At 49.0% G+C, this 57,671-nt stretch carries 50 protein-coding genes and 1 pseudogene (1 of these 51 cut by a window edge); 38 read left to right on the top strand and 13 right to left on the bottom strand.

Going from position 1 to position 57,671, the window contains the following annotated elements; genetic code table 11:
- The first annotated feature begins 24 nt into the window (after positions 1-24).
- The 7 genes from BMW94_RS30505 to BMW94_RS14580 all read left to right on the top strand — a co-directional run bounded on the left by BMW94_RS30505 (position 25) and on the right by BMW94_RS14580 (position 9,706).
- The gene (locus BMW94_RS30505; protein ID WP_175480700.1) at positions 25-162 is read left to right on the top strand and encodes a hypothetical protein; all 138 of its coding nucleotides are present in this window, start codon (positions 25-27) and stop codon (positions 160-162) included.
- Positions 163-276: 114 nt separating this feature from the next.
- Complete coding sequence (locus BMW94_RS14605) at positions 277-3,000, top strand: class III lanthionine synthetase LanKC N-terminal domain-containing protein (protein ID WP_090999430.1); 2,724 nt, start codon at positions 277-279, stop codon at positions 2,998-3,000.
- The gene (locus BMW94_RS14600) at positions 2,997-3,797 is read left to right on the top strand and encodes a GNAT family N-acetyltransferase (RefSeq protein ID WP_090999428.1); all 801 of its coding nucleotides are present in this window, start codon (positions 2,997-2,999) and stop codon (positions 3,795-3,797) included. The genes BMW94_RS14605 and BMW94_RS14600 overlap by 4 nt, the downstream gene beginning before the upstream one ends.
- Positions 3,794-5,254, top strand: coding sequence for a hypothetical protein (locus BMW94_RS14595; RefSeq protein ID WP_090999426.1), 1,461 nt, complete (start codon positions 3,794-3,796; stop codon positions 5,252-5,254). Before BMW94_RS14600 ends, BMW94_RS14595 begins: the two co-directional genes overlap by 4 nt.
- Positions 5,236-7,005 (top strand): alpha/beta hydrolase family protein, encoded by a 1,770-nt coding sequence (locus BMW94_RS14590; protein ID WP_090999424.1) that lies wholly within the window; start codon positions 5,236-5,238, stop codon positions 7,003-7,005. Before BMW94_RS14595 ends, BMW94_RS14590 begins: the two co-directional genes overlap by 19 nt.
- Positions 7,006-7,260: 255 nt before the next feature.
- On the top strand, positions 7,261-7,893 hold the full coding sequence (locus BMW94_RS14585) for an NAD(P)-dependent oxidoreductase (RefSeq protein ID WP_090999422.1): 633 nt from the start codon (positions 7,261-7,263) through the stop codon (positions 7,891-7,893).
- Between the two features lie 142 nt (positions 7,894-8,035).
- Positions 8,036-9,706 carry an NAD(P)H-hydrate dehydratase gene (locus BMW94_RS14580; protein WP_090999420.1) on the top strand — a complete coding sequence of 557 codons (1,671 nt, stop codon included), beginning with the start codon at positions 8,036-8,038 and terminating at the stop codon, positions 9,704-9,706.
- 441 nt (positions 9,707-10,147) lie between these two features.
- Here BMW94_RS14580 and BMW94_RS14575 read toward each other — a convergent pair whose 3' ends face one another.
- From BMW94_RS14575 to BMW94_RS14560, 4 genes are all read right to left on the bottom strand, one after another.
- Positions 10,148-11,800 carry a methyl-accepting chemotaxis protein gene (locus tag BMW94_RS14575; protein WP_090999418.1) on the bottom strand — a complete coding sequence of 551 codons (1,653 nt, stop codon included), beginning with the start codon at positions 11,798-11,800 and terminating at the stop codon, positions 10,148-10,150.
- A gap of 27 nt (positions 11,801-11,827) precedes the next feature.
- Positions 11,828-12,835, bottom strand: a complete 1,008-nt coding sequence (locus BMW94_RS14570) for a BMP family lipoprotein (protein ID WP_090999415.1) — start codon at positions 12,833-12,835, stop codon at positions 11,828-11,830.
- Between the two features lie 421 nt (positions 12,836-13,256).
- On the bottom strand, positions 13,257-14,867 hold the full coding sequence (locus BMW94_RS14565) for a gamma-glutamyltransferase family protein (RefSeq protein ID WP_090999413.1): 1,611 nt from the start codon (positions 14,865-14,867) through the stop codon (positions 13,257-13,259).
- 204 nt (positions 14,868-15,071) lie between these two features.
- Positions 15,072-15,971, bottom strand: coding sequence for a glucose 1-dehydrogenase (locus tag BMW94_RS14560; protein ID WP_090999411.1), 900 nt, complete (start codon positions 15,969-15,971; stop codon positions 15,072-15,074).
- Positions 15,972-16,139: 168 nt separating this feature from the next.
- Here BMW94_RS14560 and fosB point away from each other — a divergent pair, with 168 nt between their 5' ends.
- On the top strand, positions 16,140-16,559 hold the full coding sequence (gene fosB / locus BMW94_RS14555; protein ID WP_090999409.1) for a metallothiol transferase FosB: 420 nt from the start codon (positions 16,140-16,142) through the stop codon (positions 16,557-16,559).
- Positions 16,560-16,691: 132 nt separating this feature from the next.
- Positions 16,692-16,886, top strand: a complete 195-nt coding sequence (locus BMW94_RS14550; protein ID WP_090999407.1) for a hypothetical protein — start codon at positions 16,692-16,694, stop codon at positions 16,884-16,886.
- A gap of 134 nt (positions 16,887-17,020) precedes the next feature.
- Here the strand turns inward: BMW94_RS14550 and BMW94_RS14545 are convergent, their stop codons facing one another.
- Entirely contained in the window at positions 17,021-18,271 is a 1,251-nt protein-coding gene (locus BMW94_RS14545; RefSeq protein ID WP_175480699.1) for a helix-turn-helix domain-containing protein, read from the bottom strand.
- A gap of 183 nt (positions 18,272-18,454) precedes the next feature.
- Between BMW94_RS14545 and BMW94_RS14540 the strand changes: the two genes are divergently transcribed.
- The 17 genes from BMW94_RS14540 to BMW94_RS14460 all read left to right on the top strand — a co-directional run bounded on the left by BMW94_RS14540 (position 18,455) and on the right by BMW94_RS14460 (position 36,338).
- Positions 18,455-18,706 carry a hypothetical protein gene (locus tag BMW94_RS14540; RefSeq protein WP_090999403.1) on the top strand — a complete coding sequence of 84 codons (252 nt, stop codon included), beginning with the start codon at positions 18,455-18,457 and terminating at the stop codon, positions 18,704-18,706.
- Positions 18,707-18,818: 112 nt separating this feature from the next.
- A complete protein-coding gene (locus BMW94_RS14535) occupies positions 18,819-19,829 on the top strand; it encodes a 3-oxoacyl-[acyl-carrier-protein] synthase III C-terminal domain-containing protein (protein WP_090999401.1) in 1,011 nt (336 codons plus the stop codon).
- Complete coding sequence (locus BMW94_RS14530; protein WP_175480698.1) at positions 19,768-21,156, top strand: preATP grasp domain-containing protein; 1,389 nt, start codon at positions 19,768-19,770, stop codon at positions 21,154-21,156. Before BMW94_RS14535 ends, BMW94_RS14530 begins: the two co-directional genes overlap by 62 nt.
- Positions 21,157-22,443 carry a diaminopimelate decarboxylase gene (lysA, locus tag BMW94_RS14525; protein WP_090999397.1) on the top strand — a complete coding sequence of 429 codons (1,287 nt, stop codon included), beginning with the start codon at positions 21,157-21,159 and terminating at the stop codon, positions 22,441-22,443.
- 18 nt (positions 22,444-22,461) lie between these two features.
- Complete coding sequence (locus BMW94_RS14520; RefSeq protein ID WP_068964052.1) at positions 22,462-22,722, top strand: acyl carrier protein; 261 nt, start codon at positions 22,462-22,464, stop codon at positions 22,720-22,722.
- A 44-nt stretch (positions 22,723-22,766) separates the two neighbouring features.
- On the top strand, positions 22,767-23,600 hold the full coding sequence (locus BMW94_RS14515; RefSeq protein ID WP_175480697.1) for a hypothetical protein: 834 nt from the start codon (positions 22,767-22,769) through the stop codon (positions 23,598-23,600).
- Positions 23,601-23,618: 18 nt separating this feature from the next.
- Positions 23,619-24,563, top strand: a complete 945-nt coding sequence (locus BMW94_RS14510; protein WP_090999391.1) for a 3-oxoacyl-[acyl-carrier-protein] synthase III C-terminal domain-containing protein — start codon at positions 23,619-23,621, stop codon at positions 24,561-24,563.
- A gap of 28 nt (positions 24,564-24,591) precedes the next feature.
- Positions 24,592-25,326 (top strand): hypothetical protein, encoded by a 735-nt coding sequence (locus BMW94_RS14505; protein WP_090999389.1) that lies wholly within the window; start codon positions 24,592-24,594, stop codon positions 25,324-25,326.
- Positions 25,323-26,480, top strand: coding sequence for an acyl-CoA dehydrogenase family protein (locus BMW94_RS14500; RefSeq protein ID WP_090999387.1), 1,158 nt, complete (start codon positions 25,323-25,325; stop codon positions 26,478-26,480). Before BMW94_RS14505 ends, BMW94_RS14500 begins: the two co-directional genes overlap by 4 nt.
- Positions 26,473-27,441 carry a hypothetical protein gene (locus BMW94_RS14495; RefSeq protein ID WP_090999385.1) on the top strand — a complete coding sequence of 323 codons (969 nt, stop codon included), beginning with the start codon at positions 26,473-26,475 and terminating at the stop codon, positions 27,439-27,441. Before BMW94_RS14500 ends, BMW94_RS14495 begins: the two co-directional genes overlap by 8 nt.
- Before the next feature lie 19 nt (positions 27,442-27,460).
- Complete coding sequence (locus BMW94_RS14490; RefSeq protein WP_090999383.1) at positions 27,461-28,843, top strand: MATE family efflux transporter; 1,383 nt, start codon at positions 27,461-27,463, stop codon at positions 28,841-28,843.
- 27 nt (positions 28,844-28,870) lie between these two features.
- Positions 28,871-30,052 carry an arginase family protein gene (locus BMW94_RS14485; protein ID WP_090999380.1) on the top strand — a complete coding sequence of 394 codons (1,182 nt, stop codon included), beginning with the start codon at positions 28,871-28,873 and terminating at the stop codon, positions 30,050-30,052.
- Positions 30,049-31,029, top strand: a complete 981-nt coding sequence (locus tag BMW94_RS14480; protein ID WP_139209342.1) for an LpxL/LpxP family acyltransferase — start codon at positions 30,049-30,051, stop codon at positions 31,027-31,029. Before BMW94_RS14485 ends, BMW94_RS14480 begins: the two co-directional genes overlap by 4 nt.
- A 22-nt stretch (positions 31,030-31,051) precedes the next feature.
- Positions 31,052-32,353, top strand: coding sequence for a M16 family metallopeptidase (locus BMW94_RS14475; RefSeq protein WP_090999375.1), 1,302 nt, complete (start codon positions 31,052-31,054; stop codon positions 32,351-32,353).
- A 15-nt stretch (positions 32,354-32,368) separates the two neighbouring features.
- Positions 32,369-33,592: a M16 family metallopeptidase gene (locus tag BMW94_RS14470; RefSeq protein ID WP_090999373.1), complete on the top strand. Its 1,224-nt coding sequence runs from the start codon at positions 32,369-32,371 to the stop codon at positions 33,590-33,592.
- Between the two features lie 104 nt (positions 33,593-33,696).
- Positions 33,697-34,404 (top strand): 4'-phosphopantetheinyl transferase family protein, encoded by a 708-nt coding sequence (locus BMW94_RS14465; RefSeq protein ID WP_090999371.1) that lies wholly within the window; start codon positions 33,697-33,699, stop codon positions 34,402-34,404.
- A gap of 122 nt (positions 34,405-34,526) precedes the next feature.
- A complete protein-coding gene (locus BMW94_RS14460; protein ID WP_090999369.1) occupies positions 34,527-36,338 on the top strand; it encodes a S9 family peptidase in 1,812 nt (603 codons plus the stop codon).
- A gap of 92 nt (positions 36,339-36,430) precedes the next feature.
- Here the strand turns inward: BMW94_RS14460 and BMW94_RS14455 are convergent, their stop codons facing one another.
- The 4 genes from BMW94_RS14455 to BMW94_RS14440 form a co-directional block, all read right to left on the bottom strand.
- A complete protein-coding gene (locus BMW94_RS14455) occupies positions 36,431-37,468 on the bottom strand; it encodes a phosphotransferase family protein (RefSeq protein WP_090999367.1) in 1,038 nt (345 codons plus the stop codon).
- Between the two features lie 17 nt (positions 37,469-37,485).
- Complete coding sequence (locus BMW94_RS14450; RefSeq protein WP_090999365.1) at positions 37,486-38,460, bottom strand: SMI1/KNR4 family protein; 975 nt, start codon at positions 38,458-38,460, stop codon at positions 37,486-37,488.
- A gap of 206 nt (positions 38,461-38,666) precedes the next feature.
- Positions 38,667-39,698, bottom strand: a complete 1,032-nt coding sequence (locus tag BMW94_RS14445; protein WP_024632189.1) for a ribonucleotide-diphosphate reductase subunit beta — start codon at positions 39,696-39,698, stop codon at positions 38,667-38,669.
- A 347-nt stretch (positions 39,699-40,045) separates the two neighbouring features.
- Positions 40,046-42,379: a ribonucleoside-diphosphate reductase subunit alpha gene (locus BMW94_RS14440; RefSeq protein WP_090999363.1), complete on the bottom strand. Its 2,334-nt coding sequence runs from the start codon at positions 42,377-42,379 to the stop codon at positions 40,046-40,048.
- 759 nt (positions 42,380-43,138) lie between these two features.
- Between BMW94_RS14440 and BMW94_RS14435 the strand changes: the two genes are divergently transcribed.
- The 7 genes and pseudogenes from BMW94_RS14435 (at position 43,139) to BMW94_RS14415 (ending at position 48,328) form a co-directional block, all read left to right on the top strand.
- Positions 43,139-43,465 carry an MTH1187 family thiamine-binding protein gene (locus BMW94_RS14435; RefSeq protein WP_090810241.1) on the top strand — a complete coding sequence of 109 codons (327 nt, stop codon included), beginning with the start codon at positions 43,139-43,141 and terminating at the stop codon, positions 43,463-43,465.
- Between the two features lie 206 nt (positions 43,466-43,671).
- Complete coding sequence (locus BMW94_RS30750) at positions 43,672-43,788, top strand: YjcZ family sporulation protein (protein WP_208642743.1); 117 nt, start codon at positions 43,672-43,674, stop codon at positions 43,786-43,788.
- Positions 43,789-43,832: 44 nt separating this feature from the next.
- Positions 43,833-43,943, top strand: coding sequence for a YjcZ family sporulation protein (locus BMW94_RS30745; protein WP_208642742.1), 111 nt, complete (start codon positions 43,833-43,835; stop codon positions 43,941-43,943).
- Between the two features lie 380 nt (positions 43,944-44,323).
- A pseudogene (locus BMW94_RS30940) lies at positions 44,324-44,413 on the top strand (sporulation protein YjcZ); the annotation flags it as partial.
- 576 nt (positions 44,414-44,989) lie between these two features.
- A complete protein-coding gene (locus BMW94_RS14425) occupies positions 44,990-45,586 on the top strand; it encodes an RNA polymerase sigma factor (protein WP_090999359.1) in 597 nt (198 codons plus the stop codon).
- Positions 45,583-46,563 (top strand): anti-sigma factor, encoded by a 981-nt coding sequence (locus BMW94_RS14420; RefSeq protein WP_090999357.1) that lies wholly within the window; start codon positions 45,583-45,585, stop codon positions 46,561-46,563. The genes BMW94_RS14425 and BMW94_RS14420 overlap by 4 nt, the downstream gene beginning before the upstream one ends.
- Positions 46,564-46,804: 241 nt before the next feature.
- Complete coding sequence (locus BMW94_RS14415; protein ID WP_090999355.1) at positions 46,805-48,328, top strand: HD domain-containing phosphohydrolase; 1,524 nt, start codon at positions 46,805-46,807, stop codon at positions 48,326-48,328.
- Here the strand turns inward: BMW94_RS14415 and BMW94_RS14410 are convergent.
- Positions 48,321-48,974: a phosphatase PAP2 family protein gene (locus BMW94_RS14410; RefSeq protein ID WP_090999353.1), complete on the bottom strand. Its 654-nt coding sequence runs from the start codon at positions 48,972-48,974 to the stop codon at positions 48,321-48,323. The two genes, BMW94_RS14415 and BMW94_RS14410, sit on opposite strands and share 8 nt — an antisense overlap.
- A 232-nt stretch (positions 48,975-49,206) precedes the next feature.
- Here BMW94_RS14410 and BMW94_RS14405 point away from each other — a divergent pair, with 232 nt between their 5' ends.
- From BMW94_RS14405 to BMW94_RS14390, 4 genes are all read left to right on the top strand, one after another.
- Complete coding sequence (locus BMW94_RS14405; RefSeq protein WP_090999351.1) at positions 49,207-50,622, top strand: ATP-binding protein; 1,416 nt, start codon at positions 49,207-49,209, stop codon at positions 50,620-50,622.
- 208 nt (positions 50,623-50,830) lie between these two features.
- Positions 50,831-51,988 carry an MFS transporter gene (locus BMW94_RS14400; protein ID WP_254790245.1) on the top strand — a complete coding sequence of 386 codons (1,158 nt, stop codon included), beginning with the start codon at positions 50,831-50,833 and terminating at the stop codon, positions 51,986-51,988.
- Positions 51,989-52,008: 20 nt separating this feature from the next.
- Entirely contained in the window at positions 52,009-52,689 is a 681-nt protein-coding gene (locus BMW94_RS14395; protein WP_254790239.1) for an oxidoreductase, read from the top strand.
- Between the two features lie 147 nt (positions 52,690-52,836).
- On the top strand, positions 52,837-53,211 hold the full coding sequence (locus BMW94_RS14390; RefSeq protein WP_024632179.1) for a RidA family protein: 375 nt from the start codon (positions 52,837-52,839) through the stop codon (positions 53,209-53,211).
- A gap of 99 nt (positions 53,212-53,310) precedes the next feature.
- Here BMW94_RS14390 and BMW94_RS14385 read toward each other — a convergent pair whose 3' ends face one another.
- Positions 53,311-54,069: a tryptophan-rich sensory protein gene (locus BMW94_RS14385; RefSeq protein ID WP_063567998.1), complete on the bottom strand. Its 759-nt coding sequence runs from the start codon at positions 54,067-54,069 to the stop codon at positions 53,311-53,313.
- A gap of 666 nt (positions 54,070-54,735) precedes the next feature.
- On the opposite strand from BMW94_RS14385, the gene BMW94_RS14380 reads away from it, so the two are divergent.
- On the top strand, positions 54,736-55,731 hold the full coding sequence (locus tag BMW94_RS14380; protein ID WP_175480696.1) for an arsenic resistance protein: 996 nt from the start codon (positions 54,736-54,738) through the stop codon (positions 55,729-55,731).
- A gap of 170 nt (positions 55,732-55,901) precedes the next feature.
- On the opposite strand, the gene BMW94_RS14375 is transcribed toward BMW94_RS14380, so the two are convergent.
- Together BMW94_RS14375 and BMW94_RS14370 are read right to left on the bottom strand one after the other, a co-directional pair.
- Positions 55,902-57,533 carry a response regulator gene (locus tag BMW94_RS14375; RefSeq protein WP_090999342.1) on the bottom strand — a complete coding sequence of 544 codons (1,632 nt, stop codon included), beginning with the start codon at positions 57,531-57,533 and terminating at the stop codon, positions 55,902-55,904.
- A gap of 5 nt (positions 57,534-57,538) precedes the next feature.
- Positions 57,539-57,671 carry the final stretch of a cache domain-containing sensor histidine kinase gene (locus tag BMW94_RS14370; RefSeq protein WP_090999340.1) on the bottom strand. Its footprint extends 1,694 nt past the window's final position, so 133 of the gene's 1,827 nt are visible here — the last part of the coding sequence; the start codon falls outside the window, past its right edge — the gene reads right to left on this strand; the stop codon is at positions 57,539-57,541.

Genomic DNA, 57,671 nt, shown 5'->3' with positions numbered 1-57,671 from the left:
GAGACAAATGGGAGGTATTTTATCATGGAAAACAAGGAGATTTTATCTGTACAGGACTTGATGGCATTAGAGGTTGAAGAGGATAACTACATGTTCGAGGAAACAAGCCTGTGTACCGTGTGCAGCTGGACAAGCTCACAGACAATCGTTGTCGAGAGCTAGGAACATCTTCATTAAACGCTCTATCTTGTATATTTAAGGATAAGTCTTTGATTTTCGCATTACTAAAATAATTGTACCTCCCCCTCTAACTTTAACCAACAGGAGTGATTCTCATTGAAATTCGCAAATGTATCCGTTAAGAAGGACGCCTTTGAGAACGCTTTGGAACATATAATCAGGGAACTTCCCCAATCCATCCAATGGTCGAATGACGGCCATTGGATTTGTTTTAGACCAGAGGATTTGAAACTTCCTTCACAAGGCTGGAAAATACATCTATCTGTGGTTCCTGGAGAAGGAGCTGAACTGTTACGCCGCATTTCACCTGTTTTGACGGAGCACAGTGTACAGTGGAAGGTTGTGAACAGTGGATTGAAATTGATTGAAACTTCTAACGGATCGATCCCCCTGCCTCAAACGGGTAAATGTGTCACGATCTATGCAGCAAACGAGAAACAGCTTCTTCACCTGCTTGAGGAGATGTATGTATGCACCATCGGGTTCGATGGCCCGGCTATTCCTACAGATCGGTCATACCGCGGGAGCGCATGCGTATTTTATCGTTATGGTGCGTTCACAGACCGATTCTATTATGACCGATATTCGGCAGCAAAAGTGCATGCGATCCAGAATATTAAAGGGGATCTGGAGGAGGATCGCCGTGTACCTGGCAGGTATAAGCCGGAATGGGTCAACGAGCCGGAGGAACTACTTCACATCCAGGCCACCAAGAAGGATATTTCTTCCTCCAACGTATCCAGTTCTAATAACAATGAGTTTGGAATACGAAATATTCGTGTGAAGCGTGTGCTCAAGAAGTCTGGCAAGGGAGGCGTATTTCTTATTTCCTGTACGCAGCATGCACAAGCCGTTATGAAAGAAGCGGTCCATCGCATGCGTGTCGATAGTGCAGGACGCTCTGCCCACGACTATGTAGAAAATGAATATCATGTACTTGAATTGTTGAAGGAAACGGGCTACACACCCCAGCCACTTGATTTGTTTAATTATGAGAAAAATCGGTATCTGATTCTGGAGTATTTTGATAGCATCAGCTTGCGCGAGTATATTCATCGCAGACATGTTGCTGCAGATTATACATGGACGGAGATGGCTCGGATCTGCCAGGATATTGTGGATATGGTTGAGACCTGTCATCGTAAAGGGGTCATTATTAATGATTTAACACCTAACAATATTGTCGTATTGCCGGATGGTAATGTACGTCTAATTGACCTCGAATTGGCTTACTTACGAAATGGCGAGAGGGAGACCAGGCCGTTAACTGGGCATACGCCTGGCTATGTGTCCCGTGGTCGGGAACACAGTCAGAGATCAAGCGTCCAGGATGATATCTATTCACTCGGGGCTGTTTTCTATTATATGGCATCATCTGTGGACCCCTATTTCAAATATCAGACGGACTACCTCAAATGTGGTCAGGCTTTGTTGGCAGGTCTGGTTATTATGCAAGAGCTGCGTTCCCTGGGCAATCTTTCTGTGCGGATCATGAATGGTGTGTATGAGCAGTTGGCAGATATTCGCAACAATTTGGATGCAATTTCAAAAGAGCCGATGAATGAATGGCAAGGATCATCCCTGCCATTGAACAACGAACTAACTGGAGCCGAGGTATTGCGTCAGGCACAAAGGATGGCCAATTGGCTTTATACATCGCTTGATTTTGAAAATAGGCAAGAACTTTATCCGGAAAACAGCATGAGCCGGATGTTTCATCCGGCAAATTTTAACTTTGGATGGACAGGCATGGTCTACGGCTTTAACCAGCTTGGTCATATTACACAACTTATTCAGTATCATCAGTATGCCCGAGAAGTTATGGAATGGATTTTGGTTCATCACCCATACATTCCGGACGAGACACCGACCGGATTATACTTTGGTTATGGGGCAGTTCCGTGGAGATTGGCTGAGACTGCAGAGGCGTTGAATGATTCTTCATTGCTTGATCTGGCGGAGAATCTGGCATTACAGCTAACTCAGAATGGACCGACCCAAGCCAATATCAGTCATGGAGCTGCAGGTCTGGGATTAATGTTATTGGAGATTTATCGCATTGGGGGCCGCGTTGAACTACTTGAACGAGCTGAGTTATTGGCTGCTTATATATTGAATCAGGAAGAACGGAACGAGGATGGACTGAGTATGTGGAAAGTGAAAGAGCAGCCAAGTAAGAAAAATGGTGGGCATTATTCCCTGGGATTTTCTCACGGCATCGCGGGGATTGGTTATTTTCTACTCGCAATGGCAGATCAAACCAATAAGGAAGTCTATTTATCAGCAGTGAAACGAATTGTCTATACATTGGATCGTACCAGTCATACCGGTCAGAATGGCCAGAAGATGTGGCCTGCAACACCTGAAAAACCGGATACGCTCTGGGTACACTGGTGTAATGGATCGGCTGGCATCGGGCGTTTTCTTCTGGCAGCTGCTGATGTATTGGGTGATCCGGTGTCTGCGAGGCTTGGCAGAGAAGCTGCAGATGCGGTGGCACAGACCACGATCTTTGCTTCCTTCGGGCAATGTCATGGGTTAGCTGGCAACGGTGATCTGCTGCTTTTGGCGGAGCGTTGTCATCCTGGCAGATATGCGGCCAGACTGGAACAATATGCACAGATGCTGTTGGCGATGAGAAGTGACGAGCACGACATGTGGATGTGGCCACTGGAAGATATGGAATCATTCTCACCGGACTACATGACCGGATATATGGGGGTATACTCCTTTCTGCTTCGTCTTTATTACCCTTCAATGTGTGCAGAGCCGTTGGTATATTCAGGTTTCAACCCTGTCAAGGAGGAGATGAATTTATGATATTAACAGCTATATCTGATGTTCTTCCTCAATTTCGGCATGAACAGGGCGAGTACGGGAACCGTTATTATGCAGCAGCCCCAGATTACTGCGAAACCGGATCTTCATTAATGATCATTGATCACGGACAAAGGCAGTATACACTCGATTTATGGAGTGATGAAGGTTCCATGACGTATTGGGAGAATCGGATTCAACCCATACTTGAGTCACTCGAATGGGATGCTCTATACGCAACGTTTCCTGTCTCATTTCCGTGGGAGAAGCTTGGATTCCGGGTGGATGTTCTTGCGCATAGGCATCGATTTATCGGCAAGTTGAAGGATATCCCGGCTTCTGATATTCCTGATGATGCTGCAACATGGATTTCTGCCCAGGGGCAGGCGGAGGGGGTAGCGCAGATTCTTTTGGAAAGCGATCCCTCCTGTCCCGGCTTGGAAGCTGCACGTCAGGCAGTCAAAGATATCTATAGAGGAGCATATGGAACTTTGCTGAAGGGGTCCGGATTGGTTGAATTAGAGGGGCAACAGATGGGAGCTTGTTTACTCAATGATGAGTTCGGATCTGTATTGATTGCTCATATATGCACATTACCTAATGCGAAACGTAAGGGCTGGGCGCGCTGGCTTGCTGCTTACGGTCTTCAACGATGTATAACAGAACAATATGAAACGGTAAAAGCTTCGCTCGATGCGAACAATATCGGCAGTTATCGATTAATGGCTTCACTGAATTTGCAGCAGATTCCCGAGCCTGCCCATGTATGCCGGATTACGAAAGAGCGTGATTGCTCATGATCCCTGTATTACTTGAGAGTACGCAATATCGTGATCTGCGAAGCAATTGGCTTCGTTCGAGTCATGAGCCTGGGCTGTTTGTCGCTCAAGGGGAGCCGGACGCAGTAAAGCATGAGGTCCAAAAGCTGCACACTCACTGGCAGGATCAGGCTATTGTAATATCGGTGGATCATCCGTATTATTCTCTTCCCATCATCTATCAGCTAAATGCAATTCAGCCTTCCGGCGATCTTGTGGCCTGCAAAAACGCCTTATTAAGATTCAAAACAGCGGGCTGGGCTCCGGGTCATAGGAAATGGGTATTGGTGGAGGTAGCGTCCCATTTACATGCATCTGATCTCGGGGCTATCCACCATCTTCTGTATCGTCAGAAACTAAGAGGGGTCAGTGTACTGGTATTTTTCCACCGATATCCTTCCAAAATGCCGACACGCGGTGAGATGCACTGGCTTCCAATTTCGCTTGTCAGAGAAACACCGGACCATACCCGAAGCTCGTTGGATAAGCATCTTGCCATGGCGAGAAAAAAGGGCGGACAAGAGAAAACATTGGCGCTCTACAACAGGATGGCCTGGATTTTGCTGTCCAAGTCAGATGATCCGGTCAGGTATAAGGCTTGTTTGCATTTTTTTAAACAGAATACATTATTTCAACGTTTATCAGCGGCTCAGCAAGCGGTTTTATGGTTCGAATTGGCACAGCTGCTAACCAAAAAAGGCAGGGATTATTCGGGAGCACGATACTGTTATTCAGAAGCTCGAAAGCTGCTCTCACATAAGGAATTAACCGAGTCTTTCCGGGTTGGGAAATGCTGTGCGCTGGATAATGGTGAAGCATTGATTGAACTGCAGGAAGGCAATGCTGATCGTGCAATTGAGCTGGAACGGCAGGCCAGTCGGCGTATTCAGTTGCTTCCTGATGGTCCTGAGCAGCGTACTTTTCAGATTCAGACTGCGTTAAATATCGCAGGGCTGCAGCTTAGATCAGGCCAATGGGCTGAGGCTCATACAACTCTGCTGGCAGCGGAGAAACTGTGCACCGAGCAGTATGTCGATTGGCTCAGTCCCATACTCGATTTAAGAATGGAAATACATCGGCAGTGTGGTGAAGAAGAGAAGGAGTACCAACTGCTGATTCGGTTGCTTCGATTAAAGACTGCCTCCGTCAATGCCAAGCGGCTCCGTCGTGCGGTGGAGATTGCTGGAGAACAAGTACGCCGAGGTTCAAACGACCTGGCTACCGAGGTTTATCGCCTATTAATGATGTCCCTTCCTGCTGCCAATCTGCCACAAATTGAGAAGATCCAGCAGGCCATAAGCGAGCTTGAAACAGATGTCTCACCTGAAACTTCTGTCCTGGATCAATACATCAACAGATTACGTAGCCAGTTGGAGGAGTGGGAGCAACTGAAGCTCTGGAATGAGAGGAGGAAATCCAGTTGCGTCGTACCTTCCTGAGTCGAATGAGCGTTAATCGGGAGCGCACGGGAATGCTGTTGTCCTATGATAATGGTCATACGGAATGGTGCACACTTGATGAGACAGGTCAGACAAAAGACAGGCATTGGCTGTATGAACATACGTCAGATTCAATGGATCGGACGGAGCATATTCAGTTTATTGCACCTAATCAGGTTCTGATAATCACTCAAGGAGATGCCGGGAAACGGCTGCATCTGTATGAAATGCAAGCTCAAGTGAAGCTTGTCCATACCTGTGCGCTGCAATTACCTTTTGCTGTTCTGCAGGCGGCGTGGCAAGACGAAAAGTTGCAGTTGCTTTTTGCCATCCGAAATAAAAAGGGCCCCGTCCGATTGGGGCTGTACGACCCGAAGCAGGATGAGGCTAGATGGATTACACCTGAACTGAATCATCCGCAATTGGCTTTCTGGTCGGGAATTGAACAGGAAATCGGTCTGAATGTTGATGGACAGGGGAGAGTGTATTCATACAGGGACAAAGTCGTTCAAAGTGCAGAATGGATATATACGGAATATCCATATCCAGTCATGGACAAGCAGGGGGATTTCATTGCGGTGTCCATCCCTTCAGAGCAGGGGTTCAAACCGGGATGGATGAAACAGGGCGAGGATATTGTGCATGAATTGCCTCCGAATTGTGAAGGATTCTCTGAACTGGTTCGCGTACAGATTGATACAGTTACACAGAAGATCCTCTGTGAAGGCATAACCTGTGGCAGATGGCATTATGTGCAGTATGCATTGCAGGAGAAGAAGGAAGTATTTCAGCTGCGAAATTATCCAGGGACGCTGACACAGGCTGTTCTCAGCAGGGACAAGCAGGGACTGGTGGGCAAATACGAGACTATCGCGACAGCTCCGAGACCAGGTCTATTTCGTTTTCAAGATCAAACCAACGCTATGACTTGGGTTCAAGGGCAGCAGGAAGTTATAACTAGCTGTCGCAACGGTGGAGAACTGAAGGTGGAATACCGGGAAGCCTCCTATCGGTCCGAGATCATTCCCTATCTGGATATCCATCCGAAAGGTGCTGTACAGGCTGTCATTTACCTGCACGGAGGCCCACATAACTGTCTGTTCGACAGTTATAGTCCAGTAATGAAGAGGTTATCCGAGTCTGGTGTACGGGTGATTGGGCTCAACTATCCGGGCAGCTCCGGCTTTACTGGTGGATACAGGAGTCGTAATGAGAACGATTGGGGCGGTGTGGACGCAGATGTGGTCCGGTTTATTCGGGAACAGGTCTTATCCTCCTATTTAGACGTAGCTCTGTATGGCGTCAGTTATGGCGCTTATCTTGCATTGCTGGCTGCGGGCAGAGACCCGGTACTGTGGAGTGCTGTGGTAGCGTGTGCCCCCTTTACGGATTTGGGCAAGCTGTATACAGGAGGAGGGGCGAAGCTCAGATCTTTTTTGCAAAAAGAGATCGGTGAACTTCTCGAGGATGAATCCGCGCTAAGGACCCGAAGCCCGGTAGCCTACGCTTCTGCGCTAAGCGAAAGTGATATCTTGTTTATTCATGGGCAAGCAGATCAACTTTGTCCGGTGGAGCAGACGGAACAAATCTATCAGGAAATATTGAAATACAAGCTGGCTTTGGACGAACCCTCAGGCAGACTGGAACTTCATATCATTAAAGACTTAGAGCATGAAATATATTCGGAACGGTTCTGGGCTCAGAAAGCAGTCGATTTTTTAACCTTTGCCAAGGTGGGACAGGCAAAATAGAGGTAAGCTGCCAAAGCCGCTTTGCGGCTTTTTTGGCATTGGTGGGTTGTCATTTTGAACGGGAAAGAGAGTTGTGATTTCTTGTTTTAATAAGGATTGTGCATCGGAATGGGGAGATGAGCTAGACTCATGGTTTACAAGAGAGTGAAGACGGTTTAAGATGGCGTGAGCCGTTTAAGGTATATAACAATGGGATTAAGTATTAAAATAACGGTAAGTTGACAAGATGATATCTACTGAAAAGAGGGATTTAATATGAAAGTTGCCATTTTCGGAGCAACCGGAGCGATTGGAAAGACGATACTGTGGGAATTGATGGACCGTGGTCATGAGGTAACGGCGATTGTTCGTGACCCTTCGAAGGTTGAGATGGAGCATGAGCGTTTGCGTGTGGTACAGGGGGATTTGCTTAACCCGGACCAGGTTGCCGATTTTACAGCTGGGCAGGAAGCCGTTGTGAGTGCCTATGGACCGAAGTTTGGTGCGGAGGAAGAGATGCTGGAAGTTACACGTTCATTAATTGAGGGTGTTCGTCGTGGAAAAGCAGGACGTTTGGTTGTCGTGGGTGGAGCAGGAAGCTTGCTTACGGATTCTGGAGAAATGCTGATGAACACACCGGGATTCCCTGAGGAATTCAAACCACTGGCGAAGGCTCATGTCGATGCGTATAACCTGATTGAAGCATCGGATATCCACTGGACCTACATGAGTCCTGCGGCTACGATCACAACAGGAAGACGGACAGGCCTGTTCCGGGTTGGCATGAATCGTGTGATTACCGATGATCTGGGTGAGAGTTCGATTTCCGTTGGCGATTTCGCAGCGGCTTTGGTGGATGAGCTGGATGATCCGCAATTTATTCAATCCCGGTTTACGGTGGGCTATTAATCGTTATTTGTCTAAACCAGATCGATGAAACGGAGAATTAGCTTGGAGCGGTAAACGGAACAGGTTTGCTGAGTTGAGGTTTGCATTGAAAGCTTAATAGTTCAGGTTTAATTGGCAGAAAGTCACCGGGGAGGGATGAACGTTGTTTATCGTAACCGCTGAACAGATGAGGGCTGTGGATGAGCATACGATTCAGAAGCTTGGCATTCCTGCTGCCAGTCTGATGGAGAACGCAGGCAGAGCCATCGCTGAGGAAGTTATCCGGCTGTGCCGGGAAGACGATGTTGACCACCGTTCGGAGCAGCATGGCTGCTGGAACAATGTAAACGGGAAGCGGGCGCACACGGGGCCCGGTGATCGGCCTGCTCATGGTGGCGACATCATCGCCGATCCGGCGCTCGTGATGGAGCAACCCGGAGATCAGCAGTGGTACATGCTGATCGGCAAGGGTAATAATGGCGGCGACGGGCTGGTTGCGGCGCGCCATTTGGTTGAAGCGGGGCTCGGCGTGACATTGGTTTACGCCGATGCGCCTGATGCGTTGCGGGGCGAAGCCGCAGTGCAGCGGGATGCCGCCGCGCAGCTCGGCATCCCTGCTCTGGTCCACGGGCGCGAAGCCGTGGACTTCAGCCGGTGCACAGGCATCGTGGATGCGCTGCTGGGCACCGGCTCGCGTGGGGCGCCGCGCGGAGCATATGCGGCGCTGATTGAGGCGGCGAACGACAGCGGCAAGCCGGTCGTGTCCGCCGATGTGCCAAGCGGGCTGAATGCCGACACCGGGGAGGTATATGAGCCCTGCATTCAGGCCCGGGTGACCGTATGTCTTGCGCTGCTTAAGCGCGGGTTGGTGCAGTACCCGGGTGCATCTGCCGCGGGGCGCATCGTGGTGCGCTCCATCGGCATTCCCGCGCGGCTTGCGCCGGAGTATGGCCCCTCGGTCCGTCTGCTGACGGAAGAGGTGCTGCGCAGTGCGCTGCGCGTGGATACGGGCCGTCTCCGGGCACCGGACGGCCATAAGGGCACTTACGGCCACGTGCTGCTGGCCGCAGGCAGTCTGCCGATGAGCGGCGCAGGCCTGCTCTCGGCCAAGGCCGCACTGCGCGCTGGCTGCGGGCTCGCCACATGGGCGCTGCCCGCGGCACTGCTGCCGCATGTCATCGGCACCGTGCCCGAGCTCATGCTCGCTGCCGCCGCAGATGGCGACAGCGGCGAATGGAACGCGGCTTCCGCGGACGCCGTGCTGCGTCTCGCGGAAAGCCGCGACGTGCTCGCGACCGGCCCTGGCCTCGGCCGCTTCAAGGACGACACAGACTGGCTGCGCCGTCTGTGGCAACATTCGGATCGCCCGCTCGTCATCGACGCGGACGCCCTCAACATGCTGGCAGACGCTGGCCCAACAGGACCTCGCGACTGGGGCAAACGAAGTGCGGCGACCATCCTGACGCCGCACCCTGGAGAGATGGGCCGACTGCTGGGCATGTCGACCCCCGAGGTGCAGCGTGACCGAATCGGACACGCTGCACGGTACGCCCGCGAGCAGGGCGTGACCCTGGTGCTCAAGGGAGCACGAACGGTCATCGCAACGCCATCCGGCGAGGCGTATATCAACACCACCGGGCACGCCGGCATGGCAACCGGCGGTGCAGGAGACGTGTTGACCGGCATCATCGCCGGTCTGCTTGCCCAAGGGCTCAGCGCGGAGCAGGCTGCCACCTTTGGCGTGTTTCTACACGGCCAGGCAGCGGAGAGAGCCGCGCTGCTGCGTGGTGATCCGGCATCCCTGCTCGCCGGGGATATCGTGGATGCACTATAAATCCGGGCATGATTGGTGCCGCACTCTTGGTGCATTCGTAATTTATATGCTGCATACCTCTACACACAGCATAATGATATAAACCATTCATAACCTAAAGAAAGGGTTGTCCCATAGTCATAAACATGACGAGGACATCCCTTATTAGTGGTATTAACGTTTAACGAATCCAACACATGCTATGAGCTGCATTTTCCAATGATCTGCGTTTTAACGAACCACAGCGACGTTATTTCACTGATCGGCAGGCTCTGGCCCAAGTCTGTATCATTATTAACGAGAATAACGTGACTGAAGTTCGTTAACCTGTGCATTCGACCCAAATCCTCCAATTAAGGTGTGGTCGATTCGTTAGAATGGATTAGCGCTTCGACGCGAGGAGGGAAGTCCCTTCCAACCTTCGGTACAGCCGGTTCTCTTCGTTCTTTTATCATCATTCAGCTACAACCGGAACCGTAAAAGCTCCTGATGCATCTCCGCACTGATATCCCGCAGGGTTTTCACCTTAGTGCTTGCTTCGGCGAACGAACGTTGCTGCTCGGCCGTTGAAGCTGTAATTTCCTCACTGCTTGCAGCTGATTGTTCTGTGATGGCGCTTATGTTTTCAATCGCCTGCTGAACCTGTGCGCTAAGTTTGCTGGATTGCTGCATGTCTTCCGTAAGCTGATTAATGCTTGTGCTGATCCGCTCTACACTGTGACGAATGCCGGAGAAGGATTCGCCGGTTTTTCCGGTAGCCTGCTCCTGTTCTGCAAAGAGCTGAATGCTCTGTGTCACAGAGTTTTTCACTTTGTCCATAGCCGCCGTGATTTCGCCGACAGCCCCAAAGATATGCTGTACCGATTGCTCCGATTGCTCGGCCAGTTTCTTCACTTCCCCCGCGACGACAGCAAAGCCACGTCCGGCTTCACCTGCACGTGCCGCTTCGATGGAGGCGTTCAGAGACAGAAGGGTTGTCTGTGTAGCGATGCCCGACACATAGGCAGTCATCGTTGCAATCCGGGAGGCGCTCTCCTCTAGTTCCTGGACAGTCTTTTCTACCTCAGACATGGCAATCCGGTTTACTTCAGCCAGTCGAAGCTGCTCCTGTACGGCAATATGTCCCTCCTGCACGGAAGTCAAAACTTCGTTACCATAGATGGCCGATTGTGAAGTCGCCTGAAGATTGCTTTCAAACATATGCTGCATCTTGTCCACAACCATAACCGTGTCACTTAGATCCTCAGCAATTTTCTGACTGCCAATCGACAGTTCTTCGGTCGTTCGGGATACTTGCTGCACAATGGCCTGCACGGTATCATTGCCGCGATCAATGTCCTGTGCCATCCCATCAACACGGTTTCCTGCCGCACCAATGGATTGAAGAATACTGCGAATGTTCCCCGTCATAAGGCGGAAGGAGCGGTTTAAGTCATCCAGTTCATCTTTGCCTCGTGTCTCCGGAAGCTGCTGCGTAAGATCGCCGTTCGCAATTTGTCCTGCCGCTTCCTTCAAGGTGCGGATGCGTCCCGCCAATTGTCGTGAAGTGTACATGTTGAACAGCAGGACAGCGACAAGCAGGACGATGGCTCCGGCGAGAGCAATCTGCCAGGTCCGCTGAATGTCTTGTTCAAGACCTGCTGTATATTGGTCGTATCGATCCCGGGTCACCTCATCCAGCATATAAATATCATTTTGTATGCCTTTGACCCGTGAGCTGAAACGTTTGGCGTCCGAACTGTTCATGGCTGTGATGGCTTCGGTCGCGCCCGTGTCCAGAGCCGTCAATTTGGTTTGGATCGATTGAATCAGGCGAAGCTGTTCATCCGTTTCCAGCAAGCCTTCTGTGAGCTGCTTTACCATGGTTTTACCTTCACTTAGCAAGCGTGCAACATTATCCTGATTGCCAGCTGTCATGGAGAACGAGTACACATCAAGCGCCTGCTCGGTCTGAATCTGGTTAGCGTTCAGCTCAGTAACCTTCAGCATGGCAGGCACCAGATTTTGATTTTTGGCATTCATGCTCAGCAATTGAATAATGATATAGGCTACTAGCAAAAGGCATAACAGTAAAGATACGATGGCATTCAATATCAGTTTTCCCTGCAATTTCATAAGCGTGCCTCCATATTAGCAATTGATTTATTGATCTAGGGTAATTTTGGTTTTGCCGGAAGCGATCTGTGCTTTCAAATCTTCGAACGTTTGCTGTTGTTCGTCCGTGAGTGTGATGTTATGTAGGGCGGTTAAACCTACGCCGTTTTCTGCCAGACCATAGAACATTTCTTTTTCGGGAAATGAATGCTGGTTCTGAATGAACGTATTAATGGCGTTATGAAGAGAGACATCTACATTTTTGAGCATGGAAGTGAGTACTGCTTTTTCTGCTAAAAAGAACTGATCCTGGTCCACGCCAATGGCGTATTTACCTAATCTCTGAATCTCTGAAAGTGAGCCTATGCCGGTAAGTCCGGCAGCAACATAAATGACATCAACACGCTGTTCCTGAATCATCTGCGCCGCGAGCTTTCCTCCAAGATCAGGATTGCCGAAATCCCCGGCGTACACGACATGGACTGTGGCATCCGGATTAGCCGCCTTTACACTTTGCTCAAAACCTTGCTGGAAATCGTGAAGCACCGGAATATCCATTCCACCCAGGAAGCCTACATGGTCTTCGGTTGTTGCAAAGCCAGCAATAATACCTGCAAGATAGCTGCCTTCTTCTGCTTTGAAGGACATGGAGGTCACATTGGGGAGATCGGAATGCCCGTCAATGATGAGAAAGTGCTGATCGGGATACTTCTGAGCAACTTTCTCCAGATCGGTTTTTATCGTGTCGCTTAGACCAATAATCAGAGCAACCTTATCCTTCGCAAATTGCTCAAAGGCTGCCTCGGATGTCAAATCCTTTCCCGGTTCCTTGTAATCAAAAACAATACTGTTCTCGTTTCTTGCCTGTACCAATCCCTCAAAAGATGCGTCACTGAAAGAATGATCACCCAAGCCGACATCCGTAAGAACGATTCCGACTTTAGTTCGCTGATCTGCGGGGGACGCCTTATCGGTTGCCGAACATGCTCCCAGCATCAGAACAACCAGAACCATCATCATGGTGAACCCGAATTTGATTTTACCTTGTGTTTTCATGTGCGTATGCCCTCTTTTCTGTAAGATGGAGATGACGTGTGAGGTGAGCAATTCCTCTATATGTATATCGGACGGTAGTAGAGTCTCTGTAATGGGTAAGGATGAAAATTTACGGAAACTCAATAAAATTCCAATTAAACCCATAAATTATACATAAAATTTACATTTGAAGAGGCATGAATTCTATACAGAACCTGTGATACGTCTTGCTGGTCAACGGTAAAAAGAAAGATAAAAAAGGCAAAGAAGAGACCGATTAGATCTCTTCTTTGCCCTTTCCTTGAAACCAAACGAATGATGAATGATTACATATCATGAATCAATACATTCATATATATGAACGGCTTTCCCGGTTCCCGCAGCATATGCCGTACTCCTGAACGTTACGTTCCCGCTCTCATTCAGCTGCACTTGCAGCCTATTACCACGCTGCTACCGAGCCATCGGCCCGGCTTTCCGTACCGCCACATAATACACCGTTGTCCGGGTTGCGCCAGATGATCTGGCCGCGTCCAAACATCGACGGATCGAGGGCGACCTGTATATCATGCCCTTTGCGGGCAAGCGCCTGTGCAATATGCTGAGGGAATCCGGGCTCAACCAGGATCGTTTTGCCTTTGGTCCACTGCCAGCGCGGAGAATCGAGCGCAGCCTGTGGATTGAGGTGGAAGTCCACCGTATTCATGAGGACCTGCACATGACCCTGGGGCTGCATGAAACCGCCCATGACCCCGAATGGTCCAACCGCTTCGTCACCCCGTGTGAGGAAGCCCGGGATGATCGTATGATATGTCCGCTTGCCCGGCTCTAGCGCATTGGCATGATCCGGATCAAGTGAGAAATTATGTCCCCGGTTTTGTAGGGCAATGCCTGTGCCCGGAACAACCAGCCCGGAGCCGAAGCCCATATAGTTGCTCTGGATGAAGGAAACCATGTTGCCCTCACCATCTGCCGTTGCAAGATACACTGTTCCGCTTGCCCTTGGGTCACCCGCTTCAGGCGGAAGCGCCATATCACCAATGAGCTTGCGCCGTTCGTCTGCATACGCTTCGGATAATAATTCCTGCACCGATAGGCCCATCTTGCGTTCCTCGGTAATATATTTCTCCCCATCGGCAAACGCCAGCTTCATGGCTTCCAGCTGCCTGTGGTATGCCAGGACGGATTCCTTTTCTTCAAAATCAAATCCCTTTAACAGATTGAGCGCCGCCAGAGCAATCAGTCCCTGACCGTTCGGTGGGATCTCCCACACGTCATATCCGCGATAGGAGACCGAGATCGGATCAACCCATTCAGGCTGGAATGCAGCCAGATCTTCTTTGGTCAGGTAACCTCCGTGTTCTGCCATAAAAGAGTGAATACGCTCCGCGAGTTCACCTTCATAGAAGTCTCGCGCCCCGCTCTCGCCAATCCGGCGCAGTGTTGCCGCATGATCCGGCGAACGCCAAATCTCGCCTACGGCTGGAACACGCCCGCCTGGGGCAAACGTCTCAAACCACGCTCGCCCGGCTTCCGCATCGCCTTGGCGTGCGTAGATATCGGCTGCCCGTGCCCAATGGCGGGCCAGCCCCGGCGCAAGCGGGTAACCTTCATCCGCGTAGCGGATAGCCGGTTCCAGCGCTTCCGCCAGCGTAAGCCGTCCGAATCGGCGGCTCAGCTCAGCCCAACCCGCCGGTGCGCCAGGCACCGTCACCGGGATGACCCCAAGCTTCGGCATCTCCGAGTAGCCTGCCGCTTTGAGCGCCTCAATCGATATACTCTGAGGCGCAGGCCCGCTGGCATTCAGGCCGTGCAGCTTGCCCTCGGTCCAGACGAGGGCAAAGGCATCGCCCCCAATGCCATTGGACGTTGGCTCCAGCACGGTGAGTGCAGCAGCGGTGGCGATCGCGGCATCAATGGCGTTGCCGCCTTTTTTTAACACATCCAGACCGGCTTGCGCAGCCAAAGGCTGTGAAGTGGCGACCATGCCTTGTTTGGCATAAACGGGCACACGGTAAGACGGATACGGTTGGTAGAGTGGATCGTAGTTCATCAGGTTGTTCAGCTCCTTGTCGCAAGATGTCAGGTTCCGGCTCGCCGGATCAATTACTCCTAACCCTCTTCGGAACAGGTAACGTGATCTCCTGCTGCCAACGCGAAATCCAACCTGACATAGCCCGTGAATAGGGCTGATACAGTTGTATTCATATCAGTGCCATTGTATTTTTTTCAAAGATTTGAGATGTTCTCCAGATGACTAGGTCGTTACCATATCGCCGCCATTGACATGAATGCACTCACCAGTGACATAGGAGGAGTCGCGGGAAGCGAGATAGACGTAGGCAGCTGCTAGTTCATAAGGTTGGCCTGCCCGGCCCATCGGCGTCTCGGTTCCAAATACCTGCACGTCTTCAGCGGAGAAGCTGGATGGAATGAGCGGGGTCCAGATGGGTCCCGGAGCCACACAATTGACCCGAATTCCTTCGGATGCGAGCGATTTGGCGAGTACACGAGTCAGAGAGACCACAGCCCCTTTGCTGGATGAGTAATCGATCAGTTGCACTTCACCTTTATAGGCCGTAATGGAAGCCGTATTGATGATGGATGCTCCTTTGCACAGATGTGGGAGAGCCGCCTGAATCAGAAAAAAGTAGGCAAACACATTCGTCTGGAACGTATGGTACAGCTGTTCTTCCGTAATATCGACAATGCTTGGCTGTACGTACTGCACGCCATGATTGTTGACCAGGACGTCGATCTTTCCGAAGGTTTCCATGGTCGTACGGATGACAGCCTCGCAGTTTTTCTTCAACCGCAGATCGATCTCAATTAGCAAACACCGTTGTCCCAGCTCTTCAATGCGTTCGCGTGTCCTTTCGGCGTCGGTCCGTTCATATAGATAAGCGATGGTGATATCTGCACCTTCCTTGGCAAAAGCAATAGCTGCCGCTCTGCCAATTCCGCTGTCACCACCGGTAATAATCGCAACCTTGCCTTTCAGCTTGCAGCTGCCAATATAAGCAGGATCTTCGCTGATCGGTTCAGGCACCATCAGGGTTTCCAGACCTGGCTGCTGGTCCTGATGCTGGGGTGGGAAAGCCAGCTTTTGTGGCTTGCACACCGTTTTCTCACCGTAAAAAGGATAGACAGGATTCATTCGGTTTACATCCTCCTCGCACGTTCGTTCATACGCCTAAACTATGCATTCGCCCAGAAGAAGGTGCGGCAGAAGGAAGAAGGGCATTTGTTTTTGGCGCAAAGTATACCATAATAAGGATGTAGCTATTGCAACAATTCATTAAAATGTGGAGGTGTCAGGAGCCAAATGAATATTCAGGGGATTAATCATCTGTGCTTTTCCGTATCCAATCTGGAGCGGTCCATTACCTTTTATGAGCAGGCTCTCGGTGCCCGTATTCAGGTGAAAGGCCGGAAGCTGGCATATTTCGAACTTGCGGGAATTTGGATCGCTTTGAATCAGGAAGACGTCATTCGCAACTATACGGAACGAACGTATACACATATTGCTTTTACTGTAAAAGAAGAGGAATTCGATGAGTCAGTGCAGCAGCTGAGAGCAGCCGGAGCTCATATTCTTCCCGGAAGACCACGTGACCCGAAAGATGCATTATCTGTTTATTTTATCGATCCCGATGGCCATCTGTTCGAGCTACATACCGGAAATATGAAGCAAAGGCTGGATTATTACCGGGAAGACAAACCTCATATGACCTTTTATCCATAATACCATCGTGCAAATGGAGGTAAATGGTAATTAACATGTTTAATGTCACTGCAATTATCCGTAAAATAAGTCTCAGGTTCGCCGAGCATATAGGACATATCTAATCCAAACGATACAGAAGGAGAGATGGGCGTGGAGAGCAAAGGATGCAAATTACGGGTAATTGCAAGTGGACTCTGCATGGCCACAGTCGTGCTGGTTTCCATTCTTACAGGTGAGATTCAAGTTTCGGGGGAACACACGAGGCTTGTTGAATTTTCGAATCAACAGAATTACGAACTTTCACCAGTGACTCAGCTTGATTTGAATGATCCGGTTCCGCGTTAAGTGAACGTATTGGTTTAATCCTGTGTCGTTTAGGAGATTGACCCGAACATGGGGGCCTCTGTATCAGAGACCCTTTATTTCATAAAACATTTTCGTTTGCCTCTGTAGTTGTTATAAGAAGATAGGATTCGTTTTTACTTGATAAATGATTTGTAGTCGTTATATTCCATTTTACGATCCTGTTTGCTTAAGAGGAGTAATTGATGGCTGATGTTCGCTTCACGCTCTGCATAGATACGTTTTAGCAGGTCGTGGCTCATTCGTAGAAAGTAATAACCTTCGTCCGGATTGTCTTTTTCGTGGAACACCACGCCGAGAAGACGATATAGTTTTGCTCGTAGTATCCCTTCATCCCGTTGATCCAGCAGTTGGAGGGCTTCTTTGATGGCAGCCTCTGCTTGTAGAGTTTCGCGTTCCTCCAGATAGATTTTACTGATTTCCTCCAATATGGAAGCCTTTTTGTCGGGCAGTTTGCGTTTGTCGTATATTTCGGCGCATTCAGCTAGCAAAGGAAGGGCTTCTTTTTTTTGCCCCATATGGAGCTGAATTACGGCAAGGTTGTGAAGGGCCAGAACATAGGATTCACTCTTTGCTCGTTTATATGAATCTGCCGAGATTTTGGTCCAATCCTGGCTTAATGACAAGTGGCCTTCCTGTTCGGACATGTAATACGCTTTGCCCAGACCAAGCGTGATCTCACCGTACAGTTCATGCTGTCCTGTCATCCGAGCTTCTTTTTCTGCTTTATGATAAAAATCCAGGCCTTGATCGACATTCCCCAAGCGCAAATGAGTGGTTCCAAGATACATTAGCGCACGAATATGATCATCCTGCAGGTGTTTAAGCCGGCTGCTGTAAGTATACGCCTGTTCATAATATTTCCGGGCAGCATGGAAGAGCTCTGCATGAAACGCGGCTCGACCCATTTCCAGATAATATTGGACAATACGCTCCCGATCTCCGGTGCGGGTTACCGTAAAGGCGGCAGCCTCTCCCTTATCCATGGCTTCCCGATGTTCTCCCATTCGGTTATGGCTGCGCATGATTAGGAGGTAGGCTTCTGTCTGGTCCAGCGTATCCTTGGTCAGTGTGAGCACATTATGAGCCATGCGAATGCAAGCGTGGTCATTGTTTTCCTCAAAATATGATTTTGCTTTGTCCAGCACAGCCTCACCAATATCCGTATCTGTCTCTGTATTTCCTCCCAAAAAATATTCCATAGGTGTATTCAATCGTCTCGCAATGATCTTCAACATACGCTGGGAAGGAACGGCTCTGCCCTTTTCAATAAGACTGATATAAGAGCGCGTCATATCCTCTCCCGCCAGTTGCTTTTGCGAAAGTCCAAGCTGCTCCCGGATTTCCCGGATTTTGGGTCCGACCATGTTCATTCACCGTCCCTTAAATATAGTTGGATATTACTAGAATTGTGGATTGTATGTTGACTCCATGGAGTACGCAAAAACAAGGGGTAAGGAGTGTAAGGGGCATTTACCTCCATTTACAGTTTAATTCCAATTTGGGAGATTATAGAATGATAGTATCCAAGATGAAAGGAGGAGAAATGAATGGTCCTTAAAGCGACTCCGATTACACTGGAACAACTGAAACGCAAAGAAATCGAAGCAGCACAATTGGAAGCTAACGTACTGGGTGAGACTCGTGAAGTCAGTGCCCGTGCAGTAGAAGCCCGTGCAGTAGAAGCTCGTGCAGTAGAAGCTCGTGCAGTAGAAGCTCGTGCAGCAGCGGCTCGTGCAGTAGAAGCTCGCGCAGCAGCGGCTCGTGCAGCAATAGCTCGTGCAGCAGCAGCCCGTGCCTGATCTTACTTACTTATCGCGTTACGTTAGATTCATAGATGGGAGCTTCCACGGAAGCTCTCTCCCTATATTCAGAGAGATTCGCACGTTGGTGATAACGAGGTGTCTTGAGCCGATGCATATTAAAAAAATATGGTCCTATATTCCAGAACATATCGTACCCATCCGGGAACTGAACGATGCTCTGGGACTCAACACTGCCCAGACGAAAGTACTGGAAAAAATTCATGGTTTGAAACAGGTTCGGCAAGACAGGGACGGGGATCTGGCGGCCCTGCTCGGGCGTGTGCTTACCCAGGTGGTAACCCATCGGGAGGTAGCTCCTGCTTCGATTAAGTATATCATTTATTGCCACACAATTCAGGAAAATTTCCCCTTTCCTATGAAAGTTTTGCAGGGCCTGAAACGGGCGTACGGACTGCAGCATGCCATTGCGTTTTCACTTACGCAGCAGAACTGTGCATCGGGTTTGGTTGCCCTGAATGTTGCGGAGACTTTGCTACCTTCATTGGAAGCGGATGATCATATTTTAATTTTGACAGGGGAGAAAACGTTCAGCCCCGTTGTACAGCTGATTCCCAACACAACCGTGATGGGAGAGGCAGCCGCGGCTGTCCTGGTCGGCAATAACGGAGATGGAAGCCGGATGGTTGGACTGACGAGTATTACGCTTGGTCAGTACTGCAATGTGCTGACGGGAAATCCCCGATTACAAAGGGAATTCCAGGAGATCTACACGCCCCGGTTATGTGATGCCATTCTTGAAGCTGTGGAGCTTGCGGGTCTTGCGTTGCAGGACATTCGATATATCGTACCGCACAATGTAAATCTATCCTCCTGGAAAAAAGTAGCCGCCCGATTATCGTATCCCCTTGAACGAATGTATACATCGAATGTGCAGGAGATCGGTCATTGCTTCTGTTCGGATCCGTATATCAACCTTCAAGCCATTTTGGAGCAGGAGCTTCTGCAACCGGATGATTACTATCTGCTTGTTACGGTTGGTCTTGGGGTTACCTTCAGCGTAGCGGTAATGCAATATGCAGGAATTGGAGGCGGTAGTCGTGACGACAGTATTGACCGATTTTTCGAGCAAATTGAAGTGGGCGTTAACGGGCCAGGATAATGTTACTTTTGTATATCTGAACAATTTTGAGGTTGAGGAATATTGGAGTGAGCAGGGGATTATTAAGCTGCCTTCATTGAGTATCGGCTCGGCAGCAGACGTCGTGAACCGGATGGAAGAATTGGGGCTGTTTCTGGCCGGAGAGAACGATATCATTTTGCTTAAGAGTCTGCCCGATCAATCGTTCATGGCAGAGGCGCAGTCCCTCGGTTTTGGCCGGTCACGGTGCATTGCTGCGAAATGCAATGAGCCTGAACTCAACATCACTGCTAATCTCCTCAGTTGTCCCGACACGCTGGACAAGCTGCGGGAGCTATCCGAGGATTCCGAAACGTGTGCTTATCTGGTCCCCTTCGGGACATCGGATCAGGAAGAAGAGCTCTCCCGCCTTACTGGAATTCCTCTTGCAGTTCCCTCCGCAGACGTGTTCCGCAAGGTGAATGACAAAGGTTATTCGCGCCGCCTCAATACAGAGCTGGGCATTCGCCAGATTCCAGGCGCAGAATGTACGTCACTGGAAGAGCTTACAGTTGGTTTCGAACGCTTGAAGCCTGTACTCGAGCAGGGTGGACGTCTTGTGCTGAAGGATTCCATGGGCGTGTCGGGCAAAGGCATTACTGTAATTTCTGATGAAAGCCGGTTTTACAAATGTATGAGCATGCTGGAGAAGCAGGCGAGCAAAAAGGACATTCGTCGAATCAATTACGTACTTGAGCAATGGATTGACAAAATCGGTGACCTGAATTACCAGATCCTCATCGATCGGTCCGGTGGAGTCGAATTCCTCGGCGTAAAGGAATCGCTGGTAGAACAGGGTGTACATCAGGGACATCTCATGCCCTCTCGCTTAGATGACATTCAGCTTGGCATTATTCGAGAGGCAGCTTTGCAGATTGGTGCAGCTTTGCATCGGGATGGATATTACGGCATCGCTGGCATGGACGCGATACTGGATGAGGATGGCACGGTTTGGCCCAACCTTGAAATCAATGCAAGGTTTAACATGTCTACATATCAGACGAACATTCAAAATCGTTGGCTTCCGGACGGCATGTTCGGTCTCGCCAAAAAATATGCCCTGCGGCTCAAGCGTTTGCTTGAATACGGGGAGCTGCGCTCAAGACTGGGTGGGCTGATGTTCACACCGGAGAAAGGCGAAGGGCTGCTCATCAACAACTTTGCCACGGTCAATGCGGCTTTCAGAAGTGAGGGACGTCTGTTTTCGGGACGTCTGTATGGCGTAATTATTGCCTCCTCCCCCGAACGGCTGCGAGCCATCGATGAATCTGTAGAAGCCGTCTTAACTTCCATAAATGAGGTGATATGAATGTCCGGGGAATATCAGATTCAGCAGTTGCCCATCTCGGAAATAGCCGGGAAATTCGGGACTCCTTTGTATGTTTATGACGGGGAAGTACTGCAACAGGTGTATCAGGAGCTTAGGGGATTGCTTACGACCCACGTGGAGCTGTTTTATTCGTTAAAGGCTAATCCGAATGTGTCGATTGTACACATGCTGCAAGAAATGGGTGCGCAGGCCGAGGTATGTTCCCTGACGGAGTTGCACACGGCTCTAAAGGCAGGAGTAGCTCCGAACAGCATTATTTTTCTTGGGCCTGGAAAAAGCGATGATGAGATTGCCGCCTGTATACGTTATGGCATATATGCTATCGTGTGCGAATCATTCCAGGAGCTTGAGCGCATTGAGATGATCGCTGCCAGGGAAGGGCAAATGGTATCGGTGGCGCTGAGAGTGAATCCTTCCTTTTCCGTAAAAGGATCAAGGCTGACTATGGGCGGCAAACCGCGTCAGTTCGGCATGGATGAAGAGAGTGTGCTTCAGGGGAAGAAGCTGTTCGAGGGCTGCTCGCATGTGGAGATTATGGGACTTCACGTATACATGGGAACCCGCATGTTGGAGGTAGAACCGATTATCGAGAATACCCGTCACATTCTGGATTTGGCTGAGAGACTCGAACATAAGCTTGATATTACGCTGCGCATGGTTGATGTCGGTGGGGGATTGGGTGTGCCGTACCATGAAGGCGAGCAGCCCCTGTCCATTGCATCACTAACGGAACAATTGAATCCACAGTTTGAAGCCTTTCGCCTCCGACACCCGAATACCCGGCTGTTCATGGAGCTTGGGCGTTATCTGGTAGGCACTTCCGGCATGTTGGTTAGCCGCGCCTTGTACGTCAAGCAATCGTATGGAGAAAACTTTGTTGTGACAGATGGAGGAACGAACTGTCATATGGCAGCGGTAGGTACAGGTTCCTACGTGAAACGCAACTTTCCGATTGCATCCCTGACGCGTTATGGAGAAGCACCTGTAGCCGAGTACAATATCACCGGCCCCTTGTGTACACCCAACGATGTTGTGGGCAAACGTGTTCAGCTTCCCCCTATTATGCAAGGGGATTTGATTGGCGTGTTCCACTCCGGAGCTTACGGGCCAACGGCTTCTCCAACACACTTCTTGAGTCACGGAAGTCCAGCTGAAGTGCTGATCATCGGCGGAGAGGCCCATCTGATTCGGGATAGGGATACTCCGGAGGATCTGTTGGGCAAACAGCGTTTGATACAAGTGTCCCATACTGCAATAACCAATTAATAAGGAGAGATGATGAACATGACGACTGCATTGCTGCTTGAAGAGATTAAGGGTGCTATTGCTGAAGTGTTGAATACGGAAGCCAGGCAGGATATCCAACTGAGTACCTCTTTATTTGACGAACTGTATCTGGATTCGACTTCGGTTCTGGAACTGCTGATGACCCTGGAAGACCGGATTGAGGGTCTGGAGATCGATCCGGACGAGCTGGAGCCGGATGTGTTCGATACCGTAGGCTCTTTGGCTGCTTACATCGAGAAGCAGCTGATTGCGGCCTGATGGCTCCGCCTGTTGCCATTCGGGAGATGGGGGTCAGGCTTTTCTTGGAGAGCCATCCTCCATTCGAGCATCCTGATTTATTGCGCTTGCACCGGGATATGTTTGCCGATACTCCGGTAAAGTATGATGTTCATCTTTTGCGGGAGCGCAACAACAATGCCTATCACGATATGAGCGTGGAGCTTTTGGAAGCGACAGGGCTTGATCAGGTTATGCAGGATGTAGATGTGCTGCTGCTTGCTTACAATTTCCCGAATATTCGTCCCGATATTTCGATCGTGAATTATTTGATGGATCGCTATCAAGCGCGCTTTATCAGCTTTGCGGTAAACGATCTTGGTTTTGGCGCCCCCTTTGCAGCACTTCATATGCTTCAGCATTATTTGAACCGGGAGGAATTCAATAAGGGTATGCTGCTGATCATGGATCAGACGTCTCTACCCTATGAAACCGTGGAATTGAATGAATCGTCTGGGCCGGATACGGCTGCAGTCATTTTGCTCGACCGGATGACAGGCAAGGGACCTTGCCTGCTGGGCGTGGAGATACGATATGCCGACCAGTCCATATCCGATACGGCTGCTCTGGTATTGGATCAATTGTGCAAGGAGACATCCATTCACCAGAATCAGATTACCCTGCTCGCCCATCCTGATCTAGAGCAGGAGTGTGCGGGTGATTCATGGTACGAGGCGATTGAATGGAAGGGGTGTTACGATCCATCACACTGGAGTGCGGCCCCGTTCTTCGCATTGCAGGAGCTTCTGGAAGAGAAGGACAGGAGCGAGTATATATGTCTTATGCATCTGGAGCAAACTGATTCATTTATTCACGCGTTGTTAATCCAAACTGGAGATGCAAGGGTGGACAGTCAGTAACAAGGAGGAGGGAGAACCGTGTCATTCGGTATTGTGGATATTGGCGTCTACCTGCCTGAACACATCCAGCAACCGGAAGAGGTGCTGGCTGCTCTGGAATTGGGGAAGGGTGAACTTCAATTTTTGCGCAAATGTCATCACCTGGAAGGCGTACCTGTTACGGATTCGGGTCAGATGCTGGATGATACGATTGCACAGGCTGTGGAATGTCTTCAGACCAGGCAGTCTCTCGCCGGGATAGACCTTGTTCTTTATGTCCATTCCTTCCAGGTGCAGACACCCGGCGACTACAGGCTTGTGCAGCGTGTCTTACGACGCTTCGGAATGGAGCATGTACCTTTCTATGGCATATCCCAAATGAATTGTGCTTCGTCGATAGCGGCTCTTCAATGGCTTGAACGCCTATCACAAACACAGCCCCACATTCAGAATGTGCTGCTTGTTTGCGCTGATCAATTCAATTTTCTGCCTTCCGAATGGCGCTATCTACGCAAGTCGGCAATCCTTGGCGATTCCGCTGTAGCCGTTCTGCTAAGCAGGGATAGTCATCAGCACGTCATTCAGGCGACGCATATTTTTCGGGATACCCGGTTCCATACGGGCTATCACGCCACTGCCGATGAGATCACAGCATTTAATCGATTGTATGTCGATCATATCATTCAAGGTATGGAAGAGCTGCTGTCCAAGGAAGGATTGACTCTTGAGGATGTGGATCATATCTTTCCTCATAACGTTAACTGGACGACCTGGAGGGAATTCTCGCGAAGAACGGGGTATGAACAGGAGAGGATTTATCTGGATAACATTCAGCGAATTGGTCATACCTTCTCCACGGACCCGTTTATTAATTTGAGCTCAGGACTGGAGCAGGACTGGGTTTGCAGGAAGGGACGCTCCGTCATGGTCAGCATCGGGCTGGGTAGCTTTTTTGGTTTTGCATTGGTGGGTCATGGAGAATAAGAAGAACGAGTGAACAGGAGGAGTGACAATGCACGTCATTGAATTCCAGGGTGCGGGAGCGAGACCCATGGGTCTGCAAGCGGCAGGTGACCCTGTTGCTCCAATTTCGAAATTGTTCGAAGATGCAACCGTTCGGTGGAACAACCGTCCCGTACTTTTGGCTGCGGGGACATACATTTTGGCGACAGTCGGTCTGGTTGAACAAGAGCCTATGGTTTGGCATGAATCTGCAGGAGGACTGTATCGTTGGGAACAGTTACATGCCGTGCTTGTGCAGGACCGGATGCTTGAGCCTTCCGGAATTCGGTTATACCGTGTACAGCTCAATCCTGCTGAGGAAGCCCAGGAGTTTGGCAGTGACGAGAGAACGAATTGGGACGATATTTTTAGAACAAGGTTGCTCCAATTCCGAGCCGAATTGTGCAGGGCTGGTTTGGAGCAGATGCGTAGGCATTTGTCTGGTCGCATATCCGGAGGGCAGTCTACCCTTCAGCATCAGCTGGTCAAAGGCACGGTCGCCGATGTTTTGACAACGCTTTATATGACGGAAACGTTGCCTCAGGACCATTTCCTGTCAGCGAAGCCAGACCTTCCGTTGGGCCGGGTCCACGCGTGGATTCACCAGGAATTGGATGAGGCTTTCAGACAGATTCAGCGTTTGGGCGGAGGCTTTGGATTTTTGAGACAGGGTGTATCTTCCTACATATATACGGGCCAACTGGTGAAAAACATGCTGTTATCAGGCGAGGAGGAGTATCGATGATCACACCGTCAACTATTGCGGTCTTTGAGCATGTTATGCAAGAGTATGCTGCGGAGCTGCGCGAGGTCGGCCTTTTAATCGACCGTGAGCCAGAACGGATTCATGAATTTTTGCATTTGCCTTCCATGCAGGCCATGAATCATATGATGATTCCACCGGAGTATGGCGGTCAACCGATCGTAACCATAGGCAATGAGCGGTATTATGGACTCTCCTCTCTGGAGAGGGTGATCACGATTGAGAAGTTGGCCACGGGAGATGCCGGAGCTTTTCTGGGCGGCCCGGGTCCCTCGATGTCCAGCATCGTCATGATCGATCTCGCCGATGAGGAGCAGAAGGAACGTTTTTATAGCCATTTTCTGAAGGGCGCGTCATGGGCCTTTTTTGCCATGTCGGAGCCGGAAAAGGGCTCGGATGCCACGGATATCGGTACACGTATCACGCGTCAGCCTGGCGGGGGGATCGAGTTGAACGGTCATAAAATCTACATCGGGAATGGAAGCCGTGCGCGTGTCGGCCTGGTGTTTGCCCAGACCAACCGGACCCCTCTCGGCATTCAGATCGCGCTTGTCGATCCCTCGATGAAGGGTTTTACGGCGACTCCGCTGGATACGATGGGACTCTGCGCGCTGCAGATCAGTCATTTGAAGTTTGAAGGTTTCCCGCTGGAAGAGAAGGATATCATTGGCCGTCATCTTAGTCCTACCAAGCGGGGGTTATGGGGGGCACTGCGTACATTTCATCGCATGCGCCCAAGCGTAGCGGCATTGGCACTTGGTGTTGCACAGGCTGCGTACGATTACGTACTGGAGCACAGATCCATTTTCAAAGAGCGGGAGAAGATAGAGCTGGAGAGAATGGAGATGCGCCTGCATTCGCTTCGCAGCATGATTCGAAATGCTGCAGCGGAGATTGATCATGATGCCCAGAAAGGGTACCTCGCTTCCCTTAGTAAAATTCGCGCGGCTGCGCTGGCCGAGGAAGCGACGGAATTGGCACTGGGCATGATGGGGCCCGGCTCCATGATGGAACATCCCTTGTTGAACAAATGGTATCGTGACGCCAGAGCCTTCGAGTTTATGGAAGGAACAACTTCCATTCAGAAAATCAATGTGTTCCAAGCCTATGCCAACGGGAAGATGCAGCATGCCTGAACCATTTCACAATGCTGCCTTCGACCCCATTTATGTGGATCATATCTGCTGGTTAACCGCAGAAGATCACTTCTATACCCTTGACTGGCCAACACCGGATGATTATTTTTATGTTTCCCCACACATATACATGGAAGATCACTATTATGGTCGCGTGGGAACGTTGACCCGTTCGCTCATGGCAGACGGGAAACGCCTGACTGCTGGTGATCTTGCGCTCATGGTGATGGAACGGTTATCTACGGAGGCGCACTGGGACTGGCTGATTTTGGCGCAGACTTGCCCTGAACGTCATGCTCTGAATGCCCCCCTTGCCCGTATGCTCGAGACGGCTGCTTGGCACGTTGATTTTCCGCTTGGGTTATCACATATGGGGGCACTGGCTGGTACGGAAGCCATTCAGGCTGCTCAGTGGAGCATACGTGGGAAGGAGCGTGCTGCCATTGTACTGGTGGAACAGCGGGTATTTCATGACGATGGTCAGGACGGTTATGGACTAAAAACCGAGAAGCGTGGCGATACGTCGGATATGGCGGTTGCTCTTCAGGCGTGTACCAATCAAGGCGCATTGCAAGTAAGCTATGTCGGCAAAAGGATTGTTCAGTCGGGCGAAGTCGATTCTTTTGCCTCCGAGGTACAGGATATTATCCGTGAACTGATGGATGGTTGCACAGCTGATCATGTGATCCTTCAGTCAAGGCTGGGACTGCACATAAGCGACAACTCCATTTTGCATATAGGTTCTGACAAGACTGTATGCGTACCATATGCGGATTATCAGAGCGGGGATGTTTGGATACAACTAGCAGAAAAACTGCAGCGAGGAATTATCAGGCCGAAAGAACGGGTAGTGCTGGTTTCGTGGGATGGGAACCGCATGATATCCGCTTGCTGTGTTCACGTGGTCCATCTGCCATTGCTCAGCAGTCTTGCAATGAATCAGGAAATCAAGACAACATGAATTGTGGAGGTGGTTTACCATGCAAGGGATCGATTATACGGTCGGTTCGATCCAGCGGTTGCTGTTGCGAACGGCTGTCCCGATGCTGCTTGCTTCACTGGTCAATGTAATTACGCAACTGGCTAACGTATTTTTCATGGGACATACGAGCCAGAGTGTTCTCTATGTCCTGTCGCTGTACATCCCGGTCTCCTTCGTTATGATTGCTATCATTGAAGCGATGCAGCTCTCGGTTCAAGTGGCGGTGGCTCGCAGTCGTGCCGGGGGTTCACGGGCGTTTACACAGTTATTTGTCCATATGATGGGAAGTGCCGTGCTGCTTGCTATCCTAACTGGCGGCATTGTAATGCTGCTGACTCCCGCGCTGTCATGGTTTTATGCCGTACCTTCCGACATTGCTCCCATGTTTACGCTGTACGTGGGGGGCATGATGATTGCAGGTGTTCCGGCTGTTCTGGCAGCCGTAAGTGGTGCGGCACTTCGGGGGCTGGGCCGGGCGCAAGCCGCTTCGTGGAATTCGGTAGTTATGGCTGTGCTGAATATTTCCCTTGTGTATGTTTTTGTATCGATGTTCGGGCTGGATTTGAAGGGGATTGTTTATGCCAACGTGATCTCATCGACATTATCTTTGCTCATCTCCCTAATCATTCTTTTCATTCGCAAAGAATTTCTTGTGGAACACTTTGTTTTTGCAAAGAAGCATTTTGTTGCCCTCAGACATGTAGGGATTCCCGTTTTCATCTCATACTGCATGATTTTTCTGAGCACCTTTTTCTTTAACAAAATCGTCAGCCACTTTGGTGAAGGTACCGTTGCCGGTTTTGGTGTCGGGTATCGAATTCAGACGATGGCGATTCTGCCGGGCATTGTGATTGGTTCCGCGATCGGCATCATGATCAATCACAACTTGCAGTCGCCTCATCGACCAAGGGCCTATGCAAGTTATCGTCAAGGTCTGCTGCAATCCTTCGCTCTCTATGCAATCATTGCGGTTGCAATCTGGGTATGGAGAGAACCGCTTACTGCATTCCTGATTGAGGACGCGGCTTCTCGTGCGGAAGCAGCACGTTACCTCTCTGTGGTTGCTCTTTCCTATGTTGGCATGGGCCCTATGATGACCACGCTGCTTACCATGGAACAGAGTGGCCGCGGGTATCAGGCCATGTTCCTTAATGCAGTATATTTTCTTTTAATTATTTTACTGGGCTGGGGACTGACTCGCCTGTTTAATCAGGTTATCTATTTCTATGGTGTTATTGCTGGCATGAACGTGATAGGCACGTCTTTCTTCCTGCCTTTCATGCGAAGGTTAAAGCGGGATTATGTAGAGCCGTCTTCATACGAGGCAGGAGTTACAGAAGAAGAAGCCCGTTCCAATCAGGGATATTCCACACAGACTTGACCCTAACTAAGTACAGGAGGATCTTGCATGAAACATTCCGAACCTGCTTATCTCGTGCGTCGTATCGGAGATACATGGATCGCTGCGGATGAAACATTCGGCCAATTCTATGAACTTGAGCCTGAGCACACGCTGGAGCCTCGTTTTCCTCCGAATTTGCCGGGAGTTGAACCTCCGGAGGTCCCTTTTTTTTTGTATGAGCCACTTAGAGAACAGGTACCCAAACTCTGTATCGTGGGCATTCCCTATTCCGGTGGAACAAGTTTGAAAAATTCATCCGTATCCGCGTTCGTGCACGCATTACGTACGGAATCGTATAAAAAAGTGTTATATCCGTCATTAAAAGAATCAGGGAACTCGGGATTATATGATATCGGAAATGGAACGCGTTTGCTTGAAGACGTGGTCATGCAGGATTGGGGTTCGTGCCTCATGGAAGAATCGGATTATCATACAGATCTACCCTATTCAAGAGGAATTACATCTGCTCTGGAGCTTGCCAGAGAACATCAGGCGTTGCTCTGTTGCTTGGGTGGCGATCATTCGATAACACATGGCGTGCTTCAACGGATGCCAAAGGCCAAAGGAAGCCGCAGGGCGTTGGTTCAGTTCGATGCCCATCATGATTGCGGCATAGATGCCATTCATCAGGAGCTTCCCAGTCACTCCAATTTCGTAAGGCATCTGCTGGAAGATGGTACTGTTGAGGCTGTTGTACAGATCGGTCTGCGCGGTCTGCGCTCGGCGGATCAAATGTACAGGCATCCGGGCTTGAAACAGATATCAGCGGAGCAAATGTCACCGGAGAAGGTACGCGAAGTGTTGAATGAGGTTCGGGAGAGATGTGATATCGATTCGGCTTATCTGACCTTTGATATGGATTGCCTTGATCCTGGGAGCTTCCCTTATGTCGATTTTCCAATCGGCGGAGGACCGACATGGCAGAACATCCGAAATTGCGTAGTTGCTGCGCTAGATGCCCCGCTTCCTTATCTCGGTATGGACATGGTGGAAGGGCAGGGTGTGTCATCAGACAGAAACATTCCTGGACAATACGAGTTGGCGCTTCGCATGCTGGCTTATATGCTGGACGGCATGGACCGGAATCGTCGCCAGTTTACTTCGCCTGTCGACGGGGATGCACTCAGGAAAGGCATACTGTCGGGAACTGGAGTGTTCATGAATAAGGGGACAAAGGAGACGCGATGATGAAGGATTTTCGATCATTATATACGTTTCACCGGGAACAGGTCCGGGATCAGCTATACAAGGAAAGGACAGATGGGATTCATCTGGGCTACTTCTATGCACTGATGAATATTGTTAAGGAGCTTGCACCGCTTCAGCCGGCAATGTCTCCTGAGGCGATCTGGATGGATTATCTGGCTTTTTTGCGTACGATTGATGAACACAAAAAAAGCCCCTTCTCCTTTTTGGAGTGGGATGAGGTAGAAGGGCGCGAGCATCTGAGGAGCACGCTTCAGGAAGGGGGAGCGTTGTTGACCTGGCATTACGGTTTTGTCAGACACAATATGATTACAATTGGACAGGAAATTCGCGCAGGGCATATGAAGGCCAAACTCCCCTTTTACCTGGTCGCTGAGCGAGGGACCGTGGAGCAGGAGCAGAAGTTGCAGGCCTGGAACTCCATCCGGCAGTATGCTGGGGCTGAGTTGCTTAATGCAGAGGATGAGATGATAGGTATCCGATTATATTCCCATTTGCGGAAGGGAGGTTCATTTAATCTTTTTGTGGATGGACAGACCGGATTTAATGCGGATAATCGCGCAGTGGAACTTCCTTTTCTTAGCTCGCGTATTCGGACGAGGAGTGGCATTTTTCGCATTCTGGCAAAGACCCGCAAGCCGGTATGTCCCTATTTTATGACGTTAACTGAGGATTTTCGTTCCAAGATCGTCTTTCTGCCTCCTTTTACATTGGAAGAGGATATTCAGATATCGGCAGGACGTGTATATGAGCCGTTTCGTGCTCAGCTGTGGAAGCAGCCTGCACTTTGGCGGTTCTGGGACCGACACCATCAGCAGGTTATTCACTGGAAAGAGGATGAGATTCCGATGCGTTCTGATGATGCAGAGAGCCGGTTGGACTGGTTCTCCAGACCACTGGATGGATTCGGTCAGCTTGGGCTAAATACCGAGAATGGTCTGATCTATAACTTGGGTTAATCGCGAAACAAGGGGGAGCAGTATGCAGTCATTCATTACAGAGCAGCGCAATCAGCTGTCGGTTCATGTGATGCCAACACGTCAATATGCAAGCCGATATATTCAGCTCCGTATCGTTAATGAACATAATAGTATTCCATTAGCAGTGTTTATGCTCGTTGTTCGTTTGCTGCTCAACCAATGTCAGAATCCGTTGGACGAAGGACACTCGCGGCGGCAGCTATGGACCCTTTATGCGGACGAGCCTGGGTGCAATTTTGAGTACAAGGGGGATGCACAGCTAGCATCCGTCCGATTGCGCACTCCCGGAAATGTGCTGTCCCGGCCGGAGGCAAGAACGGAGGATATACTGGAAATGCTTTCGGAGCTAATGCTGCGGCCAGCCTCTAATGGTGGTTTTGATATTGATGAAGCACAGGTACAGGAAGAGATCGAATGGGTAGAAAATCACGCTGGTTATGATGTCTCTGAATGGGACAAGGTGGTGCGGGGGCGCTGTTTGGAATGGCTGGGATATGCAGAACGAGGCAGAGCATCCGAGCTTGAAAAGCTTTGTCATTGTGTGCGTGAGGATGAACTGCTGCAATGGTATAGAGAGGTACTCCGTTGTCCAATCCATATTCATGTGATTGGCGATTTCGAGCCTGATCTTATGATAGCGCATGTGTTGTCTGCATTCCAAATAATATTGGATGAAGCGGAGGGGGACATGAATGACAAGCGGTCTCCAAACGTAACACAGGACGATCCGTCTGCTGCGCGAAGGGAAGAAGGCGAGCTGATGATGGAGTTAATGGATGTTCAGCAATGCAAAATTAATGTGGCCTTTACGACCGGAGTGAATTATGGGGCCTCCAACTATCCTGCCTTGTTTCTTTTTCATTCGCTGTTTGGCGCCACGCCTGCCTCGAGGCTCCAGTCTAGACTTCGTGAACAAAAGCAATGGGTATACCAAATCTACAGCACACTGGACGATTATCGGGGAACGCTTCATGTGACAACGGGAACAAGCAGTGGATATGCAACAGAGGTTATTGAAGCAATTGATGCGGAATGGTTGAAATTATGCAACGGAGACATCCGGGATCGAGAACTGCACAGAGCCATTCAGAATGTCATGCATTATGTACAGGTGGGTTACGATCTGCCTGAGCAGCTAATAACCCTCCATATCGATCGGCTGCTCAATCGGGTCCAGATGACCACTCCACAATTTCTGGATGCCATAGCGGCCGTGACTTCCGAACAAGTGGCAGAAGTAGCTTCTGGATTGAAAAAAGCAGTAACCTGGATTTTGTATCCGAAAAGCGAATATTCGGCATAGCTGAGGAGGAGAATCATGAATTATGCTGTGAATGTCGCGCCCTTCCAGCGGCGCTTGTCCAATGGCCTCTACGTCAGTATCTTCCCTGAGCCCCAGTTCCATCATACCTTTGTTTCCTGGTCCGTATCTTATGGATCGATCCAAGATGCCGCACTACCCGGGAGGGCACATTTTCTTGAACACATGATGTTCTACAATTCGGATGAGCAGCCTGTAAAGTCTCTATTTCATACGCTTGGGGCTTCAACGTCCGCATTGACACGTTATGACGTAACGACATATCAGATGGCCTGCACAGGCCAGTTTAAGCAAAGTATGGAGCTATTTATGAGGATGCTGGCAACGCCGTATTTTACCCCGATACATATTGAAAAGGAACGAGCGGCCATCCATCAGGAACTGTCCATGTATGAAGATCAGCCATCCTGGCGAGCCTTGCAGCAGCTGACTCAGATGATGTATGGCAATAACCATCCCATAACGTCGGATGTTGCTGGTACACCGGACAGCCTATATCAAATGACGCCGGATGAGCTGAATATGGCCTACAACGATTATTATTTCACAGGAAACATGGCAGTAGCTGTATCAGGTCCGGTCGAACCAGGGGCCGTTATTGAAATCTTAGAGCAATTTCCGGTGAGAGAGCACGGGACAACTGCTCTACATGATACGGTTCCTTGGGAGGGGAGGGGTGAAGAGTCCAGTGAACGTTATCTGGAATTTGAATCCAGATTGCCCCTGCCTCTTGTGAGGTTTGGATTTCGGGCTGAGAGTGGGATGGAGTTAAAGGATCAGATTGCCTGCATGATTGGGATCGAAGCGCTTTTGGGTGAAACGTCCGATTTTCATGCGGAGTGCATCCAATCGGGTCTGCTTGGTAAAGGAACGACCTGGGACCATTATTACCGTCAGGAATTTGCGTTCTCGAATGCTTGCGGTTATTCAACAGACCCGGCTTCATTGTATACCCGTATTGAGGAGCAGTGTGATCGTATTCAGGACAGTTTCATCTCCCTGAACAATCTGGAAGTTGCGCGATTGAAATGGCTAAGTCGGTATTATACAGATATGGACTCGCTTAAACAGCGATGCATGCATGTATCGGAGCATAAAGTGATTGGATTGGACTATATGCAGATCGGTACGTATGTAGCGGAATTGACAGAAGAAGAGATGATAAGCGGTTTGAGAAAAGTGGCAACGTCTGCTCATTTGCGGATGGTTGTTTTACGCTAGCTGTAAAGTATGTAAATGAAGAGAATTAGATAGTTTATTGATGTCACGGAGGACATCATGTTCGTCTCAACGTAGGAATATGAAGTCGTAGGAGGGACTGGCTCATGCCGAATGCCGGGAAAACGGAGATCCATCTCTGGAAGCAAGCTCTTCCCATAAGCGAGGATCAGGTGAAGTCAGCGGCAACCATCGCTCAAGCTACACTTACCCCAGATGAACAGCAGCGGATGTCCAGAATCGGCAAATCTTCCTTGCTTGAGGCTCATGGCTGGATGACTTCAAGGCTTTTCCTGCGAAGTGTGCTGGCACAATACATGCAGGTGCAAGCACGCGATATTCAATTCAAGTATGGTACCTCTGGAAAGCCATATGTGCAGGGCGGTCCCCGGTTCAGTCTATCGCATACGAAGGGTCTCTGTGTTCTGGCAGTTACGTCCAGTATTGCCGAGCTTGGCGTAGACGTTGAATGGATGCGTCCACTGTTGCGGCAGCAAGCCATCATTGAACGATTTCTCACCATTGCGGAGCAGGGTTATATTTCAAATGGCATGCGGAAAGGGCGAGAGCGTTCCCGTCTGTTGTGGGAGATGCTTACACGCAAGGAGGCCTGGGTCAAAGCCTCTGGTCAAGCCCTGTGTGGACAGTGGAGAACGTTAAATACGGTGGATGATCATTCTGCTAAGATGAATCTGGTTGAACGCGAGGGGCGATCCTATATGCTTCGGAAGTTGGATGTGGGCAGAGGGTATGTTGGCGCACTATGTATGGAAGGAAAGGTACAAGCTTCTATCCGATGGATGTCATGTATTTGAATTTTGATTAGGAAATAGCTTACATATCTATTGTGTAAACAATAGATGTACATATAATATGGAAAAATATACCTTTAATTTACCAATGTTCGATACTTAGTTCATACTCAAGGAGGTTTGTCATGATTCAGTTTCCCAAACCGGATGTAGAACAGTATTTCCAGACGTATCGCATTTCCCATTTTGCCGTATCGGCCGATGAGAAACGTTTGTTTTTTGACAGCAATTTGAACGGCCAGCCCAATATCTGGGCAATGGATTTGCCGGGTGGCTACCCGTATCCTTTGACGTATTTGAATCAGAGCAGCCAGTTTATCAAACCAGATCCAGAAGGACGTCATATTCTCACGGCGTTTGATTGGGACGGGGATGAGAATTATCATCTGTATGCACTTCAACCGGAAGGTGGGGTCCCATTTCCTGTTGTGCCGGCAGAGCCCAATGATCGTTGTTATTTCTCTCATCTGTCCGAGGATGGACAGCGTCTATATTATATGACAAGTAAGGATAACCCGAGCTATCTCAATTCACGCCGGATTAACCTGGAAACAGGAGAGGATGAGCTCTTGCATCAAGGGGAAGAGGTCACAAGCAATCTGGTTGCTGTGAGTTCAGATGAACAAGCCTATGTGATCTTGAATGTATACTCCAATACCTACCAGACAGCATACGTGTACCGGAACGGTGAGTCAGAATCCATTATTCCGGTCTCCGAGCGTCAGAGTCAGGTCTCGTATGTTCTATTTGCAGACAATAATCGGCTTCTGATGATTACCAATGATAACGAGCCCTACACCTATGTGGCTGAATACCGGCTGGATACTCAGGAATTTCGCCCTTTGTTCAAAGTGGAGGGAGAAGACGTGGATATCATCCGCTGGCACAAGGATTCAGAGACGTTATACTTCTGGACGTTTACAGGTCCCGAGAATCGGATGTATGCGCTGGACAAAGGTTCCGAGCAGCCTCGGCGTGTGAATATGCCACTGGATACGGTGGAAGATGTGACGGTTACCAAGGCTGGCAATGTGTATATCTTGGGGCGTGGAGCGATCCAGCCGCATAATATCTATCGGTTGATGGCAGGTAGTGAGTCCTGGGAACCGTTGACTGTGAATCGGGTAACGGGGCTTAATCCGAGTGATCTCGTCTACCCGGATGTTATTCGATATAACTCCTACGATGGACTGGAGATCGAAGCGCTTTTTTTCAAGGCGAAGCCGGAACAGGCTAATGGTTACACGGTATTTTGGCCGCATGGGGGACCACAGGCATCGGAAGCGAAGTTCTTCCGTCCGATGTTCCAAATGATGCTGGCTCAGGGTTATCACATTTTTGCTCCGAACTTCCGGGGAAGCACTGGATATGGCGCGGAGTTTGGCAAAATGGTCGAGAGAGATTGGGGAGAGGGCCCAAGGCTGGACTGTGTTGCCGGTATAAACTGGCTGTTTGACGAGGGCATCTCATCACCGGATCGCCTGTTCGTGGTGGGAGGCAGTTACGGCGGGTATATGACCTTGCTGCTGGCAGGGCGTCACCCTGAATTATTCCGCGCTGCGGTTGATATTTTTGGACCAAGCAACCTGTTCACCTTCCTGGAATCCGTGCCGGAAGACTGGAAACCGATGATGGACAACTGGCTGGGTGATCCGGTCCGTGACCGCGAACGTTTAACGAAGGATTCACCGATTACGTATCTCGAACAGATGGTGAACCCGATGCTGGTCATTCAAGGGGCCAATGATCCAAGGGTCGTCAAGGCGGAATCCGATCAGATTGTGGCCGCGTTGCAGGGGAAAGGGGTAGACGTGGAATACATCGTTCTGGATGATGAAGGCCATGGCTTCTCTAGAAAAACGAATGAGATCCTCGTGTATCGGCGGATGCTGGAGTTTTTGCAGAAACATCAGGAAGTGCCGGTTGCACAACCTTAATTCATAGGATCGTATCCGATTTAAATATATGATGGTTTGAGAAAACCGCCAGGAGAGAGTGTGTCTCATCTTTCTGGCGGTTATTTAGTATGCTAATCGAGCAAAGCAACAACCGCATTCATGTACTGCTCCGCCCAATGTGCGAAAGGCATATCCGCTGCCCAGGTCACTCGACCTGTTGCCTTGCATTCACCCCATAACAAAATGCGCTGATAGAGCAGATGCACCCTAAGACGTGTGGCAAAGTGCTGGTATCGCTCCGTATCCGCTGCGCATACAACCTCCCGGTAACCGTGAAGGAATCGTTTGGCAAGTTCGGGTTGACCTTCGCGTACATACATGGCTGTCATTTTGGTTAAGTCAGCTGTGCCATCTCCAAAATAGGCCGTTGTAAAATCAAACAGACCACTAATCTGCCAGTCCGAAGCAAGGGTATCACCATTCTTCTGAATCACAAAGTTCTCCACCTTAAAATCACCCATCACAAATCCGGGAACAGGCATGGATTGAAATGCAGATTCAGCGTTTTTTAATTGCTCGTCCACCCACTGTTTATCTTCGTCTGTTATCACGGAGTACTTTGCAGCATCCTGCAGCCAGTGATGGATTGTGCCGTACAGCCAGTCCAGATATTTGCCCGCAAAGGGAACGATCTGTTTGGCTACCGGATCATACTCTCCCGCGTCAGGGACCTTCCAACGGTGCAGTTCTGCTAAGGAGTGGGCAAGCATCGTAGCAATATTCCCCTGTTCCTCCTGTGAAAGTGAAGCCTGTAATGACGGATCATGCAGGTGCATTCCAGGTAATCGGGGCATGATGGCATAGCTCCAGCCCAATATGTCGGTATCTTCATGCAATAAATAGGGATCAGGTACAGGAATGTTGGTGTGAGTTCTCAGTTGTTCTACAAAGAATTGCTCTTCCTGAAGCTGTCCCGCATATAATGGGTTACCTTTGAGAATATATTCTCCCTCTGAAGAACGAATAAGAAGTGTCTGACCCATCATACCCTCATCGGTTCGCTTATAATCCATAAGCGTTCCCAGATTGAAATCATGAAGAGCCTTTTGCAAGGAAACTTGCTCAATCTCACCAAGTTTATTGGAACCAAAATATATACGGGTTGTCATAAGCCCCTCCTGCGATCTCAGTCTTCATCCTCTTCGTCAGACAGATCAAACGTATCGGCATCAACCAATCCGCGAATAAAAGCTTCAAAATTAGGCGCCAGATATGTAATCTCATAATCGTCTTCCTGATCCACATGAACCACAGCAGGCTCGCCTTCAGGGCCACAGAATCGATAATCCAGCATCACCACATCATGTCCGGCAGACGGACAATCACAGATTACAACACCGAGATCAGGGTATCCCCAATCTTCGATCATGAAACGACTTCCAAATTCTCCGCCCAGTGTATAGGACTTGTCCCGCGCAATGCCCATAATCCCCGTAATGGCGATATGGTCTTCGGCCCATGAAGTGGCTTCTTTGGTTGGGAAAACGGTGTGTGCAGGGATTCCGCCATTCTGTGTGTTCATTAGCTGGATATAGGAGGCAGGTAATTTGTAGCCTAGCTCCTTTTCAATGGTTTGGATCATCTCCTCATCAAAAGGAGAAGATATATAACTTTCTAGCGCATATTCACTCTGTTCCCAGAATGAAGCTGGATCGTAGGTCCCGGAAGCGGCTCTAAGGTTGTTCAGCCTGCCGTTGTGCTCCAACTCCAACAATATCTCTTGATGGCGATGTCGATCCTGTTGCATTTTTTCAGCTTTGGGCCGTGTCCATTCGAGAAATTCGATAGTCGATTCATCATGGGGCAAGAGCTCGTTTGCCATCTCAAAAGCTTTGAGTGCCTGCTCATACATGGCCATATGATAATAAGCGTAACCCAACCGGTACTGCCAGAGTGGGTCACTTGCTCCCTGCCCATGGACGGATAGTAACTGTTGGACAGCCTCACGGTAACGTCCTTCATTGTTATACGCTCTGGAAAGTTGTCCAATCAGCTCATAATCCCGCTCCGGTTCAGGGATTTGTTGAATACGTTCAATAATGAGACCGAACTGGTCCTGTTCATGCCATTTGTTTAGTTGTTCCAGCAGTTCTCTTTCCATCACTATGCCTCATTTCAATAGGGGAATATGAACCTGTTTCCATTATATCTTACAAGCTGGCAGGATGGATGGGTACAGTATCCTATCCAGACGTATAGAAAAAACACTCCCACAAGCAGAAAGCCATCAAGACATTTCAACAAGGGGAGTGTTGTGTATTTGTATTAAATTGCGTGCATTAGATTACGTTCACTGGATCAATCAACTTACAGGTCGTCAAATCCGTTATCGTCGCCGACTTTGCCGTAGTTACGGGATTTGGCTTCGAAGAAGTCTGTTTTCGTCGCATTCAGCGCTTCGTCGGAGAAAGGTTTGATCCAAGGCATGCAGTTTACATCCACGCCTTCGTATGCTTTTTCCATACCCATCAGACGCAAACGTTTGTTAGCGATATACTTGATATAGTCTTCCAACTCGTTCAGGTCAATCCCGCGTACGTTGCTGAGCGTGTAGTGCGCCCAATTGGTTTCGAGTTCAACGGCACGGTTGATCGTTTTGTACACATAGTCCATGTTCTCTGGTGTGTTCAGTTCAGGGAAGTCTACCAGCAGCTGTTTGTACACTTCAGCGAAGAAGTAGCAGTGTTGGTTCTCGTCGCGCTGAATATAAGAGATCATTTGGCTGGTTGCCATCATCTTCTGGTCACGGGCCAGGTTGTAGAAGAAGGCAAACGTACTATAGAAGAATATCCCTTCAAGTACCAGATCGGCTACCATGGCCTGGAAGAACGTCTGTGGAGACGGATTATCCCGGAAGGTTTGGTAGATGTCGGCGATGAACCGGTTACGGTCAAGCAGCACCGGATCATGTTTCCAGTATTCAAAGATTTCCTTTTGTTCCCGATCGGACACGATGGAGGACAGAACGTAAGAGTACGATTGGTTGTGTACAACTTCCTGTTGTCCGATAATTGCCGAGATGGCTTCCAGTGAGGAATCCGTGAAATAACGTTTCACGTCACCTACAAACATCGTTTGCATGGAGTCCAATACAGCGAGCAGGGAGATGTTGACTTTGAATGTACGCTGTTCTTCCGGGTCCAATTGGGCAAATTGGGAAGCGTCCTTGGACATTGGGATTTCATCCGCGATCCAGTGGTTGAGCAGCAGTACTTTGTACAGTTTGTACATATGAGGCATACGAATATCGTTCCAGTTCAGAATGCCTGAGCATTCCCCTTCAATGATACGGGTAGACTGGTTAGGCGCTTCGGTATTGAAAATTTTCTGCAATTGCATAATCCGTTCACTCCTTGAATGAATTTACACTGTATAACTACGATGACAGAACAACCTTCCGATCGCTGTTATCCCCAGATTTCTTTAACTCCTTTTCTAAATGGGAGAAATCCGGTGATAAAGGCGAGCGCTTCGCTTCTCCAGATTTTTTCTGTCCTCTCCGTTATCGTGTAATATTATTTCAACTTATATATTAGGGGCTGTAATGTGGCATCTATATCAACATCTCATGATGTTGTGATCGTGTTTTGGGCAAAAAAGTACCAGGGCAACGCCATTTTGCATTCAAAACAGGATGCCCTGGTAGTCATCGTAGATCTAGTGAGCTTTCAGCATTACGATAAAACTTAGCTTGCGCAAGAATCGCATTCTTCAATAGTCAATGCCCGACTGCGGACATAATAGGTTGATTTAATGCCGGCTCTCCAGGCGTGCAGATGCAGTTCCAGGAATTCCGTTGCTTTGATATCTGGACGAACATACAAGTTGAAACTTTGTCCCTGATCGACGTGGCGCTGACGGGCAGCGGCCATATTGATGGAAGCATGTTGATCCACCATGAACGCTGTTTTGTAATACCAGATCGTTTTTTCGGACAGGTCAGGTGCCGGGTTGGCAATCTTGTATGTCGTTTTCTCTTCATAGGACAACAGTTCGTAAAGCGGATCAATGCTGGCTGTTGAACCGGCAATGATGGACGTTGAGCCATTTGGTGCAATGGCGAACAACCAGGCATTACGTACACCGTTTTGCTGTACTTGGGCTTGCAGTTCTTTCCATTGTTCAGTTGTAACGAATTCGCCTACGCGCTCACCTGTCGTGTAATCCCGTTGGTCGAAGTATTTACCCGTTTGCCAATCGGAACCTTGGAATTTCGGATAATGTCCTTTTTCCTTGGACAGCTCCATGCTGGCTTTCACGAGCAGATAGTTAATTTTTTCATACAGATTATCGTTATAAGTGACTGCTTCTTCTGATTCCCAACGAATGCCTTCAAGAGCAAGCAAGTGATGGAGTCCGAATGTTCCCAAACCAACCGCACGGTATTGACTGTTGGTATATTGGGCTTGCAGCACTTCAATGTTGTTGATGTCAATAACGTTGTCCAGCATACGAACCTGAATCGGTACCAGACGCTCCAGTACATCATGAGGCACGGCACGTGCCAAGTGAATGGAGTTCAGATTGCAGACTACGAAGTCGCCCGGCACTTTGGAAATCACGATGCGGGTTTGTCCATCTTTGGTTACGAGCTCTTCCTTTTCAACGACAGTTGCAGATTGGTTCTGCATGATTTCGGTACAAAGGTTGGAAGAGTACACCATGCCGTGTGCACTGTTCGGGTTTAAACGGTTAACGGTATCCCGGTAGAACATGTAAGGCGTACCCGTTTCCAGTTGGGATTTCATAACACGTTTCATGATGTCAATCGCCTGAACCGTGATCCGGGACAGCAGCGGGTGGTTGACCGCTTCTTCATATTTCTCACGGAACGCGCCTTCGCCTACGGACTCATCGTAGAAATCTTCCAGTCCGAGTGGACGACCGTTCTCATCTTTCCAGCCCATCACTTTTTTCGTTTCATGCGGACAGAACAGGCTCCATTCCCCGCGGCTGGCTACTCGTTCCATGAACAGGTCAGGCAGGCAGATGCCGTGGAATACGTCATGTGCACGCATCCGCTCGTCACCATTGTTCAGCTTCAGGTCGAGGAAGGCCAGAATGTCTTTGTGGAAAACATCCAGATAAACGGCGATCGCACCTTTACGTGTTCCGAGCTGATCTACGCTGACCGCAGTGTTATTTAGTTGGCGAATCCAAGGGATTACGCCAGAGCTTGTGTTTTTGTGACCCCGGATGTCCGAACCGCGAGCTCTGACTTTACCGAGGTAAACGCCGATGCCGCCGCCCATTTTGCTGAGACGTGCTACATCTGTGTTGGAGTCGAAAATGCCCTCAAGGGAATCATCCACGGTATCAATGAAACAGCTGGAGAGTTGTCCAGCCACCTTTTTGCCCGCATTGGACATCGTAGGTGTAGCTGCCGTCATGTACATGTTGCTCATTGCCCAGTAAGCTTCCTTAACGAGATCCATACGTCTCTCAGCAGGCTCCTGATGCATCAGGTACATCGCGATAACCATATAACGCTCTTGAGGCAATTCCATCACTTTTCCGTCAAAATCGTGTGCAAGGTAACGTTCTGCCAGTGTGAGCAAGCCGATATAGTCGAACAACAGATCGTTGCGGTAGTCGATGCATTCAGCAAGTTCGTCGATCTGCTCTTTGGTGTAACATTCCAGCAGTTCTTCGCGGTAGATGCCTTTCTTCACAAGATCCACAAGAAGCGGGTGGAAAGCGCCGTAAGGCTCTTCCGGGTAAGATTTGTATCTGCGGTTGGTTGCCGCTTTCTTGTAAAGGGAAGTGAGCAGGGAGCGTGCCGCTGCAAATTTCCAGTTAGGCTCTTCCTTCGTTACTAGTTCCAGAGCGCTCATCATAAAAGCGTTGCTGATCTCGTCTCCGGTAACTTCGTCACGACGGAGCTTGCTGTTTACTCCGCGTACCAGACGCTCCTTGTCGAGCATGTCCAGTCCTTCCAGAATACGATCTGCATATACCGAGATGCGCATATCATCAAAGGCAAGCTGGCGGTTGTTCGGCTTGGTCACAACTTGTGGCATGAATATTCCTCGCTTTCGCATGTTTAAGAGATAAATTGGAGAAATTCTTTATATAAAGAATTGAGTGTCTTCTTACGGTGAGATAAAGATATAAGCTGCATATTGCGGACTGAACGGCGGTGATCGCGAGTCTTGACTTATCTTGCACATAGGAGCGCACGCAGAACATGGTCACATAAAAAGCATTCCCTTTGCCTATTGGCTGAAAATGCCCATGGATGCCCTGAGTTCCTTACTGTCTTTAAAGAATTAAAAAAGACAGAAAAGGGTGCTTATGTAATCTTTTGTCTATAGCAGACACGCCTGTAACTAGAGGATACCGGTGCAGTCCAAATAGCCCCGTTAACCTCCGAGTCAAGTCTGTTTCGAGAAAGCGATTTACACCTACAGGGACGTGCCTTTGGAGGTGATTTCATCCTGTTTTTCGCGAGATTTCAGAAGATGACTAATAGAAGTGGGGTAATTCAATTTTACTACATTTTGTTACTGTTCTATTACTGTAACCCAACATATAGTGTTTGTAAACAGGGTCAACACCGTGAAACGTAATTCCGAGTATACCATTTAAGCCGAGATTCCGCAAAGGAAAAGGACTGGAAGATTTGAAGATTTATCAAAAAAAATTTTTGGTCAAATCCGATGACGTCATCACGTCAGTTTGAATTGTATCTCCTTCAGCTGGTAAAATAAAAACAGGCAAAAATCGACTAAAAAGGAGCGGCACCGGGAACTTGCCGGGCCCAAGGGAGGCGGAGCGAAATGGCAATAGCAGAGGTGACCGTAATTCCAATTGGCACCGGGACGACCAGCTTAAGCAGTTATGTGGCGGATATGCAGAAAGTATTGGAAAACCAGCGGGGCATTACATATCAGTTGACCTCCATGAGTACCATTATCGAAGGCCCGCTCAATGAAGTATTTACAGCAATTGCGGCTCTGCATGAAGCTCCGTTTCTATCAGGAGCTCAGCGCGTCTCCACATCCGTCAAGATCGACGATCGTCGTGACAAACCGGATGCCTCCAGTGTACAGAAGCTGCAATCTGTTCAGGAGAAACTGGCATCCCGTCAGACACGGCCGAACTGACGGGATTCAGCAGCGTAAGGGGAAAGTCTTATACAATGTACTGCAAGTCTCTGTCTGAGGCTTGCAGTTTTTTTGCATTTACTGGGTACAGCGAAAAGGCATATTGTTTTCCTTCATAGTGATCTGCCCAAATTTAACCAGAGCCCGGTCTAGCGTGTGACTTTTGCATATAGTGAACTGTACCTCAAATCAAAGGAGGGTTTTCAATGAGTGGAGTAGTTGGAGGAGTAGGTTACGGTGTTGGCGGAGCATGGACATCGACTGGTGCCATTTTGGTACTCTTCATCCTGTTGGTCATCATCTCTAAAGCATTCCTGATCTAATTAGACTATACGGACCCTAATACTTTAGTAAAGGAGGGTTCCCCATGAGCGAAGTTGGAGGCGTAGGATATGGATACGGCGGCTGGACATCGACTGGTGCAATCTTGGTTCTGTTCATTCTCCTTGTCATTATCACTAAATCTTTCTGGGTATAATTTGTTGAACTCCGCCGGTTAACCGGTGGGGTTTTTTTGGTTTGAGGACAAGCCTAAAGGATAGTGAAAATGCCTATTTTATCAAAGTAGGGCCATAGCCCGGTCCAGAGGTAGGCATAATACATAGCTTAGGGGTGTAGGCAAATGTTAAGGAGGAATGAACAATGAGCGAAGTAAAACCGAATTCACCGAACGGACAGGGACACGTATACGGATACGTGGGAGGGTATGAGCACATGCATGGATACACAGGTCATGAAATGCATGGGTACGGTTATGGATATGGAACAATGCCAGCGGGCTATGGCTACGGATACGCTCATCATCCCAATCACGCGCCAGTGCTGCACGGTTATCACCATGGTTGTGGAACTGCCTATGGGCATGGCGGAGGAAGCTGGGGATCCATGGGTACGATTCTCGTACTGTTCATCCTGCTGGTTATTATCTCCAAAACGATGTTTATCTAAATCGTGTAACTGCAACTGTAACAGGGAGTTGATCCATACAACTCCGTTGAAAGGCACCGAGATTGTATCGGTGCCTTTTGGCTGTCTGAATACTTTTTTATTAAAAGTGGACATGGAAAAACACCCGGAACCCAATTCCGGGTGCTTTGTGTATGTTTTCAATCTTCTCAAGAATAAGTGACATCCAAAACAACAAAAGCCCTACCTCTCTTTTGTCCTTGCGGCTCCGATGACCGCGCCAGTGTGAATGGGAACATCTTGTGAAACTCTGTACTACCGGGTTATTGTGATTCAGGTTCTTCAATCTTCATAGGTTAATGTGCATATTCGCTGCGGTCGCAGCATGAAGAAAATATTCCGGGGTTTAAAGAAGACAGAAAATCATATGAGGTTGTTTAAATACCAACTCTTAGAGTATACCACAGGCTGTAATTTTTTGCAATAAAAAGGAAGGTTGAAGCTTTTTTTGAAAACAATTGCGAAAACATTTCAAATTTTTTCTTCAATAAGGTAATCCTCTTCAAATGATTCTGCGTAGGTTATAATAAGAGGGATGACACGGAAAGGGGCCCTCGCATGACTGAATCAATAGAGGACAGCAGGTTGATGCGGCAGATTGCGGAACGAGATGCTTCCGCACTGGAGCTTTTATATGACCGCTACGAGCGGGCGGTGTATTCTTTTGCTTATCGGATCGTTGGTGATCCAATGACAGCAGAAGAGACTGTCCAGGAATTATTCCTGCGGGTTTGGAACAATGCTGAACGATATGAGGCCTCACAGGGGAAGCTGACCACGTGGATGTTCGCCATAACGCGCAACATTGCAGTGGACATGCTGAGGCGAAAATCCAAAAACGCAGCTACAACCTCAGTGGAGAACGAAACACTGGCGGCCTATGCCGATGAACATACAAATACAGAAGAAGGAATAGAGCGCAAATGGGAAGGTGTCCGAATCAAGGAAGCCCTGTCCCAGTTGAATGGTGACCAGCAACAGGTCATTGAATCGATCTATTATGCAGGCTTAACGCAACAGGAGGTATCCAGCAGATTCGGGATTCCGCTGGGTACGGTAAAGAGCCGTGTCAGGCTTGCGATGCGGCAGCTCCAGAAGCTGCTCGCCGATGCTGAAATGCATCCGGACGCGGGAAGGGAGGGCATACATCCATGATAGAACGACATGAGGAATGGTCTGATCTGGCACCGGTGTATGTGTTGGGAGGACTCGAAGCGGAGGAAGTGGCAGCATTTGAAGCGCATTTGGCCCAATGTGAGACTTGTCGCCAGGAGGTGAGGGAATTGCAGGAAGTAACAGGCTTCCTGCCACTCGCGGCGGAACCTGTTGCACCGCCGCCTGGCATGCGAGCACGTGTGCTGGGCAACGTGCTCGGACACGCGCAGGAGAGCGCCGAAGCGAAGCCGGCGGCTGCTCCTGCGGAGCCTGAAGCACCCGTGGTGCTTCAGGCGGATCTTGCGCCGCAGCATCAAGCGGCGCAGCCCGGGCAAGGCTTGCCGCCGGAGACGGCGGTGCCTGCAGCCCGGGCAGAAGAGGCTGCACAGGCACAGCCGTGGCAGCCTCAAGGGCGCGCGCGTGCGCGCAGCAGCCGCGCCTGGCGCATAGCGAGCGCAGCCCTCGCGGCAGCGGCGCTCGTGCTTGGCATCTACGCCGGGCAGCTGCAAGGCCAGGTCGATTCGCTGAAGCAGCAAGCTGCGGGCTCATCGGCGGCGCAAGAGCAGCTTGCTCAGGCGCAGGCACAGAATGCCAAGCTGCAAGAGCAGCTTGCTTCATCCCTGCTGCCTGCACAGGGAATGCAGACAGGCGAAGCCGTCAAGCTTAGTCCTGCGACACAGGACATTGTGGCCCAAGGTCTGGCTACCATCGTCATTGACAGCAAAGGCACTCACCTGGTTGTACAGGCGGAGAACCTGCCTACGCTAGAAGGAAACGAGGCGTTCCAAGTGTGGCTGATCAAGGGAGATAAGCCTCAGAATGCGGGGACCTTCATGAGTCATAATGGAACGGGAGCGGTATACTATACGTTAGACTCTGCTAACGACTACGACACGGTCGCGATCACACTTGAACCGGATGCGATGGGTGATGAGCCGCGTGGTACAATGATTCTGGCTGCCAAGATTAAAGGATAAGAAATGTTTTGCCATATCAGGCTGTTTCCTACGGGAGACGGTCTTTTTTGCATGGTTGTACGCGTAGATATAAGTAGATGAACGATTCATAGTTAATTCCAGGATGGAGGTTTCCCGTCGGTTGAATGAATTAATTTTTTTAGTCCGATTAACCGATAACAAATAGGAGGCAGTACCCATAATCTCCTTCTGTCATCATCAATGGGGAGGCCGGGTTACACCTAGAGAGTGAGGGGTTGGGGTGGAAGTATACCGTTCATTTATCTTTCGTCTGATGCGAAATTATTTTATCGGTTCAGTGGCGGCTGTTTTTGTGGTAGGTACAGTGGTTATGGTGTCTACCTTACAAATACCGAATATTCAATTTGTACGCCTCATTAACATTGTGTTGATTTCACTATTGTTCATGCTTGTTGCTGAACTAATTACCCTATGGGCACAACTTGGCCCCATTCGGCATTTTTTTGCCAAAGAGCATCATGAAAAGGCCGAATTGACAAAGATGTATGAGAGCATTCACCGTTTTCCGGGACAAACGATTTATCGTATTTTGGGTCCGCATATGCTTGGGTTTTCCCTGCCTGCTGCGGGATTGACAATATGGATGATTTCTACAGGATGGCTGGAATTTCCGTATGGGTATGTCGCCGTTGCAGCTGCGTGTGCCTTATTGATCGCCGTGATGCATGCCCTGATTGAATATTTTCTGACGGTTCGAACCGTGAGACCACTGCTGCTGGAAGTTCGCCGCAGAGGCAAAGAACAGCATGGCATGGAGCCATCTCTCGGAGGACGTGTCCTGGTGTCCATTCAGCGTAAATTTCAGCTGAGTACGGCGCTGATTGGTTTATTTCCATTATTTCTGTTCTTCCTGGCTACATCGATCCGTCTTCAGTATATGGATAGCGAGTTTGCGAAAGAGTATATTCTGTGGGCCATTCTTATCGTTGTGCTGGGCGGGGGCTTCGCCCTTGTGGGAAGCTGGCTGCTCATTCGGGATGTTCGCGGTCCGGTTGCAGAGCTAACGGAGGAGATGAACCGAATTCAAGAGGGAGACTTGGGCAGAAGAACCCCTGATCTGTACGCAGATGAATTTTCTGCGCTCATCTCCGGATTCAATATGATGATTAACCGGCTTGAGATGAGACAGGAGCGCAATCGGCAGTTGCTGCAAAGTTATTTTTCCACCCTGGCAGCTGCATTGGACGCACGGGACAAATATACAGCTGGTCATTCCATGCGTGTGGCAGAGTATTCCATTATGATTGGCAAGCTGAGTGGCATGAATGAAGAACAAGCAGATCTGTTATACAAATCAGCGCTGCTGCATGATATTGGGAAAATCGGCATACCCGACGAAGTGTTATTGAAAGATGGGAAACTCACTGATGAGGAATTCGCCATCATTCGCACACATCCTGTTCTTGGAGAGAGTATTTTGTTACAGATTGAACCGATTGATGCGATGGCAGATTTTTTGCCGGGGGTAAGATCTCATCACGAAAGATATGATGGCAAAGGGTATCCTGATGGCATAGCAGGCCAAGAAATTCCGCTGTTTGGCCGTATCATTGCCGTGGCTGATGCTTTTGATGCCATGACGTCTGATCGTCCATATCGGAATGGGATGAGCCATGAGAAAGCGCTATCTATTTTGGAAGAAGGAAAAGGGACCCAGTGGGATCCCTATTTTGCAAGCTTGTTTATTGATGAATGGAGAAGGCAACAGCATCTCCAGAAATCGTCGGAGAGAGGGGTCAGCTGATCCCCTCTGTCCACTTCGATTCTTTTCGGCGACGACGATACAGCGAAAGCCCAGTGATAATTGTGAAAATGCATTCGCCTAGTACGACCGCACCCAGAGCGTCATAGATTACATGTTGTTTGATCATTAAGGTGGATAATATAATCAGTGCTGCTCCGGCAGCAACCAACACTTTAACCTGTTTGCTAATGCTCTGAACGGAGAGAACAGCGCGCATCACCAGATAAGAATGAAGGGCATGAATACTTGGAAAACAATTATATGGACGGTCCTGGCCGTAGAGCCATCCAAGAAGAGATGCACCGAGACCCGTACCTGTTAACTCGGGACGCGGCACCATGGTCTGAAAATTAAAATAGATCAGGTAACAGATCCAGACACAGATGTTCATAGATAACAGGACGCGATAATAAGTGAGCCGATCCTTGGCACATAAATAAGCCAGCACGCCGAAGACAAATGGATACCAACCCAGATAAGGTATGGACATGGAAGGTACATAAGGGATAATCCGGTCCAACGGGGAATTAAGCACAGAGAAACCGCGTTCCGGACTATTCAGAATATCGTAGAGCATCCCCAAGACAGCCAAGGAAAGCATCAAGCTTAACGACAGCCAGTAGGATTTACTTTTTAACACGTGCACAACACCGTTTCTCCTTTCATCCAGGTTCGCAAGGAACTGGATCACAGCAAATAAAATCGAACAACAATATATTCTACTACTTTCGGCGCACAAATTGAATCCTGATTTGTGTATTTTTGTGCATTTTTTTGACGGCGAAGGAATGTCGAAGGTTGAATGGGCATGATATGATAGAGATGCATACGGACTAAAGGTTTTTTGTCAATGAATACACGACAACAGGAGTGAGTGAATGCAATTTTCAAAAATGTTCGTATTAAATATGGGGATGCTCATTACCATTGCTTACCTTGCTAGTGTGTTCTATAAATACATCATAATACGAGCCTCATCACGAGTAAAACAGATCAGTTCGTTGTTTGTGCTTGTTCTTGCAGGCTGGATTAGCACAGTATTTGGATTTCAGCTTAATGATGAAGTGATCTTCGATCTTCGTTTTGTTCCTTTAATTGTTGCCGTTTTGACGTATAGACAACCCTATAGCGTTATTATTGTTGGTGTTGGGATTGGGTTGACCCGATTAACTTTCGGTATCAATGATGCTACGGTGGCTGCGCTGATCAACATGTCAATTCTGGGGGTGCTGTGTGCAGGACTGAATATATGGATGAGACGCAGTAACTACAGGCTAATTGTTAAAGGTGTCATCGTCATCTTGATTGTAAATGTAGTCAACAGTGTGAACATTGCTATCGTCGGCGTTATCCCGGCTACATATTTTTTCTCGCATATTATGCCGTATACCCTTCCAGCAGGTATTATGCTTAGTCTTATTTTTGCTTTTATTTTGCGGGATTTCCAGAATGAACAGAATCGGATTTTGCTCATTCAGAGCACCAATCGTTTATTGTCTGTACAAAAGGAAGAATTGCAGAAAGCTCAAATCGTCCTGGAAGACCGTGCCAAGCAGTTAATGATTGCTTCGCAATACAAATCGGAATTTTTGGCGAATATGTCGCATGAACTGCGAACACCGCTGAACAGTGTTATTAACTTTGCCCAGATGATCAGCGAGAACGGTGATACGCTGGAGCAAGAGGATACCATACGTTTTGCCACAATGATTGAACAGTCAGGTCAGGAATTGCTAACGTTAATCAATGACATTCTCGATCTGTCCAAAGTGGAAGCGGGCAGACTGGATATCGTCTTGGAGGATATCAGTGTTGCACAACTCACGGAAGATGCCATGAGTCACTTCCAGTTGGTTGCCGAGAAAAAGGGAGTCCAGCTGCAGCTGGACAAGAAGCCGGGGCTGCCAGAGACCCTCTGGTCTGATCCCCAACGGGTCCAGCAGATTTTGCGTAATCTCATCTCCAATGCCATCAAGTTTACGCATCAGGGAAAGGTTACACTGACCGTAAGCACCAAGCAAATGAAGAAGTCAGGTATTCTAAGTCAATGGCTTGTTTTCTCGGTACAAGATACGGGAATTGGTATTGCTAAAGATAAACATCAATCCATTTTTGAAGCATTTCAACAGGCTGATGGGTCCATTAGCCGCAAATTTGGGGGAACAGGACTCGGCCTGTCCATCAGTCGGGATTTGGCAAGACTGCTGGACGGATCAATCGAACTTGAAAGCGCTGAGGGCAAGGGAAGTACCTTCTATCTCTACCTCCCGTTGAACCGTGAAAAAATGAGTTGACAACCCTCACGCTGTGAGTAGAATTTGGGGTGACAACTAGCATCGACCGGCACTTAAAACCCGGTCTAAGGAGTGTATCCCCATACAGAAGACGGTCAACGTTAACCCTCCTCCGTTTGCAGGCAAACCACGGCGCAAGGGTTCGACACAACGCAAGAATTTATCCATCGCAACATGGGAGGGTGTACCGGCAATTATTTTGCAGACATTGCTGGGAGGCCCATTTTTAACCGGTTTTCTGCTGTACCTTGGGGCCGGGTCAAGACATATTGGCTTTGTGCTCGCCATTACGACGTTTGTCAATATCGCCCAGATTGGAGCAGCTTACTGGATGCAGCGCATTCGCAGCCGCAAACGCATGCTTGTATTGTTTGTGGGGATGCATCGCATCCTGTGGAGTTCGACGGGACTCATCCCATTCCTGTTTCCCAAGGAGTGGTGGGTAGGCATTTATATTGGTGTGTATACGGTTGCATTTATAGCCAATACAATTGGCGGTATGATCTGGACCTCTTTAATTGGAGATATCGTTCCTGCCAAGGTGAGAGGGCGTTATTTCGGAATTCGAAATACGATTCTGAATGCACTTGGAAGCGTATGCTTATTTGCGGGAGGCATCGTTCTGGACCGTTTTCCCGGGGAGATGGGCTTCTTAATCCTGTTCATTCCGGTGTGGATCTGCGCCATAGCCAATACGGTTATTTATTGCTTTTATCCCGATGTACCGTTTGAACGTTCAACTGAAAAGGTTTTTTGGGGGATGTTTAAAAAGCCCTTTCAGGATCCTTCCTTTCTGAGGGCTACACTGTTCCTCGCGGCCTGGTTACTGATCCAGACGTTGATCGTTCCGCTATTTTCCTATGTGATGCTTGACCTGCTTAACATTAATTATCAGACGGTATCGATAATTACCGTAGTGCAGACGCTCGTCATGATGGCCGGATTCTATGTTTGGGGCAATCTGAATGCGAGATTCAGCAACAAAACCTTATTGTTTTGGACATTACCGATCATCGCTCTCTCCTGTCTGTCGTGGGGATTGATGTCGTTTATGCCTGTTTTGATAGCGCTTTTTTTATCTCACATTTTTCTCGGTATTGGTGTGGGTGGATTCAACCAGCTTGCTTTTAACTTCACAATCGGAGATACACCCAAAAGCGAAAGACCGATGTTTGTTGCCGTGTATTCGGCTCTGACCGGAGTGACCTCGTTTCTTGGACCACTGATTGGTGGCTGGTTATATGAGAGAATGGAAACCTGGCCGGATGCGATGAATTGGGTATCCGTCTATGGATTCCAAGTGGGTGTTGGTGCAGCGATGCTGGTTCTTGCGTTTACACTTGGACGTCGTGTGCTTCTGAAATAGAGATATGTGGAGGGATGTACTTGGAGAATCACGAACGGCAAGCTCTTGTGATTGGAGCCACCGGGCTTGTGGGTGGACTACTGGTACGCAGCTTGCTTCAGAATCCGGCTTATGGCCGGATTCGTGTATTGGTCAGACGCCCGCTCGAATTGGAGCATTCAAAGCTGGAGCAGCATGTCGTGGACTGGGAACAGCTTGAGGAGCAAAAAGATTTATTTCGTGATATTGATGACTTATATTGTTGCTTGGGTACAACGATTAAAAAAGCGGGCAGTCAGGAAAACTTCCGCCAAGTGGATTTTCACTACCCCGTTAGAGCTGCCAAACTTGCCAAGGAGCAAGGTGTATCCCAGATGCTCGTCATCTCTTCCATGGGAGCCGATGCCGGGTCACGGGTATTTTATAGTCGAACCAAGGGAGAGATGGAAGAGGCGTTATCGGCTATCGGTTTCCGTTCACTGCATATTTTCCGTCCGTCGTTAATCCTCGGAGATCGCAAAGAAAAACGGCTGGTTGAGCAGTTTGCAGCTCATGCCATGACGTTTTTGGATCGCTGGATGAAAGGCAGAGTGGATAAATACCGGGCAATCCAGGCCTCGACCATAGCTCGGGCCATGATGAACATTGCACATGTTCAAACCAATGGAAATCACGTCTATTCCAATGATGTTATTCATGTGCTTGGTTTGGATGAGTCCTGAGATATTCATCGTCTGCCCATATCGGAATGAGAGCTAAGGATAGACGTTTCTTGCCTGGGCGGGATCGTGGTATAATAAGCTTCAAAATGAGTTCGAGGCTTGTCTCCTCGCGGCGGCAGGACAGCGAACATGAAGGAGAACTCGTCCATGAAAAAACCAATCTCTACCGATCAGGCGCCAGGCGCTATTGGTCCATACAGTCAGGCTGTTGAAGCAGGCGATTTCATCTATACATCCGGTCAGCTTGGCCTGAACCCGCAAACAGGAGAATTTGGAGCCGATGTACAGGAGCAGACTCGTTTGTCCCTGAGCAATGTGAAGGCCATTCTTGAAGCAGCGGGCACGAGTATGGACAAAGTTGTGAAAACGACTGTTTTCCTGAAAGACATGAATGATTTTGTTCCGGTAAACGAAGTGTACAGCACGTTCTTCGAACAGCCTTATCCAGCACGCAGCGCGGTTGAAGTTGCTCGTTTGCCGAAGGATGCACTTGTGGAAATTGAAGTTATTGCCCTTAAATAGGGATACTGATATCCGCCAAATAAGAAAAGATACATCAGAAGCCGATTTCGGGTCAGATAACCGAAATCGGCTTTTTGAATTTATATAAACAGATCCGGATTAATCCCGATCCTGATTACGGGCGAAGAACAGCCATACCGCATAAATGGCCAGTACGATCGCGATGATAATTGCCGTATAATACACGGAGGTGACGTCTTTTTGTTTGAGAGCGATGGCAATGTATGCCCATGTAAAGACAAGTGGGTATACGCTATCCCGGTAAGGAAAGCTCACCAGTACAGCCAGCACCAGGCCGACAATTAGCATGATGATGGTCCAGGTAGGTTCGCTGAGTCCGAAGCCATCCCAGCCGATTTTATATAATAATACAGCCGCATTGATAATGGTTGCCACGCTAACCCATCCAAGATATATGCTGAACGGCAGTTTCACGAGCCAGATTTCGGCTGTTGTGGGAAGGGTGATTGCACGCGTTTTTACATATAGCATAATCAGGGACAGCAGAAGCAGAACGATGACGACTAAGGCGAGACCGATTTTGAGATTTTGAAAAGCAAAGATCCACGCTACATTAAAGGCACAGCTTGCCAGGAACCAGTAACCGAGGCGGGTAATAGAGTCCCTTTTCCACGAAGAGGGCACGAATTGATAGATGACAAAGCCAGCGAGCAGCAGATAGATCAGTCCCCATATGGAGAAAGCATAGCCTGAAGGGGTGAGCAATACAGGGTACATATCCGAAACTTCCTTGTTGGTCCTGCCTCCGATCGGCAGTGCGTTGGAAAGGTAGTTCACTACGATTACAGCGATAAACCCAATCGCGTTTAACCATTTGTACGGATTGTTACGTGACATTGTGTTTCCTCCTTGGTTTAACAAAAATGAATGAACCACGGGTCAGTCTACAATGAATATACCCATTTCTTTCGCATTCTAATAAGAAGCCGCGAAAAATTCACAGGATCGTTGTCTGCTATCCTGCGGTTTTTGCCGCTCTCTTATTCGCTGTGCTACGTCTCAATGTACGCTGGTTGAAGTAGAAATATGTTAATAGCATGAACTTCTTTCTTATTCATTTGGCTGGTAAGTTTATCTATATTCGTTCACAACGTTCTGCTATACTCAAATTTAGGACAAATGTAATCGGTGGGAAGACACGGCGAAGCTGCTCCGAAAGGAGGTGGAGCCGTGTCCCTTGATTTGATCGTGAAGATTCTGGACGCTTTATTAAAGATCGTCAGTATTTTTACTGGCCTGAGGACTTTATTCAGCGTTAAGAAGACACGTAAGAACAAGAAAAACCACCGACGATAGGTTGGCCCCTTAATTCGGTGGTTTTTCATGCATTTGAAATTCGCGCCGTGGTCACCCATCGGTCTTTTGTCTGGATATCCGCAATGTTAGCGCATTGCGGATATTTTCATATTACCCAGAACTGCTTTCTAATATGACAATAACATATACTTCAATTCACTACAACTCACTACAAACGTACAATTATCATTTTGATATTGTGATAAAATGCTAATTCTCAGAGGGAGAGGAAGAAGGTTGTTTACGAGAGAAACGATGGAGAAGCAACAAACGTGGTTTTATGTCGTTGCCCTATTCGTGGGAGCAGCGATTGGGCTGGGCACCCCTGAATGGGGGTCAGCGCTGCATTATACGGTTTCACCTGTGCTTGCGATTTTGCTATATAGCATGTTTGCACAGATTCCTTTTTTACAGCTCAAAGAATCCTTATCCAACCTGCGATTTATTGGAGCTTTGCTGGTGGCTAATTTTATTGTAGTGCCTGTGGTCGTGTGGTTGTTAACCCTTGCGTTTCCGCAACCTCCTGTCGTGCTCATTGGCGTTTATCTGGTACTGTTAACGCCCTGCATTGATTACGTCATTGTTTTTACACAGCTGGGTCGGGGCAATGAGAAGCTGATGCTGGCTGCAACGCCAATCCTGTTTGTTATACAAATGGTCTTATTGCCGGTATATTTGTGGCTGTTCATCGGGAAGGAAGCAGCACAGATCATGCAGGTGGGGCCTTTCGTGGATGCTTTTCTGTTCCTGATCGTTATTCCGTTGCTGTTGGCTATTCTTACGCAAGTTGTGACCAAAGGCAAAGCCAGAGGAGAACGGGTGATGAACGCAACCGCTTGGCTGCCTGTACCCCTGATGGCTCTGGCCTTGATTGTGGTTGTCGCATCGCAGATCGGGAAGGTCTACACTGATTTTGCTGTAATTGTGGATGTTCTGCCCATTTATATTATTTTTCTAGTTGTTATGCCCTTCATCTCACGAATGGTTGTGGCTCTATTCCGATTGGACACAGGGGCAGGCAGGGCCGTTATTTTTAGTGCAGGAACCCGAAATTCACTTGTTGTTCTGCCATTGGCACTTGCATTGCCGCAAGAGTGGGCCACAATTGCTGCCGCAGTGATTGTAACCCAGACGATCGTCGAGCTGGCGGGAGAGTTAATCTATATTCGTATGGTTCCTTCCGTCATACTGCGGGATCGCTGATTTCCTAGATTAGAAAAGAAGATCAGGGTGTATCCAATAAGTTGCATCCATATATGTAAAAAAGGAAAGGGGCTATTCCCAGGGTCATGAACATGACGGGATGCCCCTTTTATCGTTTAACGAATCGAGCACGTTCTAGTAGAAGAATTTCCACAGATCCGGCGGCTCAATTAAGAATTTTCGTTAGATAATGATTTGCGGTACTCCCCCGGTGTGATGCCCTCCATTTTTTTGAACACTTTACTGAAATACTTCTCGTCCTGATAGCCGACCATCTCGGAGATTTTTGCAATTCGTAGTGAGGGGTTCTGTAACAGCAGCTTGGCGTTATTGATTCGCAGCTTGCCCAAATACTCGGACCAGTTCAATCCAAACTGCTGTTTGAATTTGCGAGATATATATTCGCGACTCAGGTAGAACCGTGCAGCAATCTGCTGCAGAGACAGGTCCTCCTGATAATGAGCATCCATATAACGTGCGATCTCACTCATTGGGTCCGGTGTGGCATGATGATGTGCGGTGAGGGCCTTTCCGGCTGCGAGCAACCGCTGTTCCAGCAGGGAGCGGAGCAAGGGCAGCGATAACAGTCCGTCACGGTCCAAAGGCAACTCGGCGAATGGAATGGATTGTTCATCTATCGCTTCATCTTCATCCTTCGGTGGGGCCCCTGCGGCATCGTCGAGCCAACGGCCAATCATCCATTCCATTTCATCCATCCATTGCTGTATCTGCTCCGCTGTGATGACATCGAGCCGGGTGATGGGATCAATCCATTCTGCAACCGCAGTGGACACGCTGGAAGCGCGCCCACTCATAGATGCCAGTCGTAAGGATTCCTCAAAGGTAGATAACCGCAGCCCCTTGTTCCCGTTGGAGGACTCCAGCGCATCGTGAATGCACTGCTTCGTTTGCAAGGCATTGCGTCGCCACAACCGCAAACTAGCTTCCTGATAGGCTGCCGAGGTTCCGGTAGGATAAAACTCACAGCTGGATATACCAAAATGAAGACGGCGTTGGATGGTCTGCTCCAGACCATCGTTCACTTTTTCGAGAATGGTTTGAAGTGTCGAGCACTGACCCCAGTATAGGAGAACGACTTCATCCGGCTGATCAAGCTGGCGGAACACGACACCTTCATCAGGTGGGGATAACATCTCCGCACAGATATTCAGCACGGAGAATACGAGAAGGTCAGGCTGGCTTCGATATTTTGCCAAGCATTCAGCATCGAGATGGGAAAGGCTGGTGACGGCCACACTGCAACTGTCGATCTGCTTGGGCAGATTTAATTCATCCCGCAGCCGCTGGAATTGGGTATTGTTGCTTCCACGTCCAACGACAAGCTCTGTGAGCAGTCTGTCATGATAATGCGGACGCATCTGATTAACCACCATGGATTGTCTTGCGGACTGCACACGAACGGCATCAGCTTCTTTCCAGGCATCGACTGCCCTAAATAAGGATGAATTCAGTTCATCTGCTTCGACGGGTTTGAGCAGGTAGTCCGTACCCCCATATCGAATCGCATGTCTGACCAGTTCAAAATCATCATATCCGCTGATGACCAGTACCTTGCTATTCGGGGCATGAACAGATATCCATTCGAGCAGAGCCATACCATCCTTGCCGGGCATTCGCATATCGCTGAGTACAATTTGCGGTTGATGGGAGGTGATGGCAGCGACCGCTTCGTGACCATCTGCCGCTTCATACAAGGTATCAATTCCTGCGGCTTCCCATTGACCAAGCAGCTTAATCGCATCGCGGACGTGTTTTTCATCATCGACAATCAAAGCTTTCATGTTGTTCACTCTCCCGCGTATATTTTGACTATGATCTCTACGCCATTCGGTTCCATATTGCCAATCGTAAGCGTCGCATTGTATCCCGGAGGTGAGTTCAGTTGAAGTCTGCGCATCACGTTACGCAATCCAATCGAC

This window comes from Paenibacillus sp. OK003 (assembly GCF_900109515.1).
GTDB classification, from domain to species: Bacteria; Bacillota; Bacilli; order Paenibacillales; family Paenibacillaceae; genus Paenibacillus; species Paenibacillus marchantiae.
The sequence above is the reverse complement of the archived record's forward strand: the minus strand, read 5'-3'. Positions and strand labels throughout refer to the sequence as shown.

Bases quoted from the DNA above. Each gene is read 5' to 3' on its own strand.
- BMW94_RS30505 (WP_175480700.1), top strand. From the start codon at position 25: ATGGAAAACAAGGAGATTTTATCTGTACAGGACTTGATGGCATTAGAG.
- BMW94_RS14600 (WP_090999428.1), top strand. From the start codon at position 2,997: ATGATATTAACAGCTATATCTGATGTTCTTCCTCAATTTCGGCATGAA.
- BMW94_RS14595 (WP_090999426.1), top strand. From the start codon at position 3,794: ATGATCCCTGTATTACTTGAGAGTACGCAATATCGTGATCTGCGAAGC.
- BMW94_RS14585 (WP_090999422.1), top strand. From the start codon at position 7,261: ATGAAAGTTGCCATTTTCGGAGCAACCGGAGCGATTGGAAAGACGATA.
- BMW94_RS14575 (WP_090999418.1), bottom strand. From the start codon at position 11,800: ATGAAATTGCAGGGAAAACTGATATTGAATGCCATCGTATCTTTACTG.
- BMW94_RS14570 (WP_090999415.1), bottom strand. From the start codon at position 12,835: ATGAAAACACAAGGTAAAATCAAATTCGGGTTCACCATGATGATGGTT.
- BMW94_RS14565 (WP_090999413.1), bottom strand. From the start codon at position 14,867: ATGAACTACGATCCACTCTACCAACCGTATCCGTCTTACCGTGTGCCC.
- BMW94_RS14560 (WP_090999411.1), bottom strand. From the start codon at position 15,971: ATGAATCCTGTCTATCCTTTTTACGGTGAGAAAACGGTGTGCAAGCCA.
- fosB (WP_090999409.1), top strand. From the start codon at position 16,140: ATGAATATTCAGGGGATTAATCATCTGTGCTTTTCCGTATCCAATCTG.
- BMW94_RS14545 (WP_175480699.1), bottom strand. From the start codon at position 18,271: ATGGTCGGACCCAAAATCCGGGAAATCCGGGAGCAGCTTGGACTTTCG.
- BMW94_RS14540 (WP_090999403.1), top strand. From the start codon at position 18,455: ATGGTCCTTAAAGCGACTCCGATTACACTGGAACAACTGAAACGCAAA.
- BMW94_RS14535 (WP_090999401.1), top strand. From the start codon at position 18,819: ATGCATATTAAAAAAATATGGTCCTATATTCCAGAACATATCGTACCC.
- lysA (WP_090999397.1), top strand. From the start codon at position 21,157: ATGTCCGGGGAATATCAGATTCAGCAGTTGCCCATCTCGGAAATAGCC.
- BMW94_RS14520 (WP_068964052.1), top strand. From the start codon at position 22,462: ATGACGACTGCATTGCTGCTTGAAGAGATTAAGGGTGCTATTGCTGAA.
- BMW94_RS14505 (WP_090999389.1), top strand. From the start codon at position 24,592: ATGCACGTCATTGAATTCCAGGGTGCGGGAGCGAGACCCATGGGTCTG.
- BMW94_RS14500 (WP_090999387.1), top strand. From the start codon at position 25,323: ATGATCACACCGTCAACTATTGCGGTCTTTGAGCATGTTATGCAAGAG.
- BMW94_RS14495 (WP_090999385.1), top strand. From the start codon at position 26,473: ATGCCTGAACCATTTCACAATGCTGCCTTCGACCCCATTTATGTGGAT.
- BMW94_RS14490 (WP_090999383.1), top strand. From the start codon at position 27,461: ATGCAAGGGATCGATTATACGGTCGGTTCGATCCAGCGGTTGCTGTTG.
- BMW94_RS14485 (WP_090999380.1), top strand. From the start codon at position 28,871: ATGAAACATTCCGAACCTGCTTATCTCGTGCGTCGTATCGGAGATACA.
- BMW94_RS14480 (WP_139209342.1), top strand. From the start codon at position 30,049: ATGATGAAGGATTTTCGATCATTATATACGTTTCACCGGGAACAGGTC.
- BMW94_RS14475 (WP_090999375.1), top strand. From the start codon at position 31,052: ATGCAGTCATTCATTACAGAGCAGCGCAATCAGCTGTCGGTTCATGTG.
- BMW94_RS14470 (WP_090999373.1), top strand. From the start codon at position 32,369: ATGAATTATGCTGTGAATGTCGCGCCCTTCCAGCGGCGCTTGTCCAAT.
- BMW94_RS14465 (WP_090999371.1), top strand. From the start codon at position 33,697: ATGCCGAATGCCGGGAAAACGGAGATCCATCTCTGGAAGCAAGCTCTT.
- BMW94_RS14460 (WP_090999369.1), top strand. From the start codon at position 34,527: ATGATTCAGTTTCCCAAACCGGATGTAGAACAGTATTTCCAGACGTAT.
- BMW94_RS14455 (WP_090999367.1), bottom strand. From the start codon at position 37,468: ATGACAACCCGTATATATTTTGGTTCCAATAAACTTGGTGAGATTGAG.
- BMW94_RS14450 (WP_090999365.1), bottom strand. From the start codon at position 38,460: ATGGAAAGAGAACTGCTGGAACAACTAAACAAATGGCATGAACAGGAC.
- BMW94_RS14445 (WP_024632189.1), bottom strand. From the start codon at position 39,698: ATGCAATTGCAGAAAATTTTCAATACCGAAGCGCCTAACCAGTCTACC.
- BMW94_RS14440 (WP_090999363.1), bottom strand. From the start codon at position 42,379: ATGCCACAAGTTGTGACCAAGCCGAACAACCGCCAGCTTGCCTTTGAT.
- BMW94_RS14435 (WP_090810241.1), top strand. From the start codon at position 43,139: ATGGCAATAGCAGAGGTGACCGTAATTCCAATTGGCACCGGGACGACC.
- BMW94_RS30750 (WP_208642743.1), top strand. From the start codon at position 43,672: ATGAGTGGAGTAGTTGGAGGAGTAGGTTACGGTGTTGGCGGAGCATGG.
- BMW94_RS30745 (WP_208642742.1), top strand. From the start codon at position 43,833: ATGAGCGAAGTTGGAGGCGTAGGATATGGATACGGCGGCTGGACATCG.
- BMW94_RS14425 (WP_090999359.1), top strand. From the start codon at position 44,990: ATGACTGAATCAATAGAGGACAGCAGGTTGATGCGGCAGATTGCGGAA.
- BMW94_RS14420 (WP_090999357.1), top strand. From the start codon at position 45,583: ATGATAGAACGACATGAGGAATGGTCTGATCTGGCACCGGTGTATGTG.
- BMW94_RS14405 (WP_090999351.1), top strand. From the start codon at position 49,207: ATGCAATTTTCAAAAATGTTCGTATTAAATATGGGGATGCTCATTACC.
- BMW94_RS14390 (WP_024632179.1), top strand. From the start codon at position 52,837: ATGAAAAAACCAATCTCTACCGATCAGGCGCCAGGCGCTATTGGTCCA.
- BMW94_RS14385 (WP_063567998.1), bottom strand. From the start codon at position 54,069: ATGTCACGTAACAATCCGTACAAATGGTTAAACGCGATTGGGTTTATC.
- BMW94_RS14380 (WP_175480696.1), top strand. From the start codon at position 54,736: ATGCTAATTCTCAGAGGGAGAGGAAGAAGGTTGTTTACGAGAGAAACG.
- BMW94_RS14375 (WP_090999342.1), bottom strand. From the start codon at position 57,533: ATGAAAGCTTTGATTGTCGATGATGAAAAACACGTCCGCGATGCGATT.